Here is a 55,319-nt window from a genome sequence, read left to right on the forward strand (position 1 = left end):
TAGCGATTGTAGAGGCATCCTTTTTTGAGGTGCGAGAAAAAGATATAGCAAAAAGCCCCACACCAAAGTATGAGGGGAACGCCATAAAAAAAATTATACCTATATATATATTGTGTGGATTTGTTTATACTATTATCTTTGCACACTGATTTTAATTTGATTTGATGATAGATATTACTTTACCAGATGGTAGTGTAAAAACGTTTGAGGAAAACGTTACACCAATGGATGTTGCTAAGAGTATTAGTGAAGGGTTAGCTAGAAATGTAATTTCGGCAAGTTTTAATGGTACAACAGTTGAAACAGTAACTCCTTTAACCACAGATGGTGCATTGGTTTTATACACCTGGAGAAATGATGAGGGCAAAACTGCTTTTTGGCATTCTTCTGCGCACGTTTTAGCACAAGCTATTGAGGAATTATATTCTGGTGTGAAACTTACTATTGGTCCTGCTATTGAAAATGGGTATTATTATGATGTTGATTTTGGTGAGCATGTAGTATCTGAAAAAGATTTTAAGGCTATTGAAAACAAAATGTTGGAGATTGCACGTGGAAAGCATGAATTTAAAATGCGTTCTGCGAGTAAAGCTGAAGCTTTAGAACTATATAAAGGTAATGAGTTTAAAACCGAGCTTATTGAAAATTTAGAGGATGGCACCATTACATTTTGTGATCATTCTACTTTTACAGATTTATGTCGTGGTGGACACATTCCAAATACCGGTATTATTAAAGCTGTTAAAGTTTTAAGTGTTGCTGGAGCTTATTGGAGAGGTGATGAAAACAAACCTCAGTTAACACGAGTTTATGGTATTTCATTTCCTAAGCAAAAGGAACTAACCGAGTATTTACATTTATTGGAAGAGGCTAAAAAACGTGACCATAGAAAACTAGGTAAAGAATTAGAGTTTTTTACTTTTTCTCAAAAAGTTGGCCAAGGCTTACCGTTATGGTTACCAAAAGGCACTGCCTTACGTGAGCGTTTAGAAAACTTTTTAAAAGCTGCCCAAAAGAAAGCTGGCTATGAAATGGTTGTTACTCCTCACATTGGGCAGAAAGAATTATATGTTACCTCTGGTCATTATGCTAAATATGGAGAGGATAGTTTTCAGCCAATACATACACCGAAGGAGGATGAAGAGTTCTTATTAAAGCCCATGAACTGCCCTCACCACTGTGAAATTTATAATAGTTCACAATGGAGTTATAAAGATTTACCGAAACGTTATGCAGAATTTGGTACTGTATATAGGTATGAACAAAGTGGAGAATTACATGGTTTAACACGTGTTAGAGGTTTTACTCAAGATGATGCCCATTTGTTTTGTATGCCTGATCAGTTAGATGAAGAGTTTAAAAATGTTATTGATTTAGTGCTTTATGTTTTTGGTTCTTTAGGTTTTGAAAACTTTACTGCACAAGTTTCTGTAAGGGATCCAGAAAATCCAGACAAATATATAGGTGATGTTGAAAATTGGGAGAAAGCAGAACAAGCTATTATTAATGCTGCTACTGATAAAGGATTAGATTTTATTATTGAAGAAGGCGAAGCTGCATTTTATGGTCCGAAGTTAGATTTTATGGTTAAGGATGCTTTAGGAAGGAAGTGGCAACTTGGAACTATTCAAGTAGATTACAATTTACCTGAGCGTTTTGAACTTACATATAAAGGTAGTGATAATGAGCTTCACCGCCCTGTTATGATACACAGAGCACCATTTGGAAGCATGGAGCGCTTTGTTGCTCTTTTACTAGAACACACCGGCGGAAATTTCCCTTTATGGCTTATGCCAAATCAAGCTATTATATTGTCTCTTAGCGAGAAATATGAAAAATATTCTGAAAAAGTTTTAAATTTGCTTGAAAATGACGAAATTCGCGCCCTTGTAGACCATAGAAACGAGACTATTGGGAAGAAAATTCGGGAAGCCGAAATGCAAAAATATCCTTATATGATCATTATTGGCGAGCAAGAAGAAAAAGAAGGTAAAATAACTGTGCGTAAGCATGGTGGAGAAAATTTGGGAATGATTTCTATTGAAGCATTCTCAGAAATAATAGAAACAGAAATAAGTAAAACGCTAAAAGCGTTTTAAAAGTTTAACTTAAAATAGATAAGCCATAGCAATTAGAAGAAGAAGACAGCCCCAAAGAAGGGTGATTCAAGAAGACAAACACAAGATTAACTCTAAAATCACAGCGCAAAAATTGCGTCTTGTGGGAGATAATGTAGAAATTGGTATTTATACCAAAGGTGATGCCATGAGGATAGCCAATGACCAAGGTTTAGACCTGGTTGAAATATCTCCAAAAGCAGATCCGCCTGTTTGTAAAGTTATGGATTACAAAAAGTTTCTTTATGAACAAAAGAAACGAGATAAGGCTTTAAAAGCTAAAGCAAGTAAAGTTGTTGTTAAAGAGATTCGTTTTGGACCACAAACCGATGATCATGATTACAACTTTAAAAAGAAACATGCTGAAAAGTTCTTAAAAGAAGGCGCAAAACTTAAAGCTTTTGTGTTTTTTAAAGGGCGTTCCATCATATTTAAAGAGCAAGGTCAGATATTATTATTGCGCCTAGCACAAGATTTAGAAGAATTTGGTAAAGTAGAACAAATGCCAAAACTTGAAGGAAAGCGTATGACCATGTTCATTGCTCCCTCTAAAAAAGATAAAAAATAGGGCTACATCAAGTAGTGTTTATTAAAAAATAAGATGCTGAAATAATATTCAGCACAAGGTAATTAAGTGAGATAATTAAAACTAGGAGAAGAAATGCCTAAAATGAAAACAAAATCTAGTGCCAAGAAACGTTTTAAGTTAACGGGTACTGGTAAAATTAAAAGAAAGCACGCTTTTAAGAGTCATATATTGACAAAAAAATCTAAAAAGCGTAAGCTTGCGTTAACCCATGACACATTAGTGCATAAGGCTGACGAGGACAATGTTAAAACCATGTTACGTTTAAAGTAACCACTGTTTTAACCGGTTAAATAAATTATAAACCCTGGAGTTAGGCTCAGTTAAAGTGTCAATTATTTTTGATCGCCTACTACAAAAACAATTAAAATTATGCCAAGATCAGTAAATTCTGTAGCTAAAAGAGCTAGAAGAAAAAAGATTATTAAACAAGCAAAAGGTTACTTTGGAAGACGTAAAAACGTTTGGACAGTAGCGAAAAATGCGGTTGAAAGAGCGATGCAATACTCGTACAGAGACCGAAGAAATAAAAAGAGAACATTCCGCGCTTTATGGATTACTCGTATTAATGCAGGTGCCAGAGAACACGGATTGTCTTATTCTCAATTTATGGGGAAATTAAAAGCTAATAACATTGAATTGAACAGAAAAGTTCTTGCAGATTTAGCCATGAATAACCCTGAAGCTTTTAAAGCAGTAATTGATAAAGTAAAATAAGGCGCTTAGCCTATTGTAAAACATATTTCTCACTTAATAAAAATCCGATTCGAAAGAGTCGGATTTTTTTATGTTCTATTTTAAAATAACTATCCTGTAAATATTTAGTACCTTTCTTTACCAATTTTCAAATTAATCTGCCATGTCTAAAATTAAACCCTTTTTGTTTCTCATTCTATTTGCTACTCTGTGCGTTCAAGCCCAAAAGGATGAAAAGGAAAAAAATAAATGGGATGTTTCTAATCCAGAGGGTGAATGGCATTTCAAAGACTTGAAACTCTCAACCAATGAAGGTACTTGGATGAACTTAGATGTTAGTCCAGATGGAACTAAAATAGCATTCGATCTATTGGGAGACATATACATTATGCCTATTGAAGGAGGTCAAGCTACAATATTAAGAGAAGGGCTCCCTTTTGAAGTACAACCCCGCTTTAGTCCCGACGGCTCAAAAATTTCCTTTACAAGTGATGCTGGTGGCGGGGACAATATTTGGACAATGAATATTGATGGAACTGATGCCAAACAAATAACTAAAGAATCTTTTAGGTTACTTAATAATGCTATTTGGACGTATGACAGCAAATATCTTATTGCTAGAAAACATTTTACTTCCGAGCGTTCTGCTGGAGCCGGAGAATTATGGATGTATCATATTACTGGGGGTGTCGGCTTGCAACTAACCAAACGTAAAAATGATCAACAGGATGTTAATGAACCTTCGTTATCACCAGATGGAAAGTATTTGTATTATAGTGAAGATGTTTATCCTGGCGGCTTTTTTCAATACAATAAAGACCCAAATAATCAAATCTATGTTGTTAATCGTTATGAATTTAAAACTGGTGCAACAGAAAGAATTATTGGTGGTTCTGGTGGTGCTGCCAGACCGCAAGTTTCAAGAGATGGCAAAAAAATAGCCTTTGTTAAACGTGTGAGAACAAAATCTGTTCTTTATATTCATGATTTAGGAACAGGCGAAGAATGGCCAATTTACGATGCATTAGATAAAGACCAGCAAGAAGCTTGGGCTATTTTTGGAGTTTATCCCAATTATAGTTGGATGCCTAATGACGAAGAACTTGTGTTTTGGTCTGGAGGAAAAATTAAAAAAATTAACATCCAGACTTTAAAAGTTACCAATATTCATTTTCAAGTTGATACTACGATTAAAATTGCTCAAGCTTTAGAATTTGAGACACCAGTTGCACCAGATAATTTTACAGCCAAAATGATTCGTAATACGGCTACTTCACCTGATGGAAAAACTATAGCTTTTAGTGCTTTGGGACATCTTTGGCTAAAAAAATTACCCAACGGAACACCAAAAAGGTTAACAAATTCTTCAGATTTTGAGTTTGAGCCTGCATTTTCTCCCGATGGAAAAAATATAGTGTATGTGAGTTGGAATGATGAAAGCTTAGGTAACATTTTCAAAATAGATGTTAATGGAGGCATTCGAACCCAGCTTAATAAATCTAAAGGTATTTTTAGAACCCCTACTTACTCAAATGATGGCAGCAAAATAACCTATCAAAAAGAATCAGGAAATAGTGATCAAGGTTATTCGCACTCAAAAAAGACTGGTATTTATATAATGGATTCTAATGGAAGCAACAACAAGTTTATAACTAATCAAGGAGCTTATCCTGTTTTTAATATTGAAGGAAATAAAATCATTTACCAAACAGGAGGAGTGTTCTTTGGAAATTTAACCAAAATGCTAAAGAGCGTTGATTTTAACGGTAAGGATGAAAAAACCATAGTCTCTATGAAATATGCCAATCGGCTAGTTATAAGTCCAGATAATCAATGGATTGCTTTTTCAAACTTACATAGAGCATATATAGCACCTCTGCCAAAATCTGGTAAAACTGTGACTTTCGATTTAAAAAAAGGAGCGAAAAAATTTGTTCCCATAACCCAAGTTACAAAAGACGCCGGTATAAGCATTCATTGGTCTAAAGATAGTGATAAAGTTCATTGGACCATAGGTGATGAATATTTTACAAACACCTTATCTCAACGATTTACATTTCTTGAAGATTCGCCAGATAGTATTCCCCCAATAGCTGAAAAAGGAACTAAAATAAATTTATTAGTTAAAACAGACAAACCTAAGGGTAATATAGCTTTCACTGGTGCCACCATTATAACTATGGATGGTGAAAAAGTCATAAAAAATGGTACTATAGTGATATCTAGTAATAAAATTAAAGCTATTGGAACTTCAGAAATAGAAATTCCTAAAGATGCAAAAATATTTGATGTTAAAGGAAAGACCATCATGCCTGGAATAGTTGATGTACATGCCCATGTTGCATATTTTAGATCGGGAATTACAACTCAAAAGCATTGGCAGTTATTTGCTAATTTAGCTTTTGGTGTTACAACTTCGCATGATCCATCTGCAAATACCGAATCTGTATTTACCTTATCAGAACTTATAAAAAATGGAACTATGGTGGGACCACGCCTCTACTCTACTGGCGCTATCCTATATGGTGCTGATGGGGACTTCAAAGCCATAATTAATAGTTTAGATGATGCTCGTTCTGCTGTTAGACGGACTAAAGCATTTGGAGCTCTATCTGTTAAAAGCTACAACCAACCAAGACGTAATCAACGCCAACAAGTTATTCAAGCTGCTAGAGAAGAGGGTGTTTTTGTTGTTCCTGAAGGTGGCTCACATTTCTATCATAACATGACAATGATAATGGACGGCCATACTGGCATTGAACATAATATTCCTGTAACAAAAGTATATAAAGATGTGCTTAAATTATGGGGAACAAGCGAAACAGGATACACCCCAACACTCATTGTTAATTATGGCGGAGTAAATGGTGAGTTTTATTTTTACGAAAATGATAATGTTTGGGAAAACGAAAAATTGTTGAAATACACACCTCGAAGTATTATCGATTCACGTTCAAGGTATCGCATAAAAGTACCTCAAGAAGAATATGAAAATGGACATATTTTGGTTTCTAAAACTTGTAAGGCTCTAGCTGATGCTGGCGTAAAGGTTAATCTAGGGGCACATGGCCAACTACAAGGTTTAGGTGCGCATTGGGAGTTGTGGATGCTACGCCAAGGAGGAATGACCAATATGGAAGCCCTAAGAGCAGCTACCATAAATGGAGCTGAATATATTGGAGCGAGTAATGATATTGGATCTTTAGAGGTAGGTAAACTTGCTGATTTAATAGTATTAGATAAAAACCCTTTAGAAAATATTAGAAATACTGAAAATGTGATTTACACCATGGTAAATGGAAGGTTATATGACACTGAAACTATGAATGAGATTGGGAACGAAACTAAAATCCGAACGAAATTCTATTGGGAAAACAACAAGTACAACACTTCTTTTCCATGGCACGAGAATACATTAAACTATGGGCATTGTAGTTGTGGAGCACATTAATAACAAACAATATCTATGTTCCAAAAGCAGTTATAACTAAAGCTCTTGAACCACCATAATCTCTATGTTCGCATAAGTAAATTCCTTGCCAAATTCCTAAATTTGGCTTCCCTTTTGTAATTGGTATTTGTACTGAGGTTCCCAACAAAGACGCTTTAATATGAGCAGGCATATCATCTGGTCCTTCATAAGTATGTTTATAATAAGGTGCATTTTCTGGAACCATTTTATTAAAATGACTTTCAAAATCTGTTCTTACAGTATAATCAGCATTTTCATTTATAGTTAAGCTTGCAGAAGTATGCTTTATAAATACCTGCAACTGCCCTACATTTATTTCCCTAATTTGAGGTATAGCATTTAATATTTCATCTGTAATTAAATGAAAGCCCCTAGGATAAGGTTTCAGTTTTATTTGCTCTTGAAGAAATTTCATGGTAATTTTATTATCAATCAAATATATACTTTAAAATCATTTTTTGTTAAAGGCTAAACTATTTTAAAAGTTCACGCAACCTTTACATAACTTTGTAATCTTATAACAATAAAAACAAAATGCTATGAAAACAAAAATTTTAATACTTGTTACCGTTTTTTTGACTATAACAAGTTGTAGTCTATCTAACGATACTAATGAAGGACCTGTTGAAGTTACCCTAATCCATTGGAACCTAATCAACGTTACTGGTGGTATTGCGGGTGTTGATAATGATTTTGAAGTTGGAGATATAGTTTGGAATGCAGATGAATTTAATAGTGTCCTAGCTGTTAATAACTCTAATACTGATAATACTATTGAGGATGGACTAGCATCAGGATCTTATGACTTTGTTCTTTTTGAAGCTAGTGGTGATATTTTTACTGTAATTGACGGCAATGAATTTGGAAAAATCTATATCTCTGAAACAGATAACACCTTATTAATAATTGATCAGAATGAATTGTCATTCGGACCACAAGCAGATGGTTTTATTTATACTTTCAAAATAACTACCTCAACAATAGAGATCTAAACTAGTTAGGTTTTCTGTTTCTTTTTTTTAGCAGCAGGAAATAACACATTGTTTAAAATAAGTCTATATCCTGGAGATGTTGGATGTAAATCTAATTCGGTTTTAGCATCTCCTACTCTATGTTGGTAATCTTCAGGGTCATGCCCTCCATAAAAGGTGAAAAAGCCTTTGCCTTTTATACCATGAATGTATTTGGCTTCTCCGTTAAATTTAGTTTCCCCCATAATTAATACATTCGATTTTATTTCATCTCTAGTAAAAGAGGTAGTTTGTCCCATAAAGCCCTTTACTAAAGCTGTATGGTTCTGACAAAGCATGGTGGGAATGGGATCCCATTTAGCAGAAAACTCCATTAATGAAAAATAATCTGTTGTTCTAGAAACACTTCGCTTTCTGGTCATATCAATAGAAGAAAACTCATAAATAAGTGGACTTCTTTCTAAAGTATAATCTTTAAAAGCAAAAGTTTTCCTATAATCTATCTTATTCTGGTATCCTGCTTCACTCCCATCTCCATCAAACATTGGTTCACAAATATCAATACCCTCTGCTGATAGTGCAATATCAAAACTATCGGTGGCACTGCACATAGCAAACATAAAACCGCCACCAACTACATAATCTCTAATCTTTAAAGCAACACTTAGCTTTTCCTGAGAAACCTTATTATAACCCAACTTTGACGCCAAGGATTCTGCTGATTTCTTTTCATTTATGTACCAAGACGCCGCTCTATAGGCACCGTAAAATTTCCCGTACTGTCCGGTAAAATCTTCATGATGCAGATGCAACCAATCATATAACAACAAATTATCGTTTAACACCTCTTCATCATAGACTGTTTCATAAGGAATTTCAGCATATTGCAAAACCATAGTTACCGCATCATCCCACGGTAGTTTTCCTCTTGGAGTATAAACTGCAATTTTGGGTGCTTTTTCTAAAACCACAGCCTCCATATTCTTACTCGGGCTACTTATTTCTTCTAGAATAACTTCGGCCATAGCATTTGAAATTATTTCGAAGGAGACACCTCTTATTTGACATTCTCTTTGAATATCTTCGGTATCCGGTAATAAAAAAGAACCACCTCTGTAATTAAGCAACCACTTAACTTTAAGTTCTTTATTTAAAGTCCAATAGGTAATTCCGTAAGCTTTCAGATGATTTTTTTGACTTTCAACATCCATTGGAATAAGTATATAGGAAGCAAAAGAATTTACTGTAACGAATAGAAATACTATAACTAAGAATATCTTTTTCAAAATTGAGGCTAACCTTTATAAGATTTCTCGCTTTACGAGAAATGACCATTATTTATGAAACGAAAGATACTTAAAATTTACTCGACTAAAAATGCCTTTAACAGAAGATTAAAGATTAGAATGGAACATCATTATCATCGTCATTAAAAGAACTACCAAAAGCTTGGTCAGGACTTGCCTTAAAATCGTCGGCCTTAAAGGTGTCATCGTTTGCAGCAGCATTCATTTTAGAATGAAACTCAAAAGGAGAATCGAAGTCATCTAAATTATCAAACTTACCTAAGTGACCTAAGAACTTCAACCTGATGTTTTCTAATCCACCATTTCTGTGTTTTGCAATAATGAATTCCGCTTGTCCTTCGGTAGGTGAACGCTCTTCATCATCCCATTCATCAATTTTATAATACTCCGGTCTGTAAATAAAGCTAACAATATCGGCATCCTGCTCAATAGCTCCAGATTCACGTAAATCTGATAATAATGGACGTTTACTTCCTCCACGTGTTTCAACAGCACGAGACAACTGTGATAAGGCAATTACAGGTACATTCAACTCTTTTGCCAAGGCTTTTAAGTTTCTAGAAATCATAGAAATTTCTTGTTCTCTATTACCCCCATGACTGGTTCCTCCTGTCATAAGTTGTAAGTAATCAATCATGATTAATTTAATACCATGTTGTGATGATAAACGACGTGCTTTTGCTCTTAAATCAAAAATAGAAAGTGACGGCGTATCATCAATAAACAGAGGTGCCTTTTCTAAACCTTTTACCTTTACATTTAATTGCTCCCACTCGTGTTTTTCTAATTTACCAGTACGTAGTTTTTCGGAAGATAATCCTGTTTCACTAGAAATTAAACGTGTAATTAATTGAACAGAGGCCATCTCTAAAGAGAAGAAAGCCACAGGAATATTTTGATCAACAGCAATATTTCTCGCCATGGACAAAGTTAATGCCGTTTTACCCATACCAGGACGCGCAGCCACAATAATTAAATCTGACGGTTGCCAACCAGAAGTTAATTTATCAAGTTTAGTAAAACCGGTTGGAATTCCACTTAAGCCTTCTTTGTTTGAGATTTCCTCAATCTTCTTTTTTGCTTGAATTACTAATTCTTGAGCTGTCTCACTAGATTTTTTAATATTCCCTTGGGTAACTTCATATAATTTTGACTCAGCCTTATCTAATAAATCAAAAACATCTTTTGTTTCATCATAAGAATCTTCAATAATTTCACTTGAAATTTTAATTAAACTACGTTGAATAAATTTTTGTAAAATAATGCGAGCGTGAAACTCAATATGAGCAGAAGAAGACACTTTTTGAGTTAAAGAAATGAGATAAAAATCACCACCTGTCATTTCTAACTTTGAGTTCTTCTTTAACTGCGTTGAAACCGTTAATAAGTCAATAGGTTCACTGTTTTCAAATAGCTGAAATATTGCCTCAAAAATATATTGATGAGCTTCTTTATAAAAAGCATCTGGACTTAAAATATCAATAACCTCGTCAACTCCCTTTTTATCTATCATCATCGCGCCAAGCACAACTTCCTCTAAATCAATAGCTTGCGGTGGTATCTTTCCTTTTTCAAGGCTAATTAGAGTACTTTTATCTACTTTATATCCTTGAATTTGACTAGGTTGTTTCATAACTACGAAAGTAATTAAAAAGAACATGTGATTAACGATTAAATAATATACCGTTTTTAACCACTAGTTAACATTTTAACTGTTAATAACTTAAATATATTGTGAATAAGCATAAAAAAACCTGAAGTGACTAACTTCAGATTTCATTATATCATGGTTTTAAAAGAGTTACCCTTTATACACGCCCATATTAGCATATTTATCCATACGTTTTGCAACTAAATCTTTTGGTGATAAGTTTTTTAAATCCTCAAAAGAATTCATAATGGAACTACTAACTGTAGCGAAAGTTTTTTCTCTATCTCTATGAGCTCCACCTAATGGTTCTTTAATAATTCCGTCTACCAGCTTAAGCTTTTTCATATCATTTGCAGTAAGCTTTAATGATTCAGCAGCTTGCTCTTTATACTCCCAACTACGCCATAATATAGACGAACATGATTCAGGAGAAATAACAGAATACCATGTGTTTTCTAGCATCAACACTACATCTCCCACACCAATACCTAAGGCACCTCCTGAAGCTCCTTCACCAATAACAACAGTGATAATTGGCACTTCTAATCTGGTCATTTCTAGTATGTTTCTCGCAATAGCTTCTCCCTGTCCACGCTCTTCAGCCTCCAAACCTGGATAAGCACCTGGCGTATCTAGAAGAGTCACTACAGGAATACCAAACTTTTCTGCTGATTTCATTAAACGTAATGCCTTTCTATATCCTTCAGGGTTTGCCATTCCAAAGTTTCTGTATTGTCTGGTTTTTGTATTATAGCCTTTCTGCTGACCAATAAACATAAAACTTTGGTCGCCTATTTTACCTAAACCACCAATCATAGCTTTATCATCTTTAAAACTTCTATCTCCGTGTAACTCTAAAAAAGAATCACCGCAAATAGCATTGATATAATCTAAGGTGTAAGGTCTGTCTGGGTGACGAGATAACTGAACTCGTTGCCAAGGCGTTAAGTTTTTATATAAGTCTTTTTGAGTTGCTTTCAGTTTCTTCTCTATTTGAGAACAAGTCTCAGTAACATCAACTTCACTCTCTTCTCCTATAATTCTACATTTTTGAAGTTGGTCTTCTAGTTCTTTAATAGGAAGTTCAAATTCTAAATATTCCATAAGAATTCTTGTTTAGGCTATTAACTTTTGGTTAGGCTACAAATATAAAAACTTTAATCTTGATTAAGCATTAAGATGTTTTTCTTTTTAGTTTTCTAGAATTTTTAATTATTCCATTCAGTATCACTGTTATAATTATAAGAATAGCTCCATAATAAAATGAAGTACTCATTTTTTCTTTCTCTGGAAACAATATTATGGCCATTAAAATACCATAAATAGGCTCCAAATTATATGTTAGAATTACAGTATAAGGACTTATAAGTTTCATTACATAAACTGAGGCAATAAAAGCATAGGCAGTACAAACTGATGCTAATATGAATAGATAAATAAAATCGGATGTACTTAGATTGAAGAAATCTTGAGTGAAACCATCAGTAAAAAACAAAAGGTATAAGGATATAAAAAAGACACCACTTAAAAACTCGTAAAACGAAATTACTGTAGCTGTATGTTGCTTTAAAAAGCTACCATTTAAAACTGCAAATAAAGATGAAAAAAAAGCCGATGATATCCCTAAAAGAATACCTGTAAGGTATTTAATTTCACTTTGCGTAATAATAAAAACCCCAAATATTACTATAATTCCGAAAAGGATTTCATACCAAATGATTTTTCGTTTATAAATTATTGGTTCTATAAATGAAGCAAAAAACGCTCCTGTTGAAAACATAGCTAGTGCAATTGAAATATTAGCCTCATCAATAGCTCCAAAAAAGGTTATCCAATGTAAAGCTATTATAATTCCAGCTACCGATAGTTTTAATACGGACTTAAGCCTAATCTTTAATTTTACTTTAGCAACCTTAATGTAGATAAACATTAAAATAGCAGCTATTACCATTCTAAACCAAACTAAAGGGATAGCTGTTATAGTTATTAATTCACCTAAAATAGCAGTGAAACCAGCAATAAAAACTAAAAAATGAAGATGTAAATAATTTTTAAGTTTAGCGTTTGGCATTGTATAAAAGGTATACCGCTAAAATACCAAAAATGACATTAGGAAACCATACCGCAATAAGTGGTGGAAAATCTGATTGTTCTGCCATAACACCAAAAATCTTATCGAAAAACACAAAAACCATAGCTATACATATACCTACGGCAAGATTAACTCCCATACCACCACGTCTCTTAATTGAGGATACTGCCACAGCAATAATTGTTAATATGAAAACGGAAACTGGTAAACTCCATTTCCGATACAGAACCAATTTAAAACGCCCAACATCTGAAGAGCCTTTAGCTTCTTCCGCTTCAATAAACCGTTTTAAGTCGCCATATGTTTTTGTTTCTGCTGCATAAATAACTGGAATAAGTTCCTTTACTTTGAAATCGAAAAGCGTATCCTTTCTCCTTAAAAACTCTATCTTATCTTCGTTTTCAAGAATATCCCTTTTAACCCAATCTTGCAGTCTATAAATGGTATCTTTTTCAAGATATTTAATCGTAGTAGCCGTAATTTTATAGGTAAGCTTGTTATTATCAAAATGTTCTAATGTAAAATTACGTCCATAGTTGTTTTTCACATCAAAACTACTCACATAAATAACTTCATTATCATTAATCTGCCTAAATACATTGGTGTTATTTACAGCTTTCCTACCTTTTTTTAGATACTTATAACTAAAATCATTAAACCCTTCACTTGCTTTTGGGGCTAAAATCATTCCTAAAACCAAAGAAAAAATAGCAATAACAACAGCCCCCATTAAATATGGCCTTAAAAACCTAGTAAATGAGACTCCTGAACTTAAAAAAGCAATTACCTCTGTATTATTGGCTAACTTGGAAGTAAACCATATGACGGATATAAATAAGAATAGAGGGAAAAGTAGATAGGTAAAGTAAATGGTAAAGTCTAAAAAATAAATTAGCACTTCAGAGAGAGGCACCTCATTTTCAAGAATTTTACCAATTTTTTCTGCTAAGTGTACTGTTATCATGATAGGGATAAACAGTAGTAATAACATGGTAAATGTTAGTAAATAACGCTTTAATATGTACCAATCAAGAATCTTCATTAACCTCTATAAGCGTTTATCCATTTGTTTTATCATTTTATCTTTCCAATATCTAAAATCTCCCGCTAATATATGTTTTCTAGCTTCGCGAACCAACCACAAATAGAATCCCAAATTATGTATGGTTGCAATTTGTTTTCCTAATAATTCATTAACTGAAAACAAATGACGCAAATACGCTTTGCTATATTCGGTATCTACAAAAGTTATACACATTTCATCTATAGGTGAAAAATCATCCTCCCATTTTTTATTTTTAATATTAATGGAGCCATGAGCGGTAAACAACATTCCGTTTCTAGCATTTCTAGTTGGCATTACACAATCAAACATGTCTACACCTAACGCAATATTTTCTAAAATATTGATTGGAGTACCAACTCCCATTAAATATCTTGGCTTGTCTTCTGGCAATATACTACAAACAACATCGGTCATGGCATACATTTCCTCTGCAGGTTCTCCAACCGACAAACCTCCAATAGCATTACCAACTGCTCCAGAATTTGCAATGTACTCTGCAGACTGCATACGCAAGTCTTTATAGGTGCTTCCTTGAACTATAGGGAAAAAGGCCTGATTATAGTCATATTTAAGAGGTGTTTTTTTTAAATGAGTAATACATCTATCTAACCACCTATGTGTCATGTGCATAGAGCGTTTCGCATAATTATAATCACAAGGGTATGGTGTACATTCATCAAAAGCCATGATAATATCAGCACCTATAGTCCTCTGAATTTCCATTACATTTTCTGGAGTAAAAACATGATAACTCCCATCAATATGACTTTTAAACTTAACTCCTTCTTCTTTAATTTTTCTATTCGCGGATAAAGAATAAACTTGATAACCACCGGAATCTGTTAAAATATTTCTATCCCAGTTCATGAATTTATGAAGTCCACCCGCTTTTTCAATAATATGTGTTTGCGGACGCAAGTATAAATGATAGGTATTACCCAAAATAATATCTGGATTAATATCTTCTTTCAACTCGCGTTGATGCACCCCTTTGACAGTAGCTACAGTACCAACTGGCATAAAAATGGGTGTTTCAATAACACCATGGTCAGTGGTTATTTTTCCAGCTCTGGCTTTACTTTGGGTGTCTTGTGATTTTAGTTGAAAATTCATTGATGTATCAATTCTGAGCGCAAAGATAATTAACTGAAAAATGATAGCTATTGTTCTATAAAGAAAATAATTTAGCTTTGGCAACGTTTTTGATAATGTTAAACAAATCTTAAAACGAACAATTATGAGAAATGTATTTTTTATCGCTTTATTTGGACTACTACTAACTAACACCACCAACTCACAATCAGTTAATGGTTTCGGTTTTAAAGCTGGTTTAAATTACAACGCCAACGGTAATTATTTTGAATCTATAAGTAGTAATGCCGAACACCCAGATAGAAATGTTGGCTATCATTTTGGGTTGTTTTCCAAATTTGGAAATCAACTTTATTTTAAGCCAGAAGTTGTTTATACTAGTACAAAAAGTGATTATGACAATAATACTTTTAAAATGCAAAAACTAGATATTCCCTTACTTGTTGGAATCAAAGTATTAGGGCCTTTAAGTGTTTATGGAGGACCGGCGTTCCAATTTATTTTAGACTCCGAATTCGATAATATTTCTATTAACAACATTGAAAAAGATTTAACTTTTGGCCTCAATTTTGGAATTGGCCTTAATATGAAAAAAATTGGTTTAGACTTAAGATACGAGCGTGGACTTAACAATAATGAAGCATCATTTTTAAACAATAATGGCATTAACACTAGTAGAATAGACACCAGGCCAAATCAGCTCATTTTGAGTTTGTCTTTTATTCTTTAAATAATCATGGTATAGAATTTTAGAGGTCGTTTTTAACGGCCTCTTTTTTATTAATGATTAACAGCGTCCCCTGCTCCACTAGGAATTCTTATGTTTTCAACGATGTCTTGAACATCTTCTGGAGGTGCCGGAGTAAACTTCATTATAGTAATGGAAACTATAAAATTTAACAACATGGCTACTGTTCCAAAACCTTCAGGTGAAATTCCAAACCACCATTCACTTTTATCCGGTAAAGTTTCGTCAAACCAACCCAATTTATATTTAATCATATACAAAAGCATAGCTAAAATACCAACAACCATACCTGCAATAGCACCTTCCTTATTCATTCGTTTATAGAAGATTCCAAGAATAATAGCGGGAAAGAAAGAGGCCGCAGCTAACCCAAAAGCTAGTGCAACTACAGCCGCTACAAAACCTGGTGGATGTATTCCATAATAACCTGCTACAACCACTGCACCAACTGCAGATAACCGTGCAGCTACCAATTCTCCTTTTTCGGAGATGGAAGGCTTAAATACTTTTTTAATTAAATCATGAGAAACTGATGAAGAAATAACCAATAATAACCCTGCGGCTGTTGATAATGCTGCTGCTAAACCACCGGCGGCAACCAAGGCTATGACCCAATTTGGTAATTTAGCAATTTCAGGATTTGCTAGTACCATTATATCTCTATCAATAGTTAGTTCATTCTCTTCTTTATTGGCTAAATATTGAATATTACCATCTTCGTTTTTGTCTTTAAAACTTATGAGACCAGTTGTTTCCCATTTCTTAAACCATTCTGGCATGCTTGTATAAGGTTTATCAGAAACTGTTTCTATCATGTTAGTTCTTGCAAAAACAGCCACTGCAGGCGCGGTTGTATATAGTAATACAATAAGTAACAAAGCTATACCTGCAGATTTGCGTGCATCTCTAACTCGTTTTACGGTAAAAAAACGGACTATCACATGTGGTAATCCAGCAGTTCCAACCATTAAAGCTAGTGTTATTGCAAAAACATCGATGGTTGATTTTGAGCCTTCGGTATATTCCGCAAAACCCAACTCCGTACTTAAACCATCTAACTTATCAAGTAGAAATCCTGAACCATCAGCTAGTTCTCCCCCAAACCCAAATTGAGGAATAGGGTTTCCGGTCATTTGAATAGAAATAAAAATAGCTGGAACCATAAATGCAAAAATGAGCACACAATACTGAGCTACCTGCGTATATGTAATACCTTTCATTCCTCCTAAAACAGCATAAAACAATACAATTAGCATCCCAATAATGACACCTGTATTTATATCTACTTCCAAAAACCTAGAGAACACAATACCAACACCCCTCATTTGACCTGCAACATATGTAAAAGACACAATAAGAGCACAAAAAACAGCAACAATACGAGCCGTTTTTGAGTAATATCTATCACCTATAAAATCAGGAACTGTAAACTTTCCAAACTTTCTTAAATATGGTGCTAAAAGTAAAGCCAGTAGCACATAACCACCGGTCCAACCCATCAAATAAACAGCGCCATCATATCCAGCAAAAGAAATAATTCCGGCCATGGATATAAATGATGCGGCACTCATCCAATCCGCTGCAGTGGCCATACCATTCGCCCAAGGAGAAACACCACCTCCAGCAATATAAAATTCTTTTGTAGAACTTGCCCTAGACCAAATAGCAATACCTATATATAAAGTAAAAGTTATTCCAACTAAAATATAGGTCCAATCCTGTACGCCTATGGCTGCAATTATTGAATTAATTATCATAACCGTATTTTTTATCTAGTTTATTCATAAGGCGAACATATACAAAGATGAGAATAACAAACACATACATAGAACCTTGTTGTGCAAACCAAAAACCTAGTTTAAAACCTGCTACTTTAAAAGTGTTTAATTCATCTTTAAATAATATTCCTGCTCCATAGGATACTGAAAACCAGATAGTAAGTAAGATTAAAACATATTTAATGTTTTCTTTCCAATAGGCCTTTGCCTTATCTTTTTTTGTCATTTTTTAGTTGGTTATGGTCTTTAAATATATAAAAACGTATTTTTAATACCGCAAGTTTGAAAGAATCAATTTATAACGAATGGCATACGACCAATATTTAGCAGACCGAATAAGACGACAACTCAAAGAAAAAAAAGCCAACTTCACAGACCAGAAAATGATGGGTGGCTTACTATTTAAATTAGATGGAAAAATGCTTTGTGGTATCCATATAGATAAAAAATATGGAGATAGTTTATTAATGGCAAGAATTGGAGAATCAGTTTACGAAAAAGAGTTAGAAAAGCCACTTTGTTTGCCTATGGATTTTACGGGGCGTCCTATGAGAGGTTACATTTTTGTAACGCCTGAGGGGTTTGATTCTGAAGACGATTTAAGCTATTGGCTAGATTTATGTATTGCTTTTAACCCTTTAGCAAAGGCTAGTATACGACGGAAAAAGAAGTCTTAATAAAACGTCAATTTAAAGCAATTGTTAAAAAATCATCATTAAAAATTACTTTTTTGTTCTTTGAATAAAAATCAAATTTCATCCAAAAACATTTTAAATTTGATAATCATAAACCTTTTAAGAGGTTTTTATCCTTTATTTAGATTTATTATAAATTATTGTCAAAATAAAATTATATTAAAAACATGACATTTGTAAGGTTTTGCATTTTTTCATTTATATATTTTTGACCCCATAATATTTAGGACATAAAACTCTTTTAAAACTAAAATCTTGAATTTAAAGAAAAAAGAAATTCTCCCCAATAAAAAGTCTAGATGGCGACCTGTAGCTGTTGTTATGATAGCATAAGAATATCTCATCTCGTCCAGAACTTGCTATGTTCACTGATTATAGAGATGTTTTTAACCTTGATTAAATATCCTCCAACGCTTCTTTTTCAGTTGGTTTAACATCTAAAATCGAACTGAACCCAGATATGTCAAGAATTTCTTGAACTACATCATTAGCACAACAAAGCTTAACTGCTCCGGAAGCAGCTGTCATTTTCTTAGCTGTAGCAAGAAAAATACGCAGTCCTGCACTACTAACATACTTCGTATTTTCAAGATTGATAATTATTTTTTTTGTGCCTTTATCCAGTAAATTATTGATTTCTGTTTCAGCGTCAGGAGCTGTATTTGTGTCCAAGTTACCATTCAAAGCAATTAAGACTACATTATTCACTTCTTTTATTTTTATTACTAGTGCCATTTTTATTTTGTATTTATGTTATATTTAATTAGTGTTATTATGTTTCTGTTTGTTTGTCTATTATAATCATATTCATCAACAAGATTTTTTACTAAGTGAATTCCAAGACCTCCAATATTTCTTTTATCTATAGACAACTTCGTATCCGGTGGGTCATTTTGGAATGGGTTGAACGGAATACCATCATCCTTAATGATAATTATTAGACGTTGATTTCTCAGCGCTATCTCCACCTCAATTGTATGTTCTTTTTCATCCTGGAACCCATAGGAAATGATATTATTCAGCAGTTCGTCTAATGCAATATTAAAACGTTGTATCACAGCAAAAGAAAACTCATTGGCCATTGCAAATTCTTCAAAATGTTCAAGAACAGTTGGCATTTCATTTATCTGATTCTTAATTTCAATTGACGTTACTTTACTCATTATTTCACTTTTATCTCCCAAATATTGCATTGTCATCACAGTAATGTCGTCAAACTGTTCTGTTCCCTTCTCAAACTCTGTAACACTTTCTACAATCAGTTCTGTCAAACCTTTGGAACTTTCATAACTACCTTCCTTAATTAACTCCAAAAACCGTTCATCGGAGTATAATTCTTCTTTTTTGTTTTGTGCTTCAGTAACGCCATCTGTATACATAAGGATTAAATCCTCTTTTTCAATAAAAACCGATGTCTCTCCATAAGTCATATCCTCCATGGCTCCAATAACAGGACCATGCAAATCACTTAGCTTTTTAATATTTCGATTTTTTCCAATAATAAAAGAAGGATTATGTCCTGCATTTGAATAAACCAATTCACCTGTACTTGTATTTAGAATAGCCATAAAAACTGTAATAAACATATATGCATCATTGTCTTTTGCAATTTCATTATTTACATGTGTCAAAATACTTGCTGTTGATTTATCGTTTCCTGCACGTGATTTTAATAAGGTTTTGGTAACAGCCATCATCAATGCAGCCGGGACTCCTTTACCTGACACATCTGCCACAACAAAATAGATATGGTTTTCATCTAAAAAATGAAAATCATAAAAATCACCTCCAACTTCTCTAGCTGGAATTAGTTTCGCAAAAACATCAATCTCTTTACGTTGAGGGAATGCTGGAAAAATAAGAGGTAACATACTCATTTGAATATCTTTAGCTACATTTAACTCGCCTTCCATCCGTTTGTTTGCCTTTTCAAGAACAGCTTGTATCCTTTTCCTATCAGTTATATCCCTTAAAATTCCACTAAAACTCAATCCATCTGTACCTTCCCAAGATGAAAGTGCTAATTCAACAGGGAAAATTGAGCCGTCTTTTCGTTGACCTTCCACTTCTATAACTTTCCCGATTGCATTCTTTTCTCCACCATTTACTACACGCTGCATTCCTTCAACATGCCTGTTGTCATACCTTTTTGGTATAATCAAACCTAAATCTTTCCCAAGAGCTTCATCCTCTGTATAACCGAAAATATTTTCTGCTGCAGTATTCCATGATTCAATAAAACCACTCTTGTCTGTCGAAATAATGGCATCCGACGCCGAAGCAGTAATTGATCTAAATCTGTTTTCAGAAGCTTTAATGATCTCTTCTGTTTTTTTTCGTTCAGTGATATCTCTTGAAACACCTATGAACCCTAGTAGATTCCCTTCATTATCAAAAAAGGGTGTTTTATTTGTGTCAAAGATTTTTTCCTTTCCATCTGGGCCAATATCCTTTGATTCAAAATTAATCTGCTTTAAACTATCTAGTACTGCATGGTCTGTTTTTTCCAGTTCCATTGCTAATTCTTCTGGAATAAACGGATAATCTCCTTTGCCAATAAACTCCTCCTTCTTAAAGCCAATTTGTTTTTCAAACGCCTTATTAGCTCCTAAATAATTCATTTTGATGTCTTTATAAAAAATGATATCTGGGATGGCATCCATGATAGAATTTAACAAATTTGATTTTTTATTTATGGCTCGGTTCAGTTTTTTTAATTTCATCCTATTAAATACAGAAATGAACATCAATGTAAAAAGTAGAATTACAAAAAAGCAGATACTAAAATAACTCAAACGTTTAGTGAGAAAAACTGTTTTATAGGCTTCATCATAGTCAATCTCGGTAGTTATACCAAATCCATATACTTCTAGCCATTTCCACACTCCAATTACAGTTACTCCGCGGTAATCATTATAACCTTCAATATTAATTCCTGAATATCCAGAAGTTGCGTTCTTCACCATTAAGGTAGGTTGATGTAACCCTTTACCACTACCATCGGATATCAATGAGGTTTTCGGATCTCGAATATCTATATTCAATTCACTCTTTTCTCCTTCTTTAAGAAGTCCCATTTTAATAAGTTGACTAGTAAACCTACTTTCACTAATCATTTCACTATTAATATTAAATGCATAAGATTCCCCTGATTCTCCCATTCGGCCACCTTGTAATACGGATGTAAATCTGTTTTGAGGGTCTAAAAACAACAAAAAAGACCCTTGGTACAATCCTAACTTTGAAAAACTGGAATGTCCGATTTTAATCAATTCATTATAGGATGCATCTACTCCTTTATTACTAGGAAAAGCAGTGAAGATGCCTTGATTTTTTTCTTTGTCTAGAGAGATTGAAGTTGCATCTAGCTCATCAAATTGTCGATTAACCCATTTACTGTTATTTGATGCAATAATTCTTGCCTCCTCATTCAAAAACGCGTAATATTTTATAGATTCATCAGTAAAATGTAAATTAACCTCTTCTAAAAGATCATCAGCTATTTTTTGGTGACTAACATCAATAAAGGACTTATACTCTTTTTTTCTGACAAATGCATTCAAATCCTTTTCCATATCTGATAACCAACTAACTATGTTGGTATGGGTTGTTTCTAAAACAGTTGATAAAGATTGCTTAAGATCAGACTCGATATTTTTCTGAATCTGAGAGTTAACTATTTGGAAAAAAAAGTAAATCAATAAGGTGAAAAATATTGAGATAAATATCAGGCCCCAAGAATTTCTTAGTTCTTTCAGAAAATCTAAAAGTTTACCACTATTTTCTGGCTCATTTCCCAGTTTCTGTCTTTTAAGATGTTTTAGAAAATACAAACCAAAAAACAAAAGTAAAGCTATTACTAGAATGATTATGGCAAACTGCAATGATCTAAGCTGAGATTGTTTTCTCTCAATTTTTATGATTGAATTAGTAGAATATTCCTCAAGATAGTGGTAGAAATCATTAATTGATCTCATGATTTTTCCTTTAGCCCGCAAATACTCATTATTAAATAATAATTCTCGTGCAAAATCAGGATTAGGAATCCCATTTTTTGAGTAAGTACCATCATCATTTTTAAATAGCCCCTTCATGGCGTTAAAAGCCTCCTCCTCAATTAAAACCAAATCATCTGAATTGTTCTTTGCTTTAATAAAATGCTGTTCTACATCCTTATCATGACAATACTTTTGTATAAGTTTTAGTAAAGGGATTTGATCTCCAACTGAACGTGGGATTTTTCCTTTAGCTAAATAAATATCCCAATAAGCCTGATTATAATCAATAGGTCTCGGAATTTCCCCTTCTCTTATTTTAACTATTGTATTAAATGCCTTATAGTATTTTTCATTTCCTGTTATGATATAAAGTCTTGACATATTTGTAAGATCATCTGAACTTTGTCTCAGTTCATCTACAAGCTGTAATAAAATAGTACGATTATTTTTAGCATTTATAAGTTCTTTTTCATTCTTACTGTTAGAATAGAATAGAAAAAAAGAAATGAGGGTAAAAAATAGCAACAAAGCAATAACGGTGCTTACCTGCTTGAAAATATCTGATATTTTGTGTCTCATAATTGATTTATAGATTCAAAACATGAGTTTAACTCCAATAGATACATATCCTTCAAAAAGTATCGAAATGTTTTTAAATAAAGATTAGTTACTTAATTTCATAAAACCATTACCAATTTCTCCAAATGTTAAAATTATCCTCTCGCATCTATTCATAGACGAAAGTAAGTTCTTTTTATCTTCAGGACTTAAATCCTTCTCTTGTGATAAATAAGCTTTCCTTACAGATTCAATTCCATGTCCATTGTCAGATGTCATTCCCCATAGAAGAGTAGCGTCTTCCTCATCTTTATTTTTTACAACGTCTTCTAATGTTAGAAGAATAGCCTCTATGCCTTCAATTGCAGCATTAGTAAACCTTAATCCTTGTTCAGTACTTTTCAGTCGACCAAAGTCCTCTGACAAGCTAACAATATTATAAAAGAGGTTATCAATATTTTCTTGATTATTCATAATTTGGTTTAATACTTCGTACTGTGACCCATTCATTTTTTTAGAAGCTGACAACTCATTAATTACTTCAATAATAATTTTATTTAATGATTCATAACCTTCTACATAGGAAGTTATACTATTTTTTGTTTTTTCTTCTCTAAGTAAAGAATAAGTAGCTTTAGAAATATCAATGAGCCTAGTTTGTTCCAACACTATAAGATTTAATGCTGATTCTGTATCTTCACCAATCTTATCGTATATATACTTAGGAGCTGCAATTTTTTCTTCGAAACTCTCTGGCCAAAATTTATTTAATATTTTAGAAATAAGAGGTAAAAAGAATATCAAAATTAAACCAGGCAAAAAGTTAAACAAAGTATTTATTATAGCAATCTGGGTTGCTAAATCATTAGTTATACTAAATGTTAAAGCTTTTAAGAGAGGAACGTCGGCATATAATTCTAAATAAAATAAAGGTATGACTAAAAGAGCTCCAAAAAAGTTATAATTACCCTGAAACATTGCAATTTGCTTACTTTGTCCTTTTATTTTAGTTGATAGTATAAACGTTAGAGCTGATGAACCTACATTACCTCCATAAACAACCATCATAGCATCATTAAAAGTTAACAATCCACTTTGAGTTAAAGCCATTCCAATAATAATTGTTGCAAGAGAAGATTGTACTACAATCGTTAATATAATAGAGGCTAAGAAAACAAGCATGTATATTCCTTGGGAGCTCTTTAATACATCTTGCATCCAAGGTAAATCAACTAAAGGTGAAACCCCAGACTGCATAGTATTAAGCCCAAAAAATAATAAAGCTAGGCCCAAAAACATTCCAACATAGTTTTTTAAATTCTTAGATACACCAGAAGTATACATAATTGCCGATATGCCTAAAATTAATAAAACACCAACTTGAATATTAATTGCTACAATGTATAAAATAACACCACCTAGCATATTACCCCCCATAATAAGAGGTAATGCCTGTTTTACTTTTATTGCTCCTGCACGCATCATGCCTATAAGAGTGAAAACAAGCGCAGACATTGACTGTGTAATCATTGTGATTAGCCCTCCTAAAAGGACACCTTGAACAACTGTTTTTGTTAGCTTTTTAATTAATTCTCGAACCTTTTTGTTTGTTAATAATTTTAAGTGATCGGTTAAAGTTTGTAACCCAAAGAAAAAAAGGCCTAGACCTGCTATAAATGATGCTATTGCAATTGTAATCATGCTCTATTTTAAATATAAAAATTATGTTTGAATTTTGATTTACGAATTATCGCTTCAATTTTCTTCATAATACTTTAAAGTTTTGGTTAATATTTTTCTTTTATTTAAGCTAATATTTATTTTTTAGTTAACGTTTTATCAACTTATCAGTCAGTATTTTCCCACCGACTTCAATTTGTATAAAATAAAATCCGTTTTTAAGATGAGAGAAATTGATGGTCTTTTCATTTTTGGTTTCTATTAACAGACTTCCAATTGATGAGAATATTCTAATTCTAAATTTCTCATTTGTCACAATATTTAGTGCATCATTAACCGGATTTGGATAATAGGAGATTAATTCATGAATATCAACAACTCCAGTTGAAAGTGTTTCAGTAGGAGTGGCGTTAATAATACTAGCTGGACCAACACCACCAAAAGTAGATATTGATATCGAGAATTCGTATTCTGTACCATTAGTCAGCCCCGTAACTGTATAGCTTAGAGTATTAATATCAGTGAAGCCAATGGCACCTATAAAGTTACCTGAGCCAATGCGCCACTTGAGAACATATGCAGAGAACTGATTTCCGCCTAAATCCGGCAAATTCCAGGAAAGGGTTACCTCACCATCAGTCGGTACAGCAGACACAGTGGGAGTATCAATAGGGCCGTAAGGAGTTTCAGTTACTGTATTACTAAATGGGCCTTCTATTTCACCATCATATATGGCTCTAATCTTAAATTCATATTCTGCTCCATTTGTCAGTCCGCCTACTGTATGTCCTGTTGATGATGCATCTACACTTACAGTTGTTGGATTAGATCCACCAGTTTGGTCATATACTAGCTCATATCTAATTATCGTTTGACCATCGTGGTGTAGAGGTTCGTTCCAACTCAATGCAACTAATTCATCACCACTGTTACTTACGGCTAGAAATGGTGCAAGGCCCAGCTGCAGGGCACCGATATCTCGTTCACCATTGGCATCTTCCCTGGGATTTCCTGCTACATCCAAAGTAATGGTTGAATTATCGTTGGGGTTAATCAGCGGATTACCTGTAGGGATCACATCAATTAGTTCACCCGGAAAGGCGGGTGTTGCCATTTCTACATCCCAATCCAGAGTTGAAGCGATTACCTCCCTGTTAAATCCAAATAAATTTGTCAACAATGCTGATTGACCGGTAATTGTTTTCAGAGCAGCATCATCCTGCTGTGAAGTAGCTTGAATCCAGGTATATATATCTGCAGTAAATACTCCGGATCCTCCATTAATACCAAGGGTGTTAAGTGCGACTGTCCCTGTAGGATCCCAATTGAATCCAACTGCCGACTGGATAAAGTTTATATTCCCTGATCCGGCAATCTCAAAAAGGTTATCAAACCCTTGGTAAGTCTGGCAGATACCATCACATTCATTAGAATTAAAGACAAATGATGAGGCAATAAGATTCATGTCGCCACTTGATTGATTTACAAAGAGATCACCTATTTCAGGTTCCAATATGTAGTAATTGGTCCAAATCGTGTTCACAATATTAGCTTCACTTTCTCCATCGTTAAATATACCTCCTGATCGTTGAAACCTGGAGCTAACAATATTTACTTCAGAGCCCGTTTTACCTCGCCACCAAATGGCAACATTATCATCATCATAAAGATTTTTAAACACGGATCCTTCTATAGTCAAATCACCACCATCAGGACCAACTGAAATCGCGGCAGCAAGAATTCCAGGATCAGCCCAGTTTACAGCATCCATAAATTCAGAATCCTTAATGGTTAATGACACACCATCCCGACCAATAATCATCTGGTCATTTAGACATTCAAAAGTAGCCCATGTTTCCAGAGCCGTGAAATTTTCAAATTCCAGTGATGCATTCTCATTTATTACTGCTACCTGATTGAATTGCTTTATGGTCAGGTTTTTAATGCTTACATCGATACCGGAATTGTCTTGTCCGGGTGTGCCAATTTCAACAAATCCTGGCATGTAGGCAGATTGAATGGTATTACCATTCGGATCTTCTCCGGGGCAAAAGCTTAATGAGTTAATTTGTCCTGAAACATCTATCCACATTTGTATTCCGTTAAGGGAGCCATCTTTACCATCTATAAGTACAGATTCAGTTATATGCGCCATAATACTGGTTGAAGGTGTTACTGATGCAACACTCGCATCTACTTGCAAGCCGGGAGTAAATTCAATAATATCAGCTCCAGCGTTAGCATTCGCTAAACTAATGGCTTCCGTAAAGGAACCTGGACCTGTTATGGATGTAGAAGTAACCGTGTAAGTTGTTTGAGCGTTCATGTTAAACAAAAACCCAAAAAAAAGTATGTGAATAATTTTATTCATGAATTATACAATTTTCAAGACAAAATAAACTCAAACATTGTCTTTTCTGTTTATTTAATTATGTTTAATTTCATACTTTAATAGTTTATTTTTAAACATTTTGTATAATATGAAGCATGTATTGTTTATTACATTCCTTTTTCTATGTTTTAAAAGTTCTGCACAAGACACCATTTTTGTACGTTCCTTGACTACAAATGGACGTGTATCAAATATATCTACTGATAATAATTATTTGTTTGCTAGAATTGGTGACAGTATATATAAATGGGATAATGGATTTATACCATTTGCTAAAGGGAAACTTAAATATAGTTCGATTGCACAAGGGCAAGATGAACTTATAATAAATCACACAGAGTATCTATCTAAAACAGATTTTGTAGACCTTAAAGCAATTGGATCTAGACTTTTGCCAGGTAGATCCAAGTATGACGTAACAAGCGTGACAATTGGTGATGTTTTTTACTTATGCTATAATGGAATCATATTAGAATATAAAATCAATCCCTACGTAGAGGTTTTTCACCCTGGAGTATCTATACGCCATGTTTATATAGAACCAGGCTTAAGAATAATCTCTACTTATGAAGGGATTTTTATGGACAGTATTGCGTCTCGTTTTAACACAAATAAGTTAGGTTCCGTTAATTACTCAAGTGGAGAATTAAGCAAAATAAATTCTCACTATTATTTATGTCAAGATCACTTATTACGCTACAACGAAATTGAAGAAAAATTTGAAAGATGGATCGATACAAGAGAAGAGCCAAAATTTAGAAAGCTATTTATATATGAAGATAAAATTTATGGTTTATTTGAAAATACATTTGGACAAATAGATCTTGAAAAGCGGGTTGTAACTGAATACTATAGTGATGCTTTTTTTACCGATTATGAAATTTTTGACGGAAAACTATTTTTGTCCTCTTTAGACAAAGGTCTTTTTGTTTTTGAACCAGGAGAGAAGAAAATGACTAAAATAAATTCTATATCTTCAATTAATGATTTAGCTCAAAAAGAGAATAAACTTTTTTTAGGTACAGATAATGGTTTATTTCAATTAAATTTAGAAAAAGGCTTCTTGGAATCTATATTTGAAGGTATAAGTGTAATTCAAGTTGTCTTTTACAATGATGACTTTATTTTCACGAATAATGACGGCCTAACAGCATATAGAGAAGGTGTTTTTTTACCTATTATTGAGAATGTAGAGTTTAATAGGATGGCTCTTACTGTAGATGACAAGTTTTTATATGCAGGTTCAGTTTTTGGTTTGTATACTATAAAATCATTGAATTTAAAAAAGTTTATGGAAACGGAATCTATTAAGGTAGAAGACTACAAAATCCAAAAAGAATTTAATATATTTTATCTAGTATTAGTAATACTAATTTTCATTTCTGGGGCCATATATTTTGGAATTAAAACCACAAGAAGTAAACAGTTAGAAATGCAGTCAAGTACTATTGATGTTAAGTCAGTTGTTGAGTTGGTTAGAAAGAAAAAGTCTATTCTTTCAGTTCAGGATATTGCTGATTATTATGACACTTCAATTACACAATTGAATCGATTATTGAAAAAGGAAAACACTATTGCTCTATCTTTGTTAAAGAGTGTAAAAAAGAACATTGCAAATGAGATGTATGAAGACGGGAAGTCACTTGAAGAGATATCTAAAAGAGTTGGTTATAGCATTCGCTTTGTTCGTGAAAAATTACTCTAGAGGAAATAGCAAAACAGGAATATTCTAAAAAAGTATTAATGAATCAGAGAAAGCAACGGTCAGTTTAGTGAGAATTACTGGTTTTTAAAATTTTTATTCAAAATTTTCCACCTACTTTCCGAAGAATAGTACAAGAAATTTATTTTTCATAAAAACCTTTGGTATTATAAGAAAAGAGGTTTTTTGCATCTTTTAAAGTAAAAATCAAAACAATAGGGTTGTACAGATACATAAATAATAAAATATTTAATTTTTTACTAGTAAGATAAGATTATATTATTTTGTTTAATCGGGTTAATTTTCACACATTATTTGCACTGACGACCTCAGGAACTTGGTTAAATACACATACCTCCTAAGCTTAATTAGTTAGAGCACCTTACTCATGATCAGAGAACCATTGATTCTAATCCAAGAGAGAGAAAAATAAAGCCTTAACTTGCTATAGTTGAGCTTCTTTGTATTTAGAAACAATAGAACCAGTTTATAATAAAATGCTAAGGTTCCTAGGGTTTTTCATTAGCAATTCTTCTTTAAGAATAATACAAAAACTCATTCAATCGTACATAAATCATACAAATATAAAAACAAGAAATCCGTAACTCTCTGACTAACAAATATAATACGGGTTTTCTTTGTACACCACATTGACCTATTATCGAACCAAATATTGGAATGGTTTCAAAGTCTAGACAAAATTTTTCATTAATAAAAAAGTAGCTTTTGAGAAATACTCTGGTTTAGCACTACTTAAAGTCTTTAATCAGTGACCTTTGGGTTATGAGCTCTGTGCTTGCATTTTTATAAACACAAACACTGGCTTCCCAGCTGTTATTTTTGAAAATCGTGTTCTAAAACGTGTTCCGTTTTATGTTCACTTTTGTTATTAATAATTTAAACCAAATTACGTAAAATAATTTAAAAACAACGGACAAATTCATACTATCCCATCACACTACTAAGCTTAAACATCGGCAAGTACATAGCTATAAGAATAACTCCAACAAAAACTCCCACTATCAGAATAATTAATGGCTCCATAATAGTAGACAGCATTTTGGATTGTTGTTGTACTTGGGTATTATATTGTTGATTCAATCTATCAAAAATAAATTCAGTTTGGTTGGTTTCTTCGGCCACTTTTACCAGAGCAATCATTTTATCATCAAATAGCCTATGTTTACTTAAGCTTGAACTTAAAGAACTTCCTTTTAAAATATGTTGTTCTACTATTTCTAAAGCGTGTTGCAAGGGATAAAAATTAATCATTTGCTTAACCAATTGTATGCTATTTACAACAGGTACTTTTGAAGCCGTTAACAAAGCAACTGCTTGGGTGAATTGAGATAGATAAATAGCTTTTACAAAATTACCAATGAATGGTAGTTTTAGAATGAACTTATCTTTTAGCTGTTTAAAACGTTTGTTTTTTTTGAGAAGGGATTTTGAAACTATTGGTATTAATAATAAAAAGCATATCAACAACCCATAGTTTTGCATAAGTTCAGAAAGGTTTATGATAATTTTTGTGATACTAGGTAAAGTGACATTTTGTTGTTTAAAAATGTCCTGAAACATTGGCACCACATACCTTAACATAAATGCTACTACCAAAATTGCCGTACTTAATATAATAATGGGATAAGTAAGCGCACTGATTAAATTTCTACGTTGTTCGTTTTTTCTTGTAAAAAAATCTCCCAGTTGTTCTGCAACCTTGAATAGGGTTCCCGTTTCTTCTCCTATTTTAATAGAAAAGTATTCATAATCTGTAAATTGTTTCTTGCTTTTTAGAACTTCCGACAAGCTTTCTCCCTTAACTACAGCCTGCAATATGTTATTTAAAATGTCTTTGTTTTGTTTTTTCTTTTGAGATTTTTCAAGTAATTCCAGAGCGTCTTTTAAAGTTATTCCAGCTTTTAATAACACACCCAATTCGGTATAAAAATCTTCTTTTACTTTATTGTTAAAAGCTTTATTAAACAAAGTAACTTCTTTTTGTAAAAAAGACACTTTTTCCTCTGCACTTTTCTTGAGAACCTGTTCTTGCTTGACTATATTATCTAATTGAAATGCCATAATTTACAAATTGGGTTGCATCATTGGTTTTAAATACAAACAATGCTCTGTTTCTATTCTCTTTAGAAGTAACAAGCTTTAGTGCATCAATATTTCCGTTATCTGTTTTATTCCCATCAAAAAATAATTGTTTATCTCTGACTTGAATATTGAAAGTATCTGATTCTTTAATAACATTTTCTCCCATGAAACAATAAGTTATAGAACTTAATTCAGATTTAAATATCAATTTATCTTCAAATGCATCAAACGTAATGTTTGGGTATCGGTTAAAATCTAGACATAAAACTTGCTCCAATTTTTGAAATTCTGTTTTGTTGTTGAAATTCTGATGGATACCCATCATGTGTTTTTGCACTAAATTCAAAACAGAAAAAGCCAACCCAATAACAATAGTTGTTATGATTAACACTACAACCATTTCACTCAAGGTAAAGGCTTTAACTTTATTATTGGTCAACATGGAATTGTCTTGAATAAGTCTGATTTGTATGCCCTTTAACTGCCTCAAAAATGATTAGATCTTCATCATTTCCTGTGAAGGCTTGAATCGTTATATGCCATGATTCAAATGCACCATAATATGGTAATACTAGTTTTTCATTTTTATATAAATACTCCAGTTCATTTATATAAGTTTCAATGTCACTTATGTCATTCTTAACAGTATTAGAGAACATATTGTTCAGAACCATACTCGCCATCATGAATACGATTACAATGAGTACCGAAGCCACCAATGTTTCCATTAAAGTGGATGCCTTTATTTTTTTTAATACAACCATTTAGCCACTCCTTTTTTGGTGTTCTGAAATAGTAGGCCTACAAATTCAAGAGGTAAGTCATCTACATTTATCACGGCATTATAAATATGATTCTGATAAGCAGACCCTGATTGGTTTGCAATAAAATTAGACGTGAATACGCTCCCTTTAACGGTTCCCAACAACTCCAAATTCTTATCACAATATATTTCACCTATTACATTGACATCACTATCAATAAAAATTTGAGGTTTATAGTTTTTAGTGTTTCCAATATAAGCAACAACCCCCTTTATTGTGGAGCCCTTTCCCACTGAAATAAAAGGGGTAACTTTAACGTTGCTTTTTGAGGTATTACTGGTCTCATCATTTATGTATAAAGCTGATGGATAGCTTAACTCACAATGCTCCCCAACCATAAGTTGTTTTTTGGCTAAAGCTTGAAACATTCCTTTGCAATGTGATTTTATTTCTATCTCCGGAGCTAAAAGAATAACATCCATTAAAGATGCACTTGCATCAACAATGATTTTTGTTTCTGATTGCACTAGAATATGACCTGTTAATGATACGCCTGACAATAAAATATCTTGGGTGCTATAAATAACTTGTAAAGGATTATAAAAAGAGTTTTGGTGCTTTCGGTTTGAGCTTAAATCAACAAACTGTTCAGAATGCATACTCTTTACTATGTTTTCAAGTTGTTTTAGGTTATTTCTTAATTCTTTTGATATTTCGGGGAGATTTGGTTTGCTACTCCTTTCTTTTCCATAAAAAAGCTGATTACCATAATAGGAATGCCCAGAAATATTACCCGTTCTAATGCCTTGTTTTGGCAAGTAAGACACCCCTTGAATATGTGTTTGTCCTACTACAACTAAAGGTTTGTTGTCATCCTTTACATATAAAGCTGTACGGTCTTGTTTTGGTTGTGATGCACCAACTAAAGCTATTTTTCTAAAAGTATTTGATTTAATTTTTGAAACAGATATTACCTTTTCAAAAAGCCCCCAATAATCTTTATGAACTTTTAGGGTTTTAAAATCCTGGTCACTCAAGTTTACTGTTATAGTGTCATTTGTTCTTAAATGATTTATCAAGGCATAATCGATACCTCTTTCTGAATTAATAATAGTTTCTTTTACAAACTGTGTTTGAATTTCAAATCTTTTATGAGTTTGGATAAATAGAATGAAGCCGGATAACATTAAAGCAATGACGACCACTATATACATAGTTAACTGTAAGGCTCCTGCTTTTACTCGATAATCGAGATTTGATTTTTTAAAGATGATTCCAAAACGGTTTGCTCTTTTAAATTTCATGTTTTTGGAATGGTTTTTCTATTCCCCTTGTAACTCACTATTATTTTATTTGTATTTCCGTTTAAGAGTTTAACACCATCTACAGCTTGTCCCAATTTCATTAAAGACTGTTTTTTATTTATTGAAACCACAAACACCTTGTTTTTTCCAGATTGCTTATTAAGACTTCCATGATAGGTTATTGGCAACCAAACCACTTCAGGTATTATATTCTTTTTAACAATAGATTTCTTTTTGATATATAGATTTCCCAAAAAAGGGTCTCGATTTGATGGTTGAATTGAAAAGGTATCCAACTCTGTATTAACTTTTGGAGTAAAGGCGACTTCAGAATTATTTTTTGAAACATCAGGTGTTTTTGGATTAACAAACGAAAATATTTTGAACCCAATGACTCCCCATACACCCAATACCACAGCCAGCAACACATATGTCTTTGTCTTGTTTTTCATATTTAATCCTGTATGGTAAAACCGTTTGTTGTATACTCTGTTTGGTAATCAGAGTTTTCAGCTCTTACTCGCCATTGATAATCTCCAGGAATTAAGGCTTTAGTAAATGAAGTTTCAGCTAAAGATGAATCTGCCGCTATTTGAATTGCATTTTCAAAATCTGGAGTTGCTATTTGCAATTTGTAGTGTGTAGCCTCTTCAATTTTTTCCCAAGTAAAATTAACCAGTGTTGTATCTAAAACACTTTCATTGGATGGAGCTAATATTTCTACATTTCTACTAGAGATATCTTCAACTTCAGTAATATCATCACAACTTAAAGCACAAACAAATAAACCAACTAAACAAAGTATATTCCTCATAAGCTATAATTTATATGGGTTAATCTGTTTTTTAGCTCTACTTGCTGAACGGTATGTATTGTTAGGACAACTAGCATACCCCCCAACTAAATCTACAATATCAATATCATGCTTTTTATTCTCTTGCCAACAACAATTTGTCGCTTTATATTCAAATACAACACCTTGATTAAATGCTATGGTTCTTCCTTTTTTACCATCATTATACAATTGTAAAGCATAAGTTTTATAGCCGTTTTCAACCAAAAATAAAGATTCAGCCTTTAAAACACCAACTAAGTCTTGTTTGTTTAAGGCCATTGAAATACTTGTTAAAACATTAGCATATTTATTGTGAGAGATATAATCTTTTATACCATTATTCTCCTCTCCGTTTAAAGCTTTTAAAAGCGTCACTTTATCTGCTATTTGTAATTGAATGTATTTTGGTTTTTCTGGTAAAGAATCCACATATTTCACATTTATATTATACGGCTGTAAGCCTTGTGCTTTGGCATAAGCCTTATAAGATTGCTTTGTGAATATTTTAGGAGTGACCATTAATTTAATAGGGACATTATAACTTGGTATAGCACTATGGTTAATTTCTTTTTGGAATATAAATTCTTTATCCGCACTTATACTGCCTAAAATAACTTGTTGGGTAGTTTTGGTCTGTGCAGTAGCTATATTAATTGTTTTGCAACTACAAACACACAACATAAAACCGAATAATAAAATAAGGGCTGGTTTCATTTTGCGATGATATTAATGAATAAATGTATATTATTATTTATTCACAGAGATAAGGGTTTACCTTACTTTTGGTAAGGTTTTATTACTCAACAAAAAATTAATAAAATTACTGAGCTTGTATATTGCTATTTTCCGTTCTTGTTATAGGTGAATTAAAATTAAATACTTGCAAACATACACTGCTTATATGTCCGCCAGAATCAGGAAATTCTATTTCGATTATATTGTTTTGTTCAGTGATTAAATGATATGGTATTGGTATTTCCAAAACGCCGAAAAAACTAGAACGATCTGCTTGGTCATAACCTCTCCAATTATCAGGCACTACAATATTAACTCCATTAATAGTTATACTAGGCTTCAATGATTTACCATGTTCTCTTCCAGCTCCAAGCCTAAGTATAGCCTCCCCAAATCCTGCCTTAGTTATTTGATTTATATTAAAATAACGTTTTTGGTTTTGGTGAATAGGTTTGTAATAATTATCTGCATAATATTTAGTTTCATCTGAATTATTATCAATAGCAATAGCCTCTTTAAATGTGTATTCTATAATCATTGTAGATTCAGCTCCTAATTTTACGTCTTGAATTGACTCTTTTAGAGTTTCTTCATCTAAAAACACTTTTTCACCCTTTAAGGTTAAGTGTCTTTTTTCAATGCTAATAATATTGGGTAATCTTTGAGCAAATAAATTCAGATCTATTTCAACTGTTTGGTCCTCCAGGTTATTTAATATAACAAAGGCCTTATTTTCATCTACATAGGCGTCTACTAAAACATCCAAGTCATTTGTATAAGTATCCACTCTAGTTCCTTTAACATTTTTCCATAAATCATAGAACTTTATCAAATCTGTATATACCCATTTTCCCGTATAACTTTCTGGTTCATTTTCTTTACGCAATAATCTGTGGTTATATGGAATATTATCCCAATATCCCCATTCTGCTTTTGCAACAATAAAAGGAATAGCCATTTCAATGGTATTTGGCCTTTCAAGAAAAGCCATGAGCTGAGAGTTTAAAGCCTTTATATGTAACCAATCTCTATATGAACTCCACTGTTCGCTCATATAATCATGCATTTGAGAACCAAATTCTGATATGACATAGGGCTTAACTTTTCCTAAGGATAATTGACTATAATGGTCTATCATATCTAATGTAGCCTCAATATTACTACCAGACCTTAAAATAGATTTACCATTACTAATCGATGGGAAATCGTATAAATGCAGGCTCCAAAAATCCATATCATTCCCAACCATATCTATAAACATCTTCCAGCGGTTTTCCCAACGTTTAAAATCACCCAAATCTAAATTAGGAAAGGCTGCGGTGTAACCTCCTACCTTAACCTTAGGAGCATAAGCTTTTATGGCTTTGGCGGCATCAGAATGAAAGTTAGCAATGTCCTCAATAGTGCTCGTAAAATTGTTTGGCCCTCCTAGAGTTTCATAGGCAGGTTCGTTTATTATCTCTATGTAATTAATCTCATTTGGACCCAATCCTCCATAAAACTGATTAGCAAAACGCCCCGTAAATTCACCTACTGCATCTGCTCCAGCTAATTTCCATCCTTGTTGAGTAGGTTGTTGGCTTCTACCTGTCCAAAAACCTTGAAACTGCGGTGCAATAATTAAATTACTTCTATCCTTAAATTCATGTAACCATTTACATTCTAAATAATAATTTTTGGCTTCAATACCTCTAGATGTAATTTCTGCGGGGTCTGCATACCCTTTTCTATTAGGATCTTCTTGTATATTGTTTAAATACCAAGATATACCGCCGGTATTTCTACCCATAAAAACATTGTGCTTTTCAAAGAAATCTTGCCTTAGGTTGTCTGCAAAATTATCACCATCCCATTCTGCTTCATTTATTGCTGCGTGAATGGTTATAAACTTAGAGCGTTGAAACTCTGAAACTCCTCCCACACTATGTTTAACATTTAAATTAACATCAACTTGTGTTTGTGCGTTTAAACCAAGGCCTACAAGAAGAAATAATACACTTAATTTGTACATACCAAAATGTTTAGATGATTAAAAACTTAAAGTCTAAAGGTATTTACAATTGTTTTTTTAAATAGAGGGCTTTACCTTACTTTTGGTAAGGTTTTAAAATTTAACGTATACCCCCAAAAGTACAAACTAACTATAGCTGTTAATGTTTTAACGGACTTACAATAACAGATAGTTTTTCTACTTAAACATTTTATATGTGTTCTTAAGTTTAGGTGATAACGTTCAATATTATTGGTAAGTGTTTTTCCCATTCTGTGTAGATGATTTGGGATGAGTGTTTTATATGATTTCCATTTATCTGTATAAACCCTCTTAGGTTTTAACAGTAAAATCCTGTTTACCAGTTTATCAAGATCTTTAGCTCCTCTTTTACCAATATTTACATCTATAACTTGTTTAGTTTCTCGATTTATAGCATAGGTAACCCAACAGTTATTGGGCAAAGCAGTTACTTTAGCAAATATTTCGTCAATTTCATATTTCTGAGCAAATTCATTGAAAATAGGCTTTTTAATTCTTTCAGACATAAGCAATAACTTGCTTTTAACTGTATGCCTTGAAATTTTTAATATTCTGGAAATATCATTAATCCCACAACTATTGGTAACGAGTAAATAAATGCGCTTTTCAATATGCTTGTTATAGGCTTTATATGTATAACTCTCTTGTTGACTAGTTTTACAAAGCTTACAATAATAACGTTGTTTACCACTGTTTTGAAACCCATTTTTTATACACGGTATTTGGCATTTCTTACAATTCATAGCTATAAAAATAGTTGCAAATGTATCTGGTATAACAACTAATAAAGTATGGGTTACCCTTACTTAGTGTAAGGTTGTTAATTTTTTTACCCACTAATTTATACCGGCAGGTTATTAAACAACCTATTTTTAAAGGGTTTAACAGCTTAAAACAAAAACGGGCATATATAATGTATACCCATTTTATTGTTATGATTTATTTATTCATTTAATTATCAATTAGTTAAAACAATAATTATCGCTACCAACTAAATTAGACCGTTACCAACGAGCATACTATTTAGTACACTCGTTTTCTTTTTTTTTAGCTTACATGAATATCATTATTTTATGTTATATTCATTGTGCTTACCATATCGTGGGTGTGGGTGTGTGATATGGAATGGATTATTTATGCGTTTTCTAAATATATTTTCCTTTTAAAACTTCATTTTTCAAGAAAGATTTAGCTTTGAAGAAAGAAATAAAAGTATTAAATATTGTGAAAATCAATGCCAAGATAAATATTACTAGAAGCCCAAACAATTTTGGATAAAATATTAGTAAAACGGAGAATAAAACAACTGAAACTAATTCAAAAATTAACGAATAATATATTTGCTTTTGTAAAACGTAATCAACTTTAACCTTTTTATCTTTAAACACAAGTTTATAATAATAATTTAGGCTTGATTTTCTTTTTGAAGAGAATGGGAAAGAAGACAAATATTTAGGATACACTTCAACAATGTTGTTTGCATGTGTTATAACTTTTAAATATTTATTCTCTTTGAGGTTTTCTTTAAAACTCTCAATATTACCCAAATCAACTTCAATTAGTTTACTTAAAACTCTCATAATAATATTATTACTTTTTGCTTTCCTTTACTTTTTTTGCATGCTCTAAATCGCTTCTCCTAACCCTACCCCTAACAGAATAATTCCTTTTTCCCGAATTCTCAAAAATTAACTCAATGTTATAAGAAGCTCCTAAAAAATCTATTCCCCCGATACCTAAAAAGGAAGTATTCCCATCTTTAATTTTAATTCTACCTGAAGCTCCATTGTCTCCATCATGCAAGGAAATTGCAGCAACATTAAAACCATATTCCTTATTACCTTCCACATCTCTTTGGAAATAACTGCCAAAATATCCCTTATTTAAATCAACTGTAAATGTAGCGGATTCAACCATTTCTTTCAAACTTTCAGCATCATCATTTATTGATATGTTAATTATTGTCTCATCTATTGTTGAAAGTATTTCGATGCTAGCAACAGTTGCTGCAAATGCAACATTTGATTTAGTTCCCCAACCAAGAAAAGTACCTCCATCCTTAGTTTGAGGGCCTATTGAAATCTCTCCTGAGGCTTTAATATATTCATTGCTGTTAATTTCTTTTGGATTATTGAAAGTTAAATACATATTAGTCTTTTCATTATAATAAGTTCCTTTTCTTTCAGTTTTTTTAAATATTGGGTCGGTTCCAGTTGAACTAAAATGAGCTTGTGTTTCTCTAATTGCACGTTGCCAATCATTGGTTTCTTCTCCTGTATCATTATTTCTATAAACGCCATTACTGACATATGTCCAACTATCCGCTCCACTAGGGTCAGCCCAATAAATTGGGTTGTTGTCAAATGCATTATAGGTTGAATTAGAAAAATGCGTTACTGGGTCAATTGTAGTCCATCTTGCTATTGCTGGGTCATAAGAACGTAGAGGCATCTCATAAAGGTTCATTCCTAGAGCCTCCTCATATTCCGTATCATTATACTTCCATTTCTGTGCAATATTAGTGCTAGCGACATTCGTATTATACCCTTTATGTTTAAGACCAAAAGGATAGTAGTTGTTCTCTTCTACAATTTCCAAATCCGGAGATGGGTCTGCTTTACGTATGCTTAGGTTGTCAAACCATGCTGTAACGTTAGGGCTATTGTTATTGTTGTTGTTGTTGTACAACCCTACCCTGAAATTAATCTTATCTATATTAGCTGGAACAGTGACCCTTTTCTCCACATAAACCCATTGGTTCTTTGTGTAGCTTGCATTAGAATGCTCCACTAACGTGTAATAATTAGTCTCAGTCTCCTCGTTCATAAACATTACAAAGCGTGCCCATGAATTACCGTAACCACCCGTAGACTCCAGATAAATCCAACCAGAAAACATGTAGTCAGTAGCCACACTGTTACTTATATCTATCCAATTATCACAGTGTGAATATTTATTCTCTGTGGCAGTGCTATTGAGTTTACCTGCAAAGTTTCCAGATTTTGTATGTCCATTACCATAACTTAGGGATGTACCGTACATTGCTCCGTTACTATTCCACCCGCTGGCAGATTCAAAATCATCATAGAATACCAGATCGTTCTCACCCTTGTAGCTTAAACGTACATTCCCTAAATGGTCCTTGTACTGATAGATGTAATCATAACTTCCACCGCTGTTTTGTTCTATATACCCCTCAGGGTGGTTAAAAAATTTCAAAGAACTGCTGTCATAAACATAATTACCGGCATAATGCGTGTAGGTGTCCGTACTGTTTTCAGTCACCTTCTTTTCCAGTTTTACACCGGTGGCATCGTAAATGTATGAAATTGTTCCCACATTACCGTTACCGTTTATCGAAACGTCAACAGGTAAATTTAGATGGTTGTATGTGATACTTATGATACCCTTGTTTTTGTCTTTGGTCATATTGCCGTTATCATCATATTCATAATCATCATTACCATTATCAAAAACCGTATCGGAGGCATTACCATCATTGAATCCTGTGGTGTAATTAGAAACATCTGTAACCGAATGCAGCTGATTGGCATTATAGTAATAGTTCAGATTATCCATAGTCCCAAAGCTGGTTGGATTGTTCTCTGTTAAATGCCCTTTACGCTGTAGGTTGGTAATGTTACCGTTCTTGTCATAACTAACATTGGTAAGGTTATAATTGCCTGTATTGTCTGTTCCATTTATTATTCTATTAAGGGCATCATAGCTATAGGAATACGTTGTGCTTACCAGATTACTGGTATTATTTACACTCTGTGTATTCCAGGATACTTGGGATATATTACCATTATATAAAGCTGTACCTGAATTAGGGGTGTTATAATTTATAACAAAGTTAAACAGGTCATTATCCTGAAGACCGTCTTCATTGATGCCTTTTAACCACCCTCTTATATTATAGGCATAGTCTACATTTTGTAAAGCCACATTGGTATTTACAATGATAAAGTTTTCTATGGAGCCATTATATGAAGTAAAAGCAGTATCCCCAATCATAGGGTTACCGTTAGATGTAGTGCCTGATATATAAAAAACTACACCATTTTTGCTGTAATAGATGATATTGTCTTTGCGTTCTACTCTAAAACTATCTCCTGCAACATATGATACCGGAGGTCCATGATGAATACCAAGTTCCATAGCTTGTGCAGTTCCATCGCTCATTAAGTTGATACCATACTGTATACTATTAGTTAAATAGTCTGGGTCTGAATAGGAAAGTCCTGCTGTGAGGTCATAGTAATTATAAGTGGCTTTAAAGCTTACATAGCCATTATCTGGAAAGTTTTCGAAGGTTGATAATCCACCATTCATACTTGCCGGATTGTACTTATAGATTTTAGTACCGATAAGCCCCAGTCCATAACGGTTCTGATATTCACTGGTTATAGGCACATCGGCACCTACTTGTTTTTTAACTAGTTGCCCCAATTCATCATAATGATTTCTGACAATAAGTTCTTTTTTACTACCATTAACTTCTTGTTCATGTGCAAGCAATCGGTTCATATGGTCATAGGTATAGCCGTCTACAGTTGTAATGACAGAGTGCCCTGTTCTCTCGTGAAACGTTGTGCTCTCGATAACAGTGCCTAAAAAGTCATCGAGCTTAGTCATTATTTTGTCGGTAGCATTTAGGTAATCATTTTGGCTATACACGTAAATAGGGCGTGCCTTTTCATCATAATAGGTAACTGTAGTAATCCAGTCATTGGTTGTTAACACTCTTACTTTAGAACCAGTAGCCAACCCTTTGGTGTTGGTAGTTGGTGTGATGCCATAGGCATCCTCAGAAGCACCTCCGGCTAAATCGAAACTATAATCATCGTAATAATTGATGCTGTATATTTCTTCCAAAGTATCAGGAAAGCTATTGTTAGAATAATATATTTGAGTTCCGGCAAGCGTATTAACAGATGTTTTTACTTCATATTGGTCATAATAAGCTGCAGAAGCCTCTCCTTGAAAAAATTGCCTAGGAGCACCACCGTAGTCAATGAGGCCTGTATAAGCTACTCTTCCAAACACATCATATTTTGTAAACAACCATTTGCTTTGAGCCCTTAAATTGGCATCTTGGGTCAATACAGGTTGATCTAATCTATTATAGACTATATATTCCCAACCTTTACCAGGTATCTTTTTTTCCACCAATCGGTTTTTGCTATCATAAACGTATTGGTAACACAGTTCTGAGAGTTCAGTACTGCTTACTCCATTTGAAACATCAACCAAAGGCGGTAACACATAACTTAGGTTACCATAATAGTCATACACATAATAGGTGTCATGAGGTGTTTCTACACTATTAACATCTGCATAGGTTCGTTTTAAAATAACCCTGCCTAATTTATCCTTAAATTCTTCAGTAGTTTGGAGTTTCCCTTTTGCCTCAGTCCAGTTTTCATCTTTAACTACCGATTTGTAAAGGGTACTATCGGGGTTCTGTCGCATCTATTAAAAGTAATAAAAAATAATCCTTTAGATTAATCATTTATGCAGCTAAAGAATAAAATGATTTGAACATTGATTTTTTGTTAGAAACCAACTGTTCTTTCTTAATCATATGTACCATTTCTATGCCTGTTAATGTTCTTTTGGCTGACTCAAATTCTTTAAAGCCCAAGCCATCTAAGATTCTCTTTTTTATAAACCTATGGTCTTGTTCTACAATGTTATTTAAGTATTTACATTGCCTTATCTTGATCTTAGAGAAAGAACGTTTATTATAAACTCTAATGGCGTGTTTGTTAGCACCACTTTTATCAATATTGATAAGCTCGGGCTTCCCATTATTACCAATAGCTTTGATTAAAAATGATTGAGCACTCATGCGTTGTCTTCTCTTGGTTAACAAGAAATCAACTGTATTGCCTTGTTTATCTACTGCTCTATATAAATAACGCCATTGACCTTTAACTTTGATGTAGGTTTCATCCATACGCCAGCGTTTGCCAACAGCTTTCTTTCTTTTATTAAATTCTTTTTCTAACAGAGGTGTAAACTTAAAAACCCAGCGTTGTATGGTTGCATGGTCTACTTTAACACCTCTAATAGCCATCAATTCTTCAATATCTCTATAACTTAATCCGAATCTAAATTTGAAATACACAGCTTGAAGAATAATTGACTTTGGGAAACAATGACCTTTGAACATCTTTTTAAAGTGAATATATGAGATTTAATTTTTGACTAACTTAGACGCGACAGAACCGTAATTTTTGACTTTAACCATTTCTCTAGTATCTATTAGATATTTCTGCATATCTTTTTGAGAATAGACAAAAAGGGAGAAACAAACAAAAATCATAATCATTAGAGTTCTCATAGTCGTTCGGTTAAGATAAATTTATAATACATGAATCATTTTAAAACCGATAGTTTACATATAAATCATTATCGAGTTTTGAAGCCCAAAATTGGGGCTAACGGTTTGTGTATGGTTTGTTGCGTGATTTAGCAACTAATTTAGTAAACAAATGCTTGGCATAGAAAATTCCAAATGAATTTTCAAAATAAGCAACGACCAAAGCAATTAATTATACACGATGTTGTGTGGCGTTTTTTATCATTATTTTAAATTACATAAATCCTTAATCTCTTTTTTTAATATTCCACCATCTAGACTATTAGCAATAGTCCAGTTTTCACAAGCAAAGTCCTGTTTTTTTAATTGAAAGTAATTATGACCCAATAAAAAATAATATTTCGCTTCCATATGATTATAGCTAATTGCCTTTAAAAGTTTAAAAATTGCTAAATCAAATTTATCTTCTTTGTAATCATTAACACTGCTATTATAGAAGGCCTCACCAATAACTTTGTCACTTAACATGGTTTTATTCTGTTGACCAAATGCTATGGGTACAACATAATTTGAAGTCACATATTTACCACTCTTTTTATTCGCTTTCCACTTGGGCATATTATAGAGATGCTTAATAATAGCCGAATCCATTTGTTTAGTGCCATTTACAATGATGTCAACATTCGTTACTTTACCTTCTTCATTAATTTGAAATGTGGTAATTGTTTTACCATTATATACCATGTTACCTTTTCGTAAGTCGTAATCAACTTTTTTAATATATTCCATTAGTTTCTTTTTACCTCCAGGAAATTCGGCATGAGCATAATTATCATTAAGGATATTTGGATTAATATTATCTAATTCATTTTCGACACTACCATCTTCATTATACCAAACCCATTTTCCTGTAGCTTCACCCATATTATAATGTGCTAATCGTGATATATTTCCTGTTATATAATGAGCTTTCTCTGGACCGTGTTTCTTGTTGTTTTTAAATTCAAGAACAGATGACAGCTTCCCATTTGGATAATAGTTTTTAAACACACCAGTTTTTTGAGTGAGATTTTTATCATTAAAATTGCTAGTCCTTTTTAATGAATCATTTAAATAGTAATCTTGAACAACCCAAATATCATTCTGCTTTTGAACAGTGCGTTTAAATTTAGCGTTTAATTTTGACGTTTTTTGATTCTTATAGTTTATGTAGTAAGTTTTCAGCTTTTGAGAATGACCTTTAGACGCAAAAATTAAAAAGGCTAATAAGAACAGTGATTTTTTCATTTTAGTTGATTTTAAAATTCGGCCTACTCTATTCAGTTTTCAGTAAACCTGTTTTAGCTCAATGACACACAACGGTTACGTATATGAAAAGTTGCGTGTTTGTGTGCGAGGATTTTCCGAAGGAAAATCGGAAGCTAACAAACGAGCAACTGACTTTGGTTAAACTAAAAATAGCAATTTTTTATATACTTTGTTGGGCACAGTTATTTATACTTTATTTCTCTTATTATTTCTGTTTTTAAAAGACCGATTTCAAAAATTTTCTTTTCAATCCAGTTGTCAAACTTGTCCATTTTGTATTCATAACTTTTAGACGATATTAAAGAATCCATTTGGTTAAATTCCTTAAGTCCGATAACATTATTACCGTCATATTCATATAACGTCTTGCGATTTTGTCCTTGTCGATTTAGGTTTATTGATAAAATGCTATCTACTCTTTCACCTTTGTCGAAATAGGTTTTGATTAGAGAATTTCTAATAGTGTCTTTGAATTCTGTGTCAACATAAATTTGAGTCATTATAGACTTTTGTTTAGTGTTGTCATTTCTGTAGTAATGAGTTTCTACCTGTTCAAATTTTTCCTTTATGTAGTTGACGATTGAGCTTGATTGATAAAGAAGTGTGTCTTTATAAATGTAATTAACTATTAAAGGTAAACTGTCCGTCGACATTTTTACTATTTCTTTCTTTAATCTATTGGATGAATTATAAATGTAATCTATTTGCATTTGTTGATTGTCGAACAATGTTTTTCTAGTTTGATTTACAATATTGTCATTCTTTCCATACTTTTTCGTAGTTATTAAAAGGGTGTCTCGAATTTCATTTTCTACAGAATCTTTCTGAATTTGAATCGTATATTCAATTATTTCATTTATACTTTTAGTCAGTCCGTTTTTCGGTTTTTTCAATTCTTTAGTACAACCAAATAATAAGAAGGTTAGAAATAAGGTAAGTAGTCTTTTCATTCGGTTTTAATTGTGCCCAACGGTTGGTATATGGAAAGTTGCGTGTTTGTGTGCGGCGATTTTCCGAAGGAAAGTCAGAAGCTAGCAAATGAGCAACTAACTTTGGTCTAGCTAAAACTAGCAATTTTTTATATACTTTGTTAGCAAACGTATTTTTTAATAACTCAATTCAAGAGCAATTATTCGTTGAATGTAATAATCATCAAAATCAACATTATGAGTCAGCATTCTTTTAGCTATAAATTCTCCGGGTATTATACCAAAATCATTTCTGTCTTTTACAAAAGATTTTAAAAAGTCGGATTCACCTGAAATTGAGTTAAGAGCTTTAAGATATTTTCCAGTGTAATTTGTCTCCACAAAGGTCATGTACTTCTTTTTTATGGAATCCTTTGAAATTTCTCTTTCGTCAAACGGCATTTCCATTGAGCCATTTTCGTAAGTCCCATCTAGTTTGAGACATTTAGTTCTACCTTTTACTAAAAGTGTTTTATCATTCCATGGGTTTTTTTCAATCCAAGTAGAATCCATAACACAATAGATTTCATGATACAATGTGTTTTTAGTCAATAAATCTTTATGTTTTTTTGAAATTTTAACAAAGTGGCTAGTTTCACCCAGACTAATTTCAGATACGAATTTTTTATATGCTTTATTCTTTTCTAATTCAGGATATTGTCTTTTTAGAAAATCATTTTCAAATTCTGATAATAGTAAATCAAGAGTTTGACTATTTTCTTTTCCTAAAATTTTGTCGAATTCCGTTGTCCGATTATTATTTTCCGAACATCCAATGAGTAGAAGTAAGATTGTAATGAATTTGAGAATTTTCATTGGTTGGTGATATGTTTGCTAACGGTTTTGTATAAGATTAGTTGCGTGTTTAAGCAACTAATTTAGCAAATACAAACTGAATAGAAAATCCGCGAGGATTTTCGTAAGTAGGCTTGTAATAGCAATTAATTTTATACGTTGTTGGCAAATCGTATTTTATTTTCAATAGACTATTTCGGTTATTATTAATCGTTTTATAAAATAGTCGGTTACATTAACTTTAGATTTTATCATTCGGTCAGCAATAAATTTTGGGTCAATCGTTCCAGCTGCTTCTCGAATGTCGAGATAATCAATTAAAAAATCCGATTTATTCGAAATTGAATTTAAAGCTCTCGAATAACTACCAACATAATTTATATCAATCCAATTTTTTCGAGATTCGATTATTGAATCTTCATCAATTGGTTCTTTGTAACGAAAAGATGATTCTGATGTACTATATCCAAATGTTCCGTCTGGCATTAAATATTTCCGTTTGATTTTTAACATCGGAATATTGTTATTGCTTGAAGTCAGTTTTTCAGGGTCACGTTCAATCCAAATTGAATCTGGAACACTATAGATTTGTAATCTTAAATTACTTTTTTCGAGATATTGTTTACTACTTTTAGATATTTTTTCCCAGTATTTAGTTTGTCCGTTCGATAGTTCGTTCAGAAATTGTTTGTATGCACTTTTCGTGTCTAAATTCGGATATTGTCTTTTTAGAAAGTCAGATTCAAAATCGTTCACCAGATAGGTAAGAGTTTCGCTATTTTCTTTCCCTAAAATTCTTTCAAATTCAGCTATTTCTTTTTCATTTGAACAACTAAAAGTCAGAAGTAAAATTATGATTAGATTGATGAATTTCATTGTTCGGTTATATGTTTGCCAACGTCTCGGCTATGAGTAGTTGCATGGTTTAGAACTAAAATTTGCAAGTACACACCAAACTGAAAATTCGCAAGGATTTTCAGAAGTAGACAATAACAAGCAATTACTTATAGCCATTGTTGTGCTTACGTGTTTCATTATATTCTTCACTCTTTTGAAGAAGGGGGAGGTATTTGCACCTTTACTTCATTAGTGAATTTTCTCCATTCCATTAACAATTCTTTATATTTTTCAGGTTCAGATTCTTTGAGATCATTAATCTCTGCAAGATCTTGAGATATATTATAAAGTTTAAAATTTTCCTCAAGAAAAGGCCTCATTATGTTCGTGATTTTCCAGTCTCCTTTTCTAATCATTGCAAGACTCCCGTGCTCCAAACCGAATACATATTCAGAAGAATGTATTTGGTCAGATTTTCCAGACACAAAAGGCATCAATGAATTTCCTTTGAGCGGATAAATTTCATTCCCTTCAAATTTTTCTGGATAGACTGCTTGAGCCGCTTCATAAAAAGTAGGAGCTATATCCATTAATGTTACAAATTCATCATGAATTTCATTATTCCTTTCAATATTTGGTCCTGTGATAATCATCGGAGCATTGATGCCTCCTTCAGTCGTCAATCCTTTGTAATGTCGAAATGGTGATGACCCGGCCTCCGCCCATTGAGGGCCATACGAAATAAATGAATTGGGCTGCCCCATAGTTTCGTAATCATCATTAAAGTTTTCCCTCAGATAGGGTGAAAAATAGGGATCATAATAGAAGTCTTCAGCCGCGGCACCATTGTCAGACATAAACACGATTAATGTATTTTCGAATTGACCAATATCTTTTAGATGCTGTATTATTCTCCCAATATTATAATCAAGATTATCTACCATTCCAGCATACAATTCCATTTTTCTCGATTCTTTTTTCTTTTCATCCAATGACAAAGAATCCCATGGAATTACTTTTTCATGATTTGGGGGTAACACTGCATCTTTTGGAATCATTCCTGCATTTTTTAGACTTTCAAGACGCCTTTCTTTTAATTTTTCATACCCATCATCATAGCGTCCCTCATACTTTTTCCAATATTTTTCATCCACTTGCAATGGCCAGTGTGGAGATGTATAAGCTGCAAAGCCAAAAAACGGTTTTTTATCTTCTTTATTAAGGTCTATGTATTCAATTAGTTTATCCGTATAAAAATCAGTAGAATAGTCCCCATTGTTCCAAGTGGTGGGTTTTCCATCTTCGAAATATGGAGTGATTGGATCTTCTTTAAAGAGCCCTTGGTCATCATAATGATTTCCAGCTCCTCGAATATTAACAAATGAGCGTTCGAAACCTTTACTAAAAGGAATAGATAAAGAATCCCTTCCAAGGTGCCATTTTCCTGTCATGTAGGTATGATAACCTGATTTTCTTAAAATTTGTGGTATAGTTGCTATTCTGTTGGTAAATTTTCCTTCATAGCCGAATCCATTATTTTGGTTTGATTGTATGCCCATTCCGGCGATGTGGTTGTCATTTCCCGAAAGTAACATTGCTCTTGTGGGGGCACATAAAGGAGATGTGTGAAATCTACTAAATCGAATACCTAGAGCTGCTAAATTATCAATATTAGGTGTTTCAATATCACCCCCATAGCACCCTAAATCTGCATATCCAAGATCATCAGCTACCAATAAAAGTATATTAGGTCGGGGATCTTCTTGAATTTTTTCTTTTGTCTCCGAACATGAAATCAAAATACCAATTACTGCCAATAGTAGGAAACCTCGACAGCCAAGAATCCTAATTTTATGATTAATGATTATATTTTTTCTCTTATTGTTCGAAGCTATTTTCATCGCTTGTTGAATTTATCTTAGGTTAATTTACATGAAGCACAACGGTCTTGTGTATGAAACGTAGCGTGTAAAAAGACACTAACTTTTCGGATAAACACAGAGCCGAATTTTTATATTTGTTTTTAATTTTTCTCTTTTTAAAAAGCCAAATTAAAAATTTGGCGGTCTTTCTAAATATACAAAAACCTTTCAGTTAAGCACTTATTAGCTATGTTTTATACACCGTGTTGTGCATAGTTGTTTTAAGTATCAAGTGAAATCTCATTCCATTCAATTTCTTTATAAACTGTATATTCCAATGCTTTTCTTCTTTCCATTATTATGTCCAAATCAACTCTGTCCGATTGTTTTCCAGTCAAATTATTATTTCGAGCGAACCAATGGGCACGATAGAACTTGTCCAACATTTCAAATATTTCTACTTGATTTCTCAATTTGAATTTAGATATAAACTTTTGTGCTGGTTCATTATTTGCAATGTTAGGAATAAACGAAGCAAGTGAATCTTCCACACCAGTATTTAAAGTCAGATTATTGTGAAGTCCGCCAACCCAAGCAAAAGTCCAAATTGCTTCTACAAACCAATAAATATCTATTTGAGTTTGTTCGGGCAATTCCGAATATTCCGTTTCCAAATATTCTAATTCTTCTTTGTTCAAATAGTCTATAAGTCCATTTTCCTCGAGCCATTTTTTGATTATGTCTCTTGGTGCTTGAAGGTGTAACTGAAATAATGCAGTTAGAACCATTGTTCTACGAGCAATTTCTTCAGGTTCTCTAAATTCAGGATTGTCCAAATAAGGTAAGTGTTCAATAACCTCAATTCCAGAAGAACGCAAATACTTTGTATTCCTATCTTTTATTTTTTCTGGTTTAATTTTCTTTTGGAACCACATTTTCTTCAATTATGCACAACGTGTTTGTGTATGATTTCGTTGCGTATTTCAGCAACTAAAATAGCAAAAAGAAACGAGCCAGAGGGAAATCCGCAGGATTTTCCGAGTAGACACAAAACCAGCAATGAATTATACACGTTGTTGGCTGTATGTTTTATATAAAATATGTTAAACCGTTCTTTTATGTTGGTAATATGTATTATATTTACATATATTTAAAATAAAAAACATGATAATAGATTTTTCTGTAGAAAACTTTAGATCATTTAGTAACAAGGAAGTTTTTTCAATGATTCCAGATTCAGGACGGAGTAAAACTGATAATATTCAATCAATAGATTTAGTCGAAGGAACAGGAATAGAGTTACTTAAATCTGCTGTAGTTTATGGAGCAAATGGAAGCGGGAAATCCAATTTTATTAAAGCTTTGTATGCTATGAAATGGTTTGTTACTAATTCGATGGATTTTAAGGTTGATGACCCAATTCGTTGTTATGAGCCTTTTGAGTTAGATGTGGATTTTAAAGATGATTCAACAAAATTGGAGATGACCTTTATATTTGAGAATACAAGGTATCAATATCAAATCTCTTATAAGAAGGATGTTGTTTTATTTGAGAGCTTAGATTTTTACCTTTCTAACCAGCCAGCTAATTTATTTAAGAGAGATAATTCCAAAAGCAACAATAACGAGGATTTCACCGAAGTTTCATTAGGAAAAAAATTAAAAGATAAAAAAATACCAAAAAAAGTATTTCGTAATCAACTGTATCTTTCCAAATTTGGTTCAGATTATCCTCATGATCATTTAACAAAGATTTATAAATATTTTTCCGAAATGGAAATTTGGAATGCACTTGATAAAAGAGATGTCAATAAATTGAGTAGAGAAATATCAAAAAAAATTGCAAAGCCAGAGAATATTGATTTTAGTAATAGATTGAGTGAGTTAGTAAGGATTGCAGATATAAAAATTGAGTCAATTTTCGCAAAAGAATTGAGTGAAGATGATTTTAATTTACCAGATGAAATATCTGAAAAGATTAGAACAAGGTTTTATGAAGACAATAAATTAAGAACCTTTGCTAAACATGCAATTTATAAGAATGAAGAAAGGGTTGGTTTTGAAGATTTTGATATGAATTTGCAGGAATCAAGAGGTACAAAGGTTCTTTTTGCCTTAGGAGGAATTATTTTAGATGCTTTGGATAATGGAGGAATTGTAATATTTGATGAATTAGATAATAGCCTACATCCTAAATTATGTAAATTTCTTATAAGATTGTTTAATAATCCAATAAGCAACCCATTAAGTGCACAATTAATTTTTGCTACTCATGAAGTTACACTTCTCGATAAGGAAACATTTAGAAAGGATCAAATATGGTTTACAGAAAAGAATAAATATGGGAGAACAGAATTATTTTCTGCAAAACATATTGAAGGGTTAAGAGACGATACAAATTTTGAATTATGGTATCGAACAGGGAAATTTGGTGGAAATCCAAAAATTAAGGAGGTTGAATTTATATTTGGAAATGAGTAAGAAAAGAAAACCTTTTAGAACTATTTTTATTGCATGCGAAGGTAAAAATACTGAACCTATTTATTTTGAGAGGATTAAAGAGGAAGTTGAAGACAATAATGAATATGCCATAACTATTTATCCTGATAGAAGCGATGATAGTCACAAAAGCGATCCAATTGGACTAATTTGTGAGGCTCAGAAAAACATTAATAATTATGATGAAGTTTGGGCAGTGTTTGATAAGGATGGTTATACAAAGCATAAAGAAGCTGTTGAATTAGCAGAGAAAGAGATTAAGGGTAAAAAGGTTAATATAGCTTTTTCTAGTATTTCATTTGAGCATTGGATTCTATTACATTTTGAGCGGTCGGATTATGCATTTCCAAAATCAGCAAATATAATTCTTGAGAAATTTCAAGATAATGAAAAGTATTATTATGAATATGATAAAAAAGCTAATATAGATATCTATCCAAAAATTAAGTCAATGACTTTGAATGCTATTGAAAATGCAGCTTGGTTACGTAATATTCAAAGTGAAAACCTTAAAACTATTCCTCCATTTGAGGTAAATCCATATACAGACGTTGATGTATTGATTAAAAGATTATTGTCAATTAGCGAAGATATTATTTTTGTTAAAGTTGATAGTGAACTAAATATTAAGAATTGTCATTTTACATTTCAGATAGAAGAAGAAAATTTGAGTCTTAAATTAAGAAATAATCAAAATATTAGTTTAGTTACTAATGAAATCTCATTTTTTAAAAAAGAAGAAGATACAATTACGGAAATAAATATTCCAAATCAACAATTGACTCCTAATAAAAATTTGCTAATTGATTTAGCACAAGAGAAGTTCATTATCGTCAAATTCCGAAACGTAAAATTGATTTATGAATCTTGATTGAAAATTACAGCCAACGTTGTTGTATATGGTTTGTTGCGTGGTTTAGCACGTAATTTAGCAAATAAAAACCGAATAGAAAATCCGCGAGGATTTTCGTAAGTAGGCTAGAACTAGCAATAAATTATATACGGTGTTACCACACGTTTTTATTCTGCTATTTTTAATTCAGTCAGTAATTGTTCATTCGAAAATCCAGAACAACTGTCGTCTTGAAAATTAATTTTTTCAATTCCATTGTCAAGATTATAACTAATTCCGAAATTACAAGAATTGTCAGCATTTTGCATTAAATTCAGTTTACGCTCAAATAAAGCTATTCTGTCCATAACGGATTCCGTTATTTTTATTTTTCCACGCTTTATTCTTTTTCCGTTTTTGTAATATTTATATTTTAAAAATCCGTTTTTAGGTTTTAAAGTCAGTTCATCAGATTCAAAAGTCTGATGCCCCCAAGTTGAGTTTAAAACCCAGCTTTGGTCGTTTTGGATTGATTCTTTTATTAGAGATTTCTTTTCATAATCTTTGAATTTATTTACACAGATTTTTATTTCATTCAGTTCCTTTGCGTTTGTGAAAGTTGTGTCGATTATCTGTCCAAAAATATTCGTGTATTCTATTTTTATAATGTCCGAATTATTGAGTAAAATCTTCTTTTGATTATTCCAATATTTTTCTTCTTGTTCAAATTTTTGTTCAGTTAGAATTTTCGGTTTAGCTCTATCCAATAAAAACATTGTAAATCCATTTTCTTGACTACAATCATTCGCAACTAATTCAATTCTGTTTTGGGCAAACGAAAAGAATGAATTCAAAACTAAAATTGTCGATATGAAAAGCGTTTTTCTCAAATGTGTGGTAACGTGTTTGTGTATGATTAGTTGCGGGAAAGGACGCGAGTCATTTTCCGCCGTAAACGAAAGATAATTAATAAGATTGAATTTCCGAGAGGAAATTCAGCCGCAATTAATTATACACGGTGTTACCACACGTTTTTTAAATTCCATTCCCTTTAATCATAACTAAAATTATCGTTATTGAAATTCCGATAACAGAAGCTATAATATTCTTATTAATCAATTCCGATTTTTTAATTCCATAAACGAGATTACTTATTTTCTTTTTATTCATTAGTATGATAATCAGAAGTATGAGTAAGATTCCGATAATATTTAGAATAATCAGAGTATTATCTGTCAAGTCAATTTGAGTTGCAGGAAAAGCTAAATTTGTAATCAAAAAATAGAAATAGGATTGAATTAAAATCCAACCAATTTTTTTATTAGTGAAAACTCCAATAATTGGAATTAATAAGATTAGAGAAGGTCTTAAGTAATAGTTATTTGTAGCAATCAGAAAATATTCAGTTAGTCTGTCCGCATTCCAGTCTCCGACAGCAAAGTAATGGTCAGTTATATTCGAAATTCCATAAATCAATGAAAAGATAAATAAGCAAAATATGGATAGCTTAATTATTAAAATCAGGTAATTCTCTCTTATATGTTCTGCGGTTATTCTCAAATGTGTGGTAACTTGTTTATATGGATGATTGAACACCTTGTAATATTCCAAAATGGAGGGATAAGGATGCTTTTTTGCTATATTTTCTATCCATATCATTTACAATTGTCAAATCCATCACTAATATAGTTACTTTCTTACAAAGAATCGAAAGGGTTTTTAATATCTTTTAAACTTGTTGTTGAAACATGGGTGTAAATCATTGTTGTTTTAGGACTATTATGCCCTAATAGGTCTTGTATGTACCTAATATCAGTGCCACTTTCTAAAAGATGAGTTGCAAAACTATGGCGCAAAGTATGTAGAGTTGCATATTTTTTTATTCCAGCCTTTAACAATGACTTTTTTAACACTTGTCGTGCACTAACTTGTGAATATTGTTCACTATCTCGTCCTTCAAATAAATAATATTTAGGACTATAATGGTTTAGGTAAGTCTCAAGTAAAGGTATTAAGCCCTGTGAGAGTAATGTATATCTATCTTTTCTTCCTTTGGCTGACTTTATATGAATAAGACCTCTCTCAAAATCAATGTCTTTAGGCCTTAAACTCAATGCTTCACCAATGCGTAGCCCAGCAGAATATACAAGGCTTAGTAGCGTTTTGTGTTTTAGGTTTTTGGTAACATGAAATAAGGTCTTTATTTCATCCTTACTCATAACATTGGGTAGTTTTTTATCTTTATCGGGACGTTTAATGTGCATATCATCAATTTCAATACCCTTGAAATCAATATAATGTTTAATACCGCTAATACACTGGTTTTGGTAAGACACAGATTTTTGTGTATTAACTATAAAATCATAATTAAATTGTTCAATGCTTCTGGCGGTAATCTTAAGTATGTTTTTTACTTGGATGTAACGTAAAAACAAAGCGGTAACTTCCACATAAGTATCAACGGTATTATTACTAAAACGCTTTTGTTCTAACCACTTTCTAAATTGTATGGTTTCAACCTTTTTTGTAGTAATTAATGGCGGTAATTTAATTGTTATTTTAGGTTTCTTTAATACTGCAAATTCATTTGGAGTAGGAACAGTTTTAAAGGCTTCGTAATTAACATACCAACCTTGTTTTCTGAAATATAAAAATAGCTCATTGATTGCCTTTTTATAATAAACTAGGTAAAATGTTTTATAAGTTTTACTCCAATTAACTCCAGGAAATGCCTTTACATAGTCTAAGACCGTTTGATCATTTTCACAAACAATATTAATATACTTTGATTTATTATGCCACAAAGGCTTTAATGTAATGGTTAACATAGGTTTTTTATTAAAAATAATCTATAAAAACCTTATATTCGAATGTTACACGAATAGTATTCGTTTAAGATTCGATTAATTTTATCTTATGAAAGAAAAAAGAGTTTGTTTAGCATGCAATAAAGAATTGGAAACAGGTAGATCAGATAAAAAATTTTGTGATTTACACTGTAAGAGTTCATACCATTATAGAAAAGCATTAAATGAAGCTCCTAGGTTTTATAATAGGGTAGATAATCAGTTAAAATTGAATCGAAAAATTCTAAAACAATATAACAAAGCAGGAAAGGTTACAGTAAGGTCACAAGTATTGTTAGAGCAAGGTTTTAACCCCAATTTCTTCACCCATTATTGGAAAAATCAGAAAGGGGATGTTTATCTGTTTGTGTATGAGTATGGATTTTTAAAAAAGAAAGAAAAGCAAATAGATAAATTTATTCTTGTTATTTGGCAGGATTATATGGAGTAATGATTAAAAAGGCTGATTTACAGCAAAACGTTACACTTGTCACGAGTTTTAAGGAAAAATTCGTTACAGAAGTAACGCGTTCTAGGTAAAATCAACAGTTCAATTAAAAGCAATCAACAGTTCAAATCAGTTCAATTTGAAGTAATCAACAGTTCAAATCAGTTCGATATTGAGATATCAACAGTTCATTTGAATCTGCAACAGTTCATTTTGAATCAG

Annotated in this window: 46 protein-coding genes; 12 read left to right on the forward strand and 34 right to left on the reverse strand. The window is 32.4% G+C overall.

Going from position 1 to position 55,319, the window contains the following annotated elements; translation table 11 throughout:
- Positions 1-164 precede the first annotated feature (164 nt).
- The 5 genes from thrS (at position 165) to FUA22_RS17110 (ending at position 6,850) form a co-directional block, all read left to right on the forward strand.
- The gene (thrS, locus tag FUA22_RS17090; RefSeq protein ID WP_147769819.1) at positions 165-2,099 is read left to right on the forward strand and encodes a threonine--tRNA ligase; all 1,935 of its coding nucleotides are present in this window, start codon (positions 165-167) and stop codon (positions 2,097-2,099) included.
- Positions 2,100-2,163: 64 nt separating this feature from the next.
- Positions 2,164-2,685, forward strand: coding sequence for a translation initiation factor IF-3 (gene infC, locus FUA22_RS17095; RefSeq protein ID WP_262713242.1), 522 nt, complete (start codon positions 2,164-2,166; stop codon positions 2,683-2,685).
- A 93-nt stretch (positions 2,686-2,778) separates the two neighbouring features.
- A complete protein-coding gene (rpmI, locus tag FUA22_RS17100) occupies positions 2,779-2,976 on the forward strand; it encodes a 50S ribosomal protein L35 (protein ID WP_139698285.1) in 198 nt (65 codons plus the stop codon).
- Positions 2,977-3,075: 99 nt separating this feature from the next.
- Positions 3,076-3,420, forward strand: a complete 345-nt coding sequence (rplT, locus tag FUA22_RS17105; protein ID WP_147769820.1) for a 50S ribosomal protein L20 — start codon at positions 3,076-3,078, stop codon at positions 3,418-3,420.
- Positions 3,421-3,562: 142 nt separating this feature from the next.
- Entirely contained in the window at positions 3,563-6,850 is a 3,288-nt protein-coding gene (locus FUA22_RS17110; protein ID WP_147769821.1) for an amidohydrolase family protein, read from the forward strand.
- 13 nt (positions 6,851-6,863) lie between these two features.
- Here FUA22_RS17110 and FUA22_RS17115 read toward each other — a convergent pair whose 3' ends face one another.
- Complete coding sequence (locus tag FUA22_RS17115) at positions 6,864-7,286, reverse strand: secondary thiamine-phosphate synthase enzyme YjbQ (protein ID WP_147769822.1); 423 nt, start codon at positions 7,284-7,286, stop codon at positions 6,864-6,866.
- A gap of 124 nt (positions 7,287-7,410) precedes the next feature.
- Here FUA22_RS17115 and FUA22_RS17120 point away from each other — a divergent pair, with 124 nt between their 5' ends.
- The gene (locus FUA22_RS17120) at positions 7,411-7,863 is read left to right on the forward strand and encodes a hypothetical protein (protein WP_147769823.1); all 453 of its coding nucleotides are present in this window, start codon (positions 7,411-7,413) and stop codon (positions 7,861-7,863) included.
- A gap of 5 nt (positions 7,864-7,868) precedes the next feature.
- On the opposite strand, the gene FUA22_RS17125 is transcribed toward FUA22_RS17120, so the two are convergent.
- From FUA22_RS17125 to tgt, 6 genes are all read right to left on the reverse strand, one after another.
- Entirely contained in the window at positions 7,869-9,053 is a 1,185-nt protein-coding gene (locus tag FUA22_RS17125; protein ID WP_147769861.1) for an asparagine synthetase B, read from the reverse strand.
- A gap of 190 nt (positions 9,054-9,243) precedes the next feature.
- The gene (gene dnaB / locus FUA22_RS17130; protein ID WP_147769824.1) at positions 9,244-10,782 is read right to left on the reverse strand and encodes a replicative DNA helicase; all 1,539 of its coding nucleotides are present in this window, start codon (positions 10,780-10,782) and stop codon (positions 9,244-9,246) included.
- A gap of 168 nt (positions 10,783-10,950) precedes the next feature.
- The gene (locus FUA22_RS17135) at positions 10,951-11,904 is read right to left on the reverse strand and encodes an acetyl-CoA carboxylase carboxyltransferase subunit alpha (protein WP_147769825.1); all 954 of its coding nucleotides are present in this window, start codon (positions 11,902-11,904) and stop codon (positions 10,951-10,953) included.
- 70 nt (positions 11,905-11,974) lie between these two features.
- Positions 11,975-12,871 carry a DMT family transporter gene (locus FUA22_RS17140; RefSeq protein ID WP_147769826.1) on the reverse strand — a complete coding sequence of 299 codons (897 nt, stop codon included), beginning with the start codon at positions 12,869-12,871 and terminating at the stop codon, positions 11,975-11,977.
- A complete protein-coding gene (locus tag FUA22_RS17145; protein WP_147769827.1) occupies positions 12,858-13,934 on the reverse strand; it encodes an LptF/LptG family permease in 1,077 nt (358 codons plus the stop codon). The genes FUA22_RS17140 and FUA22_RS17145 overlap by 14 nt, the downstream gene beginning before the upstream one ends.
- A gap of 6 nt (positions 13,935-13,940) precedes the next feature.
- Entirely contained in the window at positions 13,941-15,071 is a 1,131-nt protein-coding gene (gene tgt / locus FUA22_RS17150; protein WP_147769828.1) for a tRNA guanosine(34) transglycosylase Tgt, read from the reverse strand.
- 124 nt (positions 15,072-15,195) lie between these two features.
- Here tgt and FUA22_RS17155 point away from each other — a divergent pair, with 124 nt between their 5' ends.
- The gene (locus FUA22_RS17155; protein WP_147769829.1) at positions 15,196-15,780 is read left to right on the forward strand and encodes an outer membrane beta-barrel protein; all 585 of its coding nucleotides are present in this window, start codon (positions 15,196-15,198) and stop codon (positions 15,778-15,780) included.
- A 50-nt stretch (positions 15,781-15,830) separates the two neighbouring features.
- Here the strand turns inward: FUA22_RS17155 and FUA22_RS17160 are convergent, their stop codons facing one another.
- Positions 15,831-17,528, reverse strand: a complete 1,698-nt coding sequence (locus FUA22_RS17160; protein WP_147769862.1) for a sodium:solute symporter family protein — start codon at positions 17,526-17,528, stop codon at positions 15,831-15,833.
- A gap of 16 nt (positions 17,529-17,544) precedes the next feature.
- Positions 17,545-17,802, reverse strand: a complete 258-nt coding sequence (locus FUA22_RS17165) for a DUF4212 domain-containing protein (RefSeq protein ID WP_147769830.1) — start codon at positions 17,800-17,802, stop codon at positions 17,545-17,547.
- Between the two features lie 79 nt (positions 17,803-17,881).
- On the opposite strand from FUA22_RS17165, the gene FUA22_RS17170 reads away from it, so the two are divergent.
- Entirely contained in the window at positions 17,882-18,253 is a 372-nt protein-coding gene (locus FUA22_RS17170; RefSeq protein ID WP_147769831.1) for a TfoX/Sxy family protein, read from the forward strand.
- Positions 18,254-18,667: 414 nt separating this feature from the next.
- Here the strand turns inward: FUA22_RS17170 and FUA22_RS17175 are convergent, their stop codons facing one another.
- The 4 genes from FUA22_RS17175 to FUA22_RS17190 form a co-directional block, all read right to left on the reverse strand.
- On the reverse strand, positions 18,668-19,006 hold the full coding sequence (locus FUA22_RS17175) for an STAS domain-containing protein (RefSeq protein ID WP_147769832.1): 339 nt from the start codon (positions 19,004-19,006) through the stop codon (positions 18,668-18,670).
- 2 nt (positions 19,007-19,008) lie between these two features.
- On the reverse strand, positions 19,009-22,848 hold the full coding sequence (locus FUA22_RS17180) for a SpoIIE family protein phosphatase (RefSeq protein ID WP_147769833.1): 3,840 nt from the start codon (positions 22,846-22,848) through the stop codon (positions 19,009-19,011).
- An 84-nt stretch (positions 22,849-22,932) separates the two neighbouring features.
- The gene (locus tag FUA22_RS17185; protein ID WP_147769834.1) at positions 22,933-24,528 is read right to left on the reverse strand and encodes a Na/Pi cotransporter family protein; all 1,596 of its coding nucleotides are present in this window, start codon (positions 24,526-24,528) and stop codon (positions 22,933-22,935) included.
- A 127-nt stretch (positions 24,529-24,655) separates the two neighbouring features.
- Positions 24,656-26,878: a fibronectin type III domain-containing protein gene (locus FUA22_RS17190; RefSeq protein ID WP_147769835.1), complete on the reverse strand. Its 2,223-nt coding sequence runs from the start codon at positions 26,876-26,878 to the stop codon at positions 24,656-24,658.
- A gap of 109 nt (positions 26,879-26,987) precedes the next feature.
- Here FUA22_RS17190 and FUA22_RS17195 point away from each other — a divergent pair, with 109 nt between their 5' ends.
- Positions 26,988-28,604: a hypothetical protein gene (locus FUA22_RS17195; protein ID WP_147769836.1), complete on the forward strand. Its 1,617-nt coding sequence runs from the start codon at positions 26,988-26,990 to the stop codon at positions 28,602-28,604.
- Between the two features lie 942 nt (positions 28,605-29,546).
- On the opposite strand, the gene FUA22_RS17200 is transcribed toward FUA22_RS17195, so the two are convergent.
- The 18 genes from FUA22_RS17200 to FUA22_RS17285 form a co-directional block, all read right to left on the reverse strand.
- Positions 29,547-30,683: a type II secretion system F family protein gene (locus tag FUA22_RS17200; RefSeq protein WP_147769837.1), complete on the reverse strand. Its 1,137-nt coding sequence runs from the start codon at positions 30,681-30,683 to the stop codon at positions 29,547-29,549.
- Positions 30,664-31,146 (reverse strand): PulJ/GspJ family protein, encoded by a 483-nt coding sequence (locus FUA22_RS17205; RefSeq protein ID WP_147769838.1) that lies wholly within the window; start codon positions 31,144-31,146, stop codon positions 30,664-30,666. The genes FUA22_RS17200 and FUA22_RS17205 overlap by 20 nt, the downstream gene beginning before the upstream one ends.
- The gene (locus FUA22_RS17210; protein ID WP_147769839.1) at positions 31,133-31,468 is read right to left on the reverse strand and encodes a hypothetical protein; all 336 of its coding nucleotides are present in this window, start codon (positions 31,466-31,468) and stop codon (positions 31,133-31,135) included. The genes FUA22_RS17205 and FUA22_RS17210 overlap by 14 nt, the downstream gene beginning before the upstream one ends.
- Entirely contained in the window at positions 31,456-32,772 is a 1,317-nt protein-coding gene (locus FUA22_RS17215; protein ID WP_147769840.1) for a hypothetical protein, read from the reverse strand. The genes FUA22_RS17210 and FUA22_RS17215 overlap by 13 nt, the downstream gene beginning before the upstream one ends.
- Complete coding sequence (locus FUA22_RS17220; RefSeq protein ID WP_147769841.1) at positions 32,769-33,224, reverse strand: hypothetical protein; 456 nt, start codon at positions 33,222-33,224, stop codon at positions 32,769-32,771. Before FUA22_RS17220 ends, FUA22_RS17215 begins: the two co-directional genes overlap by 4 nt.
- Positions 33,225-33,226: 2 nt before the next feature.
- A complete protein-coding gene (locus FUA22_RS17225) occupies positions 33,227-33,586 on the reverse strand; it encodes a hypothetical protein (protein ID WP_147769842.1) in 360 nt (119 codons plus the stop codon).
- Between the two features lie 3 nt (positions 33,587-33,589).
- Positions 33,590-34,321: a hypothetical protein gene (locus FUA22_RS17230; protein WP_147769843.1), complete on the reverse strand. Its 732-nt coding sequence runs from the start codon at positions 34,319-34,321 to the stop codon at positions 33,590-33,592.
- Positions 34,322-34,427: 106 nt separating this feature from the next.
- A complete protein-coding gene (locus FUA22_RS17235) occupies positions 34,428-36,353 on the reverse strand; it encodes an agarase (protein ID WP_147769844.1) in 1,926 nt (641 codons plus the stop codon).
- 71 nt (positions 36,354-36,424) lie between these two features.
- Positions 36,425-37,117, reverse strand: a complete 693-nt coding sequence (locus FUA22_RS17240; protein ID WP_147769845.1) for an IS1 family transposase — start codon at positions 37,115-37,117, stop codon at positions 36,425-36,427.
- Between the two features lie 402 nt (positions 37,118-37,519).
- Positions 37,520-37,954: a DUF4126 domain-containing protein gene (locus tag FUA22_RS17245; RefSeq protein ID WP_147769846.1), complete on the reverse strand. Its 435-nt coding sequence runs from the start codon at positions 37,952-37,954 to the stop codon at positions 37,520-37,522.
- Positions 37,955-37,964: 10 nt separating this feature from the next.
- Positions 37,965-41,849 (reverse strand): RHS repeat protein, encoded by a 3,885-nt coding sequence (locus FUA22_RS17250; RefSeq protein WP_194161872.1) that lies wholly within the window; start codon positions 41,847-41,849, stop codon positions 37,965-37,967.
- 40 nt (positions 41,850-41,889) lie between these two features.
- A complete protein-coding gene (locus FUA22_RS17255; RefSeq protein ID WP_147769847.1) occupies positions 41,890-42,552 on the reverse strand; it encodes an IS6 family transposase in 663 nt (220 codons plus the stop codon).
- A 414-nt stretch (positions 42,553-42,966) separates the two neighbouring features.
- Positions 42,967-43,989: an energy transducer TonB gene (locus FUA22_RS17260; protein WP_147769848.1), complete on the reverse strand. Its 1,023-nt coding sequence runs from the start codon at positions 43,987-43,989 to the stop codon at positions 42,967-42,969.
- A 203-nt stretch (positions 43,990-44,192) separates the two neighbouring features.
- The gene (locus tag FUA22_RS17265) at positions 44,193-44,960 is read right to left on the reverse strand and encodes a hypothetical protein (RefSeq protein ID WP_147769849.1); all 768 of its coding nucleotides are present in this window, start codon (positions 44,958-44,960) and stop codon (positions 44,193-44,195) included.
- Positions 44,961-45,116: 156 nt separating this feature from the next.
- Entirely contained in the window at positions 45,117-45,794 is a 678-nt protein-coding gene (locus FUA22_RS17270) for a hypothetical protein (protein ID WP_147769850.1), read from the reverse strand.
- 162 nt (positions 45,795-45,956) lie between these two features.
- On the reverse strand, positions 45,957-46,649 hold the full coding sequence (locus tag FUA22_RS17275; protein WP_147769851.1) for a hypothetical protein: 693 nt from the start codon (positions 46,647-46,649) through the stop codon (positions 45,957-45,959).
- A gap of 167 nt (positions 46,650-46,816) precedes the next feature.
- Positions 46,817-48,511 carry an arylsulfatase gene (locus FUA22_RS17280; protein ID WP_147769852.1) on the reverse strand — a complete coding sequence of 565 codons (1,695 nt, stop codon included), beginning with the start codon at positions 48,509-48,511 and terminating at the stop codon, positions 46,817-46,819.
- A gap of 242 nt (positions 48,512-48,753) precedes the next feature.
- On the reverse strand, positions 48,754-49,407 hold the full coding sequence (locus tag FUA22_RS17285; RefSeq protein ID WP_241664848.1) for a DUF4272 domain-containing protein: 654 nt from the start codon (positions 49,405-49,407) through the stop codon (positions 48,754-48,756).
- A gap of 229 nt (positions 49,408-49,636) precedes the next feature.
- On the opposite strand from FUA22_RS17285, the gene FUA22_RS17290 reads away from it, so the two are divergent.
- On the forward strand, positions 49,637-50,953 hold the full coding sequence (locus FUA22_RS17290; RefSeq protein ID WP_147769854.1) for an AAA family ATPase: 1,317 nt from the start codon (positions 49,637-49,639) through the stop codon (positions 50,951-50,953).
- Positions 50,946-51,842: an RloB family protein gene (locus FUA22_RS17295; protein ID WP_147769855.1), complete on the forward strand. Its 897-nt coding sequence runs from the start codon at positions 50,946-50,948 to the stop codon at positions 51,840-51,842. Before FUA22_RS17290 ends, FUA22_RS17295 begins: the two co-directional genes overlap by 8 nt.
- A gap of 149 nt (positions 51,843-51,991) precedes the next feature.
- On the opposite strand, the gene FUA22_RS17300 is transcribed toward FUA22_RS17295, so the two are convergent.
- From FUA22_RS17300 to FUA22_RS17310, 3 genes are all read right to left on the reverse strand, one after another.
- A complete protein-coding gene (locus tag FUA22_RS17300) occupies positions 51,992-52,657 on the reverse strand; it encodes a hypothetical protein (protein ID WP_147769856.1) in 666 nt (221 codons plus the stop codon).
- Between the two features lie 181 nt (positions 52,658-52,838).
- The gene (locus FUA22_RS17305; RefSeq protein WP_147769857.1) at positions 52,839-53,462 is read right to left on the reverse strand and encodes a hypothetical protein; all 624 of its coding nucleotides are present in this window, start codon (positions 53,460-53,462) and stop codon (positions 52,839-52,841) included.
- 38 nt (positions 53,463-53,500) lie between these two features.
- On the reverse strand, positions 53,501-54,631 hold the full coding sequence (locus FUA22_RS17310; protein ID WP_147769858.1) for a tyrosine-type recombinase/integrase: 1,131 nt from the start codon (positions 54,629-54,631) through the stop codon (positions 53,501-53,503).
- A gap of 88 nt (positions 54,632-54,719) precedes the next feature.
- Here FUA22_RS17310 and FUA22_RS17315 point away from each other — a divergent pair, with 88 nt between their 5' ends.
- Positions 54,720-55,100, forward strand: a complete 381-nt coding sequence (locus FUA22_RS17315; protein ID WP_147769859.1) for a hypothetical protein — start codon at positions 54,720-54,722, stop codon at positions 55,098-55,100.
- Positions 55,101-55,319 lie beyond the last annotated feature (219 nt).

It is taken from the genome of Seonamhaeicola maritimus, assembly GCF_008056315.1.
GTDB classification, from domain to species: Bacteria; Bacteroidota; Bacteroidia; order Flavobacteriales; family Flavobacteriaceae; genus Seonamhaeicola; species Seonamhaeicola maritimus.

Bases quoted from the DNA above. Each gene is read 5' to 3' on its own strand.
- FUA22_RS17165 (WP_147769830.1), bottom strand. From the start codon at position 17,802: ATGACAAAAAAAGATAAGGCAAAGGCCTATTGGAAAGAAAACATTAAA.
- FUA22_RS17195 (WP_147769836.1), top strand. From the start codon at position 26,988: ATGAAGCATGTATTGTTTATTACATTCCTTTTTCTATGTTTTAAAAGT.
- FUA22_RS17170 (WP_147769831.1), top strand. From the start codon at position 17,882: ATGGCATACGACCAATATTTAGCAGACCGAATAAGACGACAACTCAAA.
- FUA22_RS17120 (WP_147769823.1), top strand. From the start codon at position 7,411: ATGAAAACAAAAATTTTAATACTTGTTACCGTTTTTTTGACTATAACA.
- FUA22_RS17230 (WP_147769843.1), bottom strand. From the start codon at position 34,321: ATGAAACCAGCCCTTATTTTATTATTCGGTTTTATGTTGTGTGTTTGT.
- FUA22_RS17140 (WP_147769826.1), bottom strand. From the start codon at position 12,871: ATGCCAAACGCTAAACTTAAAAATTATTTACATCTTCATTTTTTAGTT.
- FUA22_RS17295 (WP_147769855.1), top strand. From the start codon at position 50,946: ATGAGTAAGAAAAGAAAACCTTTTAGAACTATTTTTATTGCATGCGAA.
- FUA22_RS17175 (WP_147769832.1), bottom strand. From the start codon at position 19,006: ATGGCACTAGTAATAAAAATAAAAGAAGTGAATAATGTAGTCTTAATT.
- FUA22_RS17180 (WP_147769833.1), bottom strand. From the start codon at position 22,848: ATGAGACACAAAATATCAGATATTTTCAAGCAGGTAAGCACCGTTATT.
- FUA22_RS17215 (WP_147769840.1), bottom strand. From the start codon at position 32,772: ATGAAATTTAAAAGAGCAAACCGTTTTGGAATCATCTTTAAAAAATCA.
- FUA22_RS17185 (WP_147769834.1), bottom strand. From the start codon at position 24,528: ATGATTACAATTGCAATAGCATCATTTATAGCAGGTCTAGGCCTTTTT.
- FUA22_RS17250 (WP_194161872.1), bottom strand. From the start codon at position 41,849: ATGCGACAGAACCCCGATAGTACCCTTTACAAATCGGTAGTTAAAGAT.
- FUA22_RS17205 (WP_147769838.1), bottom strand. From the start codon at position 31,146: ATGTTGACCAATAATAAAGTTAAAGCCTTTACCTTGAGTGAAATGGTT.
- FUA22_RS17235 (WP_147769844.1), bottom strand. From the start codon at position 36,353: ATGTACAAATTAAGTGTATTATTTCTTCTTGTAGGCCTTGGTTTAAAC.
- rplT (WP_147769820.1), top strand. From the start codon at position 3,076: ATGCCAAGATCAGTAAATTCTGTAGCTAAAAGAGCTAGAAGAAAAAAG.
- FUA22_RS17285 (WP_241664848.1), bottom strand. From the start codon at position 49,407: ATGTGGTTCCAAAAGAAAATTAAACCAGAAAAAATAAAAGATAGGAAT.
- FUA22_RS17225 (WP_147769842.1), bottom strand. From the start codon at position 33,586: ATGAGGAATATACTTTGTTTAGTTGGTTTATTTGTTTGTGCTTTAAGT.
- FUA22_RS17110 (WP_147769821.1), top strand. From the start codon at position 3,563: ATGTCTAAAATTAAACCCTTTTTGTTTCTCATTCTATTTGCTACTCTG.
- FUA22_RS17255 (WP_147769847.1), bottom strand. From the start codon at position 42,552: ATGTTCAAAGGTCATTGTTTCCCAAAGTCAATTATTCTTCAAGCTGTG.
- FUA22_RS17265 (WP_147769849.1), bottom strand. From the start codon at position 44,960: ATGAAAAGACTACTTACCTTATTTCTAACCTTCTTATTATTTGGTTGT.
- FUA22_RS17200 (WP_147769837.1), bottom strand. From the start codon at position 30,683: ATGGCATTTCAATTAGATAATATAGTCAAGCAAGAACAGGTTCTCAAG.
- FUA22_RS17145 (WP_147769827.1), bottom strand. From the start codon at position 13,934: ATGAAGATTCTTGATTGGTACATATTAAAGCGTTATTTACTAACATTT.
- FUA22_RS17125 (WP_147769861.1), bottom strand. From the start codon at position 9,053: ATGGATGTTGAAAGTCAAAAAAATCATCTGAAAGCTTACGGAATTACC.
- FUA22_RS17220 (WP_147769841.1), bottom strand. From the start codon at position 33,224: ATGAAAAACAAGACAAAGACATATGTGTTGCTGGCTGTGGTATTGGGT.
- FUA22_RS17310 (WP_147769858.1), bottom strand. From the start codon at position 54,631: ATGTTAACCATTACATTAAAGCCTTTGTGGCATAATAAATCAAAGTAT.
- FUA22_RS17135 (WP_147769825.1), bottom strand. From the start codon at position 11,904: ATGGAATATTTAGAATTTGAACTTCCTATTAAAGAACTAGAAGACCAA.
- dnaB (WP_147769824.1), bottom strand. From the start codon at position 10,782: ATGAAACAACCTAGTCAAATTCAAGGATATAAAGTAGATAAAAGTACT.
- FUA22_RS17190 (WP_147769835.1), bottom strand. From the start codon at position 26,878: ATGAATAAAATTATTCACATACTTTTTTTTGGGTTTTTGTTTAACATG.
- FUA22_RS17260 (WP_147769848.1), bottom strand. From the start codon at position 43,989: ATGAAAAAATCACTGTTCTTATTAGCCTTTTTAATTTTTGCGTCTAAA.
- FUA22_RS17115 (WP_147769822.1), bottom strand. From the start codon at position 7,286: ATGAAATTTCTTCAAGAGCAAATAAAACTGAAACCTTATCCTAGGGGC.
- FUA22_RS17315 (WP_147769859.1), top strand. From the start codon at position 54,720: ATGAAAGAAAAAAGAGTTTGTTTAGCATGCAATAAAGAATTGGAAACA.
- FUA22_RS17275 (WP_147769851.1), bottom strand. From the start codon at position 46,649: ATGAAATTCATCAATCTAATCATAATTTTACTTCTGACTTTTAGTTGT.
- FUA22_RS17240 (WP_147769845.1), bottom strand. From the start codon at position 37,117: ATGAATTGTAAGAAATGCCAAATACCGTGTATAAAAAATGGGTTTCAA.
- FUA22_RS17210 (WP_147769839.1), bottom strand. From the start codon at position 31,468: ATGGTTGTATTAAAAAAAATAAAGGCATCCACTTTAATGGAAACATTG.
- FUA22_RS17280 (WP_147769852.1), bottom strand. From the start codon at position 48,511: ATGAAAATAGCTTCGAACAATAAGAGAAAAAATATAATCATTAATCAT.
- FUA22_RS17155 (WP_147769829.1), top strand. From the start codon at position 15,196: ATGAGAAATGTATTTTTTATCGCTTTATTTGGACTACTACTAACTAAC.
- FUA22_RS17270 (WP_147769850.1), bottom strand. From the start codon at position 45,794: ATGAAAATTCTCAAATTCATTACAATCTTACTTCTACTCATTGGATGT.
- thrS (WP_147769819.1), top strand. From the start codon at position 165: ATGATAGATATTACTTTACCAGATGGTAGTGTAAAAACGTTTGAGGAA.
- FUA22_RS17290 (WP_147769854.1), top strand. From the start codon at position 49,637: ATGATAATAGATTTTTCTGTAGAAAACTTTAGATCATTTAGTAACAAG.
- FUA22_RS17245 (WP_147769846.1), bottom strand. From the start codon at position 37,954: ATGAGAGTTTTAAGTAAACTAATTGAAGTTGATTTGGGTAATATTGAG.
- rpmI (WP_139698285.1), top strand. From the start codon at position 2,779: ATGCCTAAAATGAAAACAAAATCTAGTGCCAAGAAACGTTTTAAGTTA.
- FUA22_RS17305 (WP_147769857.1), bottom strand. From the start codon at position 53,462: ATGATATGGATAGAAAATATAGCAAAAAAGCATCCTTATCCCTCCATT.
- tgt (WP_147769828.1), bottom strand. From the start codon at position 15,071: ATGAATTTTCAACTAAAATCACAAGACACCCAAAGTAAAGCCAGAGCT.